Genomic DNA, 57,671 nt, shown 5'->3' on the forward strand with positions numbered 1-57,671 from the left:
ATGCATGTCATGTAGCCGAGCCGTGCTAATAGACCGAGGGCTTGACCTCTAAATTCGGCATAATTTCGCATTTCTTGCAGTCTTCATGGTTTTGTTGAAAAACTAAATTTTTCCTGGTGTCTATTGCGCGGTGGAACCACACTGAACCCTTCCCGAACTCAGAGGTGAAACGCTGTTGCGGCAACGATAGTTTAGGGGTTGCCCTACGTGAAAATAGCTCGATGCCAGGTTCATATTTCAACTCAAACCCTCTAGCAAAACATAACAGCTAGAGGGTTTAATTTGTTTGGATAGTATTGCTTACTTTATTTACGTTTATTTACTGGGTCTATTCATCTTTAATAGCCGAATTACTGGACGAAAAATATAAATAGGGAATATTGAAGTTTTGAAAAATTGAACGAGTAAAATTATTGACAATTATTTATACGTGAAAAAATTCTTTAGATAACTTAGGAAGTATAAAAACTTTTAGCCAAGTTAGCCAAGGTTAAATTAAATTGAATAGCACAAACTGTTGAAGTATCAGAAGTATCAAACGGAGATTCTTGAGTCGGTCATGCTTAAATCACTTGTCATTTTATGTCAACTATCAATTCAGCAATTTCAAAAGTATCTTACTTAAACATCAAAGCATTTTTAAATTTTTACTTTATAAATAGTGCCTTTCTTAATTTTACTAATTATATATTTATAAATATTAATAATAACTATATTTAATTATTATTAAATAATACTTTTGATAGAGGGAAAAATCAACCATAACTATATTGTAGATAGATAAACTCACACCGTTACCTTCTTATAATAAGAATAAGAGTAAATAATTAGGAATCTAATAATGTCTGAACAACAAAAACCTAGTAATGAAGATACTACCCCCGCTGCTTCTGGTGGGTACCAAACTACCATTGATGAAAGTACCCGCAAAACTGGCGATCCCGAAAAAAGTGATGCTAAAACTACTGCAACGCCAGAAGCACCAGAAAATGATACTGTACAAGGTAGCCCAAATCAAGGAACTGAGTCACGGTAATTAATTTAAATCTTCCCAACTATTAATTATTTTGTGGCACTTTTTAATGAATCTAATCCAGTAAGTTGAGAGTGGAGATGCAGCGTAACAGCCGCAAGGCTCCACTATTTTTTTATACTAAACGGGGGGTATAAGGGGGCGATCGCATTTTATCTGAGAAAACGGGTATTTTTAGCTATAAGGTCCCCAACGGCTAAGCTGTTTCAAATCTAGTATTGCATATCTAAATTTCCTGAAAGTCTTGTGGGGAAAGATTTGCTGTTTTACTTCATTTACTGTATATCCAGAAATTCGCAATGAAGTAAAATTCTCATCATGACAGTAAACGTACGCTTCACTGCGTTTTGCTCTTAATAATATTTCACATTTAATTAGGTTGAGCTACTTACCAATTTATAAATTAGCAGACAATTTATGATTAAGTGGCATATCACTTCGGTGTAAATTACCAGGTTTAGTTAATTTCCAAACATAATAATTATCACCATAAATAATATCTGTCTTGAAGTGATACTTTTTTTCTATCACTTCGCGCCAATTGTTTGAAGGATTGAATAAAAATACATCAGCAAACTCGTTAGAAAATTTTGGGATTTTTTGAGTATTTACCAACAAAAATCGCACTTTTGGTTCCAATCGATAGCTCAGAGAAAAAACATTTTCATAATTAGTGTCTAAAGAATTACTAATCACAAGTGGGCTAATACTCTGATTAATAAGTTGCGCAAATTGTAAATTGTTATAATTCATCCCCTTATTCCACCAAGTTTCTGCTTGGGAATTCACCTTAGAAGAAATCAAACCACAAATAATCACCAACATCATGATTGTGTGCCAAATGGTTCGACGTAACGCATTCTCATTCTCTAGTTGCATAGATAGTAAATAAGCAACAGCTAATTGGATTCCTAAATAAGAGGGTATTAAATATGGTTCAATAAAATATCGTATTCTCCCAGCACTTAAATCTTGTAGTATTATAGGCAGTGCTGGCACTACAATCAATGTAATAATAAACAACCAGACTTTGTAACTACTAGTAACACAAAGGAAATAAATTGCATATCCTACCAAAATTAAAAAAATTAATGCAATTAAATAGCTCCAAGGATTTTCTAAGCTCAAATTTATATCAAAAAAAATTCGGCTTAACTGCATCAGCAGAAATGGAATCATCGGCATCAAAGATGACTGTATTGTGACTGTCTCACCAGAAATCAGAAATTGGAAAAACTCTCCGAGCGCAACTATTATCCAAGGCATAAAAGCTAACAGACCTACGAGTGATGCGAAGAGATAATTTCTCACTGTTTCAGTTAACTGGAATTTAGCTATGCCAATCACATAAATCCCGTGAGCAAGAGCTACAAATCCACTCCAAAGAAATGTATAAAGACTAATCGCCAAAATTATTGCATAAACACTCCAGGCAGCAAAAATATCTGGGTGTTGTTTTTTCGTTAGTTCATCTTTATCTTGTGATTCTAACTCTATTGCTCGCAAGAGTGAAGCGCTAGATAGTAAAATAGTGACTAACCAGAGAATATATTCTTGTGCTTCTTGGGCATAGATTAGATGAATTGGAGAGATAGTCATGAGTGCGATCGCTACACTACCAAACGATAGCGGTACATTAAATAATTCTCGGCATAGTCGATAAACACAGGGAAAAACTAGCAAGCTAATGAAGGCAGATAAACTTCTAATGGCTGTAACTGAATTACCAAAGATTTCCAACCACAATCTGGCGATTATATAATACAACGGTGGATGCAGAGAATCTTCTCTTGCCAGAGACATAATGGTATCATTTAAGTTTTTTTCTGTATTTGCACCTTGAAATTTAGCAAAACTTTCTTTGGCAATAACACGATTATTAAAAAGTTGTTCTTTTACTTCAGTTATTGTGTAACCAGAAATCCGCAATGAGCTATAAGTTTCATCACGCCAATAAACCTTACCATCAAGGTTAAAAAAGCGAAACAATATAGCTATCGTCAACAAGAAAACAATTAAAAATCGCAACCAACTCGGTGCTGATTTGAGATGGCGCATAAGTAATTTTCCCAAAAATTTATCTAAAACGATCCAGTTTGCTTGGCTGGATGAGGTGTCCAAGGGTAGCCCATCATAGATATTGCTGAGACATCAACATCAACTAATGAGAGTTCGAGGAAGGCGATTTGATTTCTCTCTTAAAAAGCTTTCATAAATGAAACCTCCACTCAAACTTTTGCTTCTTCAAACCTCTCCTCTTCTAAGGGAAAGACTAAAAATCCTCTCGTGGTAGGATACAGCTAGAGAATAGGGGGTCACACCCCTCATTTTGTATATCTCTCATTTTCTCATGAAATAACCTTTGGAATATGCTAGATTTAATCCGAAAAAATCAATCGTGGTGTGAGGGGTAACATGCCTGAATGACAGCAGTATCTCACTAAAAGAGGAAAGCTGAAGGCAAAGAGGCTTATTGAACTCGCTCTCAAGCACAGTTGTTTGTCAGATATCACCAACGTCATAGAAAGTCATTTGATTTGCCAGATTGCCAATAAAAACCTCTTCTTTATTAACTGCAAAAAGAATTAGCTAAGGTTGTATCAAATACGGCAAAACTTACTTGAATAAATATTTATTTTTTAGTTTGTATAGCCACGACTGAGTATCGCTAAGAGGATATTTAAAAAGTATTGTATGAAACACTAAAAGCCTGATAACCTAACCCCTTACCATAAGGAAATGGGGTTTTATAGCCTCTCTCCTAAAATAAGATGATAAATCAACTAGAAAATAAAATATAATTTTTACAAAATTTGATAACCCAATCTGCCAAAATCTTTGGTATTAGATATAGTTAAAAAATCAATCGTCTTAAACTGTCTATCAATGGCTGGAAAGCTACATATTTTAGCTCCAATATTCAAGTATGCCTGCAAAATTTTTGGAATCTCTATATTAGATGAATTCTGATAATTTTGAGGCAAATCTAGACAAGATTGTGAATTTGGATAGACTAAAATACTCGGATGCATCAAGCCATTCTGCTGAAAATAATCATAAACGCAACTAGCTTGCCAAGGAGATTGCGTTAATAATGATACACAACCAAAGAAATATTGGTTTTTACTCCATATAAGATAATTTGCTAGCCCTTCCCAGAGTAATAAAAGTGCTTGACTATTTCGGTATTCTTTAGCTATACATGCACGTCCAACTTCCACTGATGCTTGAAGCACAGAATCGGGAATTGCATTAAGATTAAATATATCGGCAGCATCAAAGCCTAATCTTTGAGAAGCCATTTTATAGGTTTGCATTCGATAAGTTCCGATGGTTTTACCCGTCTGTTTGCAGATGAGAATCAAATGATGGCAAACCTCATCAAACTTATCTCTATCCATCTCAATAACGTTAGAAGTAGATAATCCCAACCCTAGTTCTAGATTAAAAACTTCAAAACGCAATCGAAAAATTGATTTTAATTCTTCTTCAGTTGAGGCTAGCCGTAGGATATATTTTTTAGTTTGAAGGACAGGAAAATCTTCAACAGAAGGATTCAGTAGGTAATTAATATTGTAGCGAGAAACTTCCATCTGTCTTCCTACTTAAATTTGCGAAAATATCCTACTAAGATTTAAGCGTTATGCTATATCGCATTATGAAATTAATGCGTTGAAGTGTGATTGGGACAGTTTTCGATAAAAAATCCTTTAGAGAAATTTTTTGCTCTCTGGGATTAGAGGTAGATTGTTTTTATTATGGATATTAATGCCAAAAAAATCTGGCAATAAGATACAAAATTTTCCTTTGATATAGAGTATAAATGCAAGTAATACTATTTCTAAAAATTTTGACATAGGGTTTACCGTTGTACAATTTTACGCATGTATCTGTAGCAGTAAGTTAAGTTAATTAAATAGGCTCACTGAAAAAGTTACAATTAAGAAAACAAGCCCCTAAAAGAATCTAAGGGCTGGGATAATTTTGATTATGATGCCTGAATTAGGCGTAGCGATCGCTACTTATAACAAAAGCGCTCTCAAATACTTTATCAACTACGGTGATTATTGCTGTAATGAACCCTTGTACCTGCCCACAGCAACTTCTCCCGCAAAGTTTGGTAGTAAGAATTGTTCTCGCGCAAAATAATAAATTTAGCTCGACAATCCGCCATCCGCACATCAACCCGGTGTCCAGGCCAAATCGAAGTCCCCAACACTCCATCTGTCCACAACTTGGTACTCAAATCATAATCCCCTAAAGGCCAAATACTTACTACAGAACCAGGAGGTAAAACCAGGGGGCGACTAGAAAGACTCATTGCACAAATCGGAGTGACGGTGATCGCCTCCATCCCATCGTGCATAATTGGTCCATTAGCGGAAACAGTGTAACCTGTGGAACCTGTGGGAGTGGAAATAATTAACCCGTCCCCGACGTATTGATCGACTACCTCACCATCGATTTCCATTTCTAGAATCGAGGTAATCATTCGGTCAGCAGAAGCCGGTTTGACACAAAATTCGTTCAAAGCGAGGTAACGCTCACTGACTGGCTGCAAATTAGACCCATGACCCTCATATACCGCAGCTTGTAACATCATCCGCCGTTGGATAGCATAGCGATCCTCAAACAGTCGGTCCCAAACTTTCTCGGTATCTTGAAATTCATCCACTGACTCAGTTAAAAACCCCAGATGACCTCCCACATTCACTCCCAGAATTGGGATGCCCGCTGGGGCTAAATGTCTGGCACCTGTTAAAACAGTACCATCACCGCCGAGTACCAAAGCGAGATCGATTGGTTGACTCGCCGAGGCCAAAAAGACTGGATAAGGGTTGTCTTTCGGCCCGCTAGGCCCCATCAACACATGGCACTGGCGATTTTCGAGTTGTTTAGCACAGATTTCTGCCCATTCTTTACTCCGGGCATCCCGCGCCTTATAAGCAATAATTACCTGCTTGAGTTGCACGCACAGTTACCACTTCAGGAGATTAAACTGCTCCATATCGACGGTATCGCGGTTGCGATAAATGGCAAGCACGATCGCTAAACCCACCGCCGCTTCGGCTGCGGCCACAGTAATCACAAACACGGTGAAAACCTGACCCTTAATTAATGTTGAGTCGAGGAAGTTGGAAAATGCCATTAAATTCAGATTAACAGCATTGAGCAACAACTCAATCGACATCAGCACCCGCACCGCGTTGCGGCTGGTAATTAAACCGTAGATACCGATACAGAATAAAGCTGCTGCTAACAATAAAAAGTACTGGAGTTGCATGAATTTGAGTATTCCTTCTGAAAAAACAGGGCTTTTTATTTGTGACTAAAGTCGCAAATTTTACTCTTTTGTTTCGCTGCTGCTTGATACCAGTTCTCTGGGGCGTTCTGGCAAAGTCAAAACGGTTTGTGGTAGGTCAGACGATGTAACTTGGTCTGGCAAATACTCGCGACGTGCCAAAATTATCGCTCCTACCATCGCCATCAGCAGCAAAATCGAAGCTAGTTCAAAAGGTAGTAAAAAGTCACTGAAGAAATGCTCACCAATCAGAACTATAGAACCTTGAGTAGCCACAGCTCCAGTTGAGTAGGCCCAAGGAGTCGCCAGCACCATCGTACTCAAAAGCCCAAACAATCCGAGACTAACTACAGCCGTTAGTGCCTTCCGCACCCAAGAGTTGGGAAATGGCACAAAATTCTGCCGTTTGTTCACCAACATAATGGCAAACAAAATTAGTACGTTAACCGCCCCAACGTAAATTAGCACTTGTGCAGCTGCAACAAAATCACCATTGAGCAACAGGTAGATTCCTGCAATGCTAATGAACACGCCCCCTAGCATAAAGGCAGAATAGACGATACTGGAGGACAGCACCACACCAAGAGCTGCCCCAATCATCATTACACCCAGTAAGCCAAGGGATACTAACTGTACTCCTTCCGCTAGATTCACTGTTTTTTGTCCTCAGTCAATTGTCATTGGTTCATTGGTCAATTGTCCTCAGTCAATTGTCATTGGTCATTAGTCATTTGCTTAATAACAAAGGACAAATGACAAATAGCAAAGCGCAAAGTTGAGCCACTGCTACCTCAGCGCCCTGTGTCGGAAAGCAAGTGGCGTTGAGCGGAGGTTTCCTCCGAACAGATGGCAGTTCCTTCAAGCGGGGGAACCCCGCCAACGGACTGCCTCAACTTTGTAAGAGAGGACAAATGATATTTATTTTTGAGTTTGTTCAGCCAAGTCTTGTGGACGTACACCCGCAGGTGGTGCATCCGCAGGCAATCCGTGGGGTTCGAGGACGCCTTTGGGTAGGTAAACTAGTTCGCGTAGTGGTGTTACCATTGGGTCATTTGTTACCTTATAGGGCAGACGACCTAGCGCTACGTTGTCATAGTTCAATTCATGGCGATCATAAGTGGAAAGTTCATACTCTTCTGTCATGGATAGACAGTTAGTCGGGCAAAATTCCACACAATTACCGCAAAAGATACAAACTCCAAAGTCAATGCTGTAGTGGTTGAGTTTTTTCTTTTTGCTGGCTTTGTCGAATTCCCAATCTACTACAGGCAGATTTATCGGACAAACGCGAACACAGACTTCGCAGGCGATGCACTTATCAAACTCAAAGTGAATTCTACCGCGAAACCGTTCGCCAGGAATCAGTTTCTCGTAAGGGTACTGTACGGTAATCGGACGCCGGCGCATGTGGTCGAAGGTAACAGAAAGTCCCTGACCAATGTAACGCGCAGCTTGTATTGTTTCTTTGGTATAATCACCAACTTGTTTTAGAAACTTTAGCATCGTGTTTCACTCTCTGTGTTTAAGCTATCAGCGTTATTTGTCTTTTGTCCTTAGTCATTTGTCCTTTGTCCAAACCAAATGAGTAATGACCAATGACCAATGACTAATGAGTAATGACTAACCGCCAAAGGCGAAAGGAAAGGCTAGTTTCAAGGCGGCGGTTAATAGGAGATTAACCAAACCAACTGGCAACAAAAACTTCCATCCTAAATCTAACAATTGATCAATCCGTACCCGTGGTAGTGTCCAGCGTAACAAAATAGCGATAAACACTAGTAAATAGGCTTTAAACACAGTCATGGTGATACCCAAAGCAGCAGTTACTATCTGCAACACGGGATCGGCTTCACTGATTCCCAGCCAACTAGCTATGAGGTTAAGGGGAATGGGAAAGTCCCAACCGCCCAAGTAGAGAATTGCTACTAATAGGGCAGAAAGTATTAGGTTAACGTAAGAACCCAGGTAAAACAGGCCAAATTTCATGCCTGCATATTCAGTCTGATAGCCTGCTACGAGTTCTTCTTCCGCTTCAGGTAAGTCAAAGGGCAATCTTTCGCACTCAGCTAGGGCAGCTATCCAAAAAATCAGGAAACCGACTGGTTGACGCCAAATGTTCCAGCCCAGGATGCCGTAGCCAGATTGTTGATTAACAATGTCAATGGTACTGAGGCTATTAGACATCATAGCGATCGCTAATACTGCCAGCGCCAATGGAATTTCATAACTAATAGATTGCGCTGCTGCCCGCAAGCCCCCTAAAAGGGAGTATTTGTTATTAGATGCGTAGCCAGCCATCAACAAACCAATGGGTTGAATGCTTGACAAAGCAATCCATAAAAAGACGCCCATGCCCACATTGCTAATTACGATGTTCTGCCCAAAAGGCACAATCAGGAACGAGAGAAATACCGGAATCACAACAATAATTGGCCCAAGGGTAAACAACCAAGGGTCAGAATTCGCTGGCACGATATCTTCTTTAAATACCAGCTTCAGACCATCTGCTACAGGCACTAGTAATCCAAAAGGCCCTTGGTATTCTGGCCCAATTCGTTGCTGTGCAGCAGCAGAAATTTTTCGTTCTAGCCAGGTAGCTACTAATACCCCCACTGTTGCCCCAATTAGCATCAGTACCATTGGCAATGGTAGCCAAATTGCTTTGGCTGTTCCTGCTGGCACACCCAAATCTGTGAGGGATTCAATGAAAGTTCCTTGGAGGTCAATTCCTGAATTCATGTTTGATGCTCTTTAAGACATGAGTTATTGTGAGTTACAAATATTACTTAATTAATATCTGTAAATTCACTCATTAATAATTTTTGCCTAGATGATGTGTGATTGAAGATTTGTTGCCAATTCCCATGCCTAGTATATCCTTGGATGGTTTTACCACCCTGAAGCGAGATGAGAACTTCTACTTATGGTTGGCATTGAGATTGGCTATTGAGTTGAGGGAGTGGGGGACGCGGGGATGAGGAGATAGGGAAGTGTGGGGAGTGTGGGGGGGAAAGGAGAGATGGGGGAGTGTGGGGAGAAAGGGGAGAAAGGGGGCAAGATTTGTTCTCCATCCTCCCACACCTCCCACACTCCCTGTTTGCCCCATGCCCCTTAACGTTGGTCAATGGGCAGATAAGAAACTTCGTGAGCGCCGTTGTAAATCTGGGTAGGACGGAAAATCCGGTTTTCTGCTAGTTGTTCTTTCCAGTGAGCTAGCCAACCAGCAACGCGGGCGATCGCAAATATTGGTGTAAACAAGTCTGTAGGAATTCCCATTTTCCTATACACCAAGCCAGAATAAAAGTCAACATTGGGAAAAATCCCTTTGCTACCGAGTTTTTCCTCTACCACACGTTCCACCTCTAGGGCAATGTCATAGAACTTGTCATGCCCAAACTTCTCAAATAGTTGTTCTGCTAGGCTTTGTAAAATTGTAGCTCGTGGGTCTTTTACTTTGTAGACACGATGCCCACAGCCCATAATCTTCGCTTTACGTTGCAGACGATCCTCCACGTAAGGACGTACATTTTCCACAGAGCCAATTTCTTCCAACATTTGAATTACTTCTTCATTGGCTCCACCATGCAGCGGCCCTCCTAAAGTTCCCACCGCACTAGCAACTACAGCATAAGGATCGGTCAAAGTAGAAGCTGTCACCCTAGCACTGAAGGTAGAAGCATTCATTGTATGCTCGACCTGAAGTATCAAGCAGATATCAAAAATTCGCGCTGCCAAAGGATCGGGTTCTTGCTCATTGAGCATGTATAGAAAATTGGCAGAGTAGTCTAAGTCATCACGAGGACGCACGGGGTCGTTACCTTTTCGCATCAGTTGAAACGCCGCTACCATCGTGGGAATGGTTGCTATCAAGCGCACTACCGAATCTCGAATGTAGGCAGGATTATGTAAGTCCCGGAGCGAATAAAACAAGCCCAAAGCAGCAGCAGAGGCTTGCAGGGCATCCATTGGATGACCGCTTTCTGGAAAGCATTTCATCATGTCCCGAATGCGGTATTTTATTCGCCTGTGGTGACGAACTTCATGTTCAAATGCTTCCAGTTGTTGTTTACTGGGCAGTTCACCCCAGATTAAGAGATAAGCAGTTTCTAGGAATGTACTTTTTTCTGCTAGTTCCTCAATCCGGATGCCACGATATTCTAGTATTCCCTTTTGCCCATCAACATAACTGATACTCGATTGGGCGGCGGGAATGCCTTCTAGACCAGGCTTGTATTCGCACACCATCATGGCAACACCATTGACTTTTTGAAATGTTCGATGGAGCTAACTTACCAGAAATTTCTTGTTGACATAACAGTAGCCGTCCTAACAACAATCAAAAATGTTGAAAAACTGTTATAGCAAGTACTTGGGTGGTGTCAACCAAAACATCTGACTACGACCCAGAGGAGAACCATTTTCTGGTAGTTTTATCCCAATCATACCTGCTTTTTTCAAGACTAAGCTTGCTTTAACCTCTCCCCATAAGAGAATTTCTGCCCAATTGGTTAAATCAGGTTCGTGTCCAACCAAGGCCAGTTGGGTATTTTGGGAATAATTTCTTGGCTCTAACCAGTCTTTGAGCCAACCAGAAATTTGACCATCGTGGGTGAGGTAGCTAGATTCCTCTAACTGGGAGCTTAGTTTTTCTGCTATGAGGATTTGTGCCGTTTGACGGGCACGCACTAACGGGCTGGTGAGAATCAAATCAAAGTTTAAACCTAATTTAACAAGTTTTTCGGCAACTTTCTGAGTTTTTTGCCTTCCTTCTGTGGTCAGGCTGCGCTCCTCATCCTTAATGCCTAAATCTTTATCTTGGGCGATCCCATGACGAATTAAATATAGTTCCATACTTTAAATTTTATTGGTGTAGCCTATGCTACGTTACTCTAATTCTTTTATTTTGTATAATAAAAATTTTATTTATTCAATTACAGTTATTCGTCAAGGTTAGGATAAAAGTCTAAGCTGAAAATTTCATTAACAGAAAGTGGACGAGCGATCGCAAAATTTTCTTCTGATAAACCTGTTTCCATCATTGGCTCTCGTCAGGCTCTTTGATAGATAGTATATACCCCTCCTTTTGGAGAAATAAATAGATAGGTATAAGTTAATATTTGTACCAAATTACTAAACATTAGGCACGAATTACATTGCTAATCAATTAATAAAAATTAAATTCCCGACTTTGATTCAAAGTCGGGAAGGAATGCTAGGTAACCAAACACACTTCAACTGCTACATGATTTAGGAGTTCTCCCAATTTTCCTGATCGCTACTCGGACTAAATCGGGTTATCTCTGGGATTAACTAACCTGAGTAGCTTTTGCTTAATTTGAGTGTCAAATACTTCCCATTTCATTTTCGCATAGGCGGAATTTTCGTTACTACCAGATAAGAAACCCATTGGGATTTCAAAGCCGCCAGCGCTTGTCCTTCCACCACCAAAAAAGCGCCCTGTGCTATCTTGCCCAAAGGCTTCTTTAATGAATTCATCGGGGTCAAGGGTAAGTTTGGTAGTTCTCAAGGAACCAATGACTATTTCTAATTCTTCGTCTTCATCGTGAACAATGCCGTAAACTACAGCAGTATGCACGTTTTCTTCGGTGACGAGAAAATCAGCTGCTTGGGGGATGGCGTCGCGGTCGTCGTAGCGGAGATAACCGACACCAGCAATGGAAAAGTTATTTTGGACGATGCGGTTTTTGAGTGATCGCTCGATCACATCCATCACCCGCTTGGAACGATTCGCCTGTAAAATGGCATTCAGCAGTTGCGCGTCATAAAATCGGCTTAAATATGCAGCTGCCATAAAGTCTTCTTCTTGCGCTTGCATCAAGCGATTTGTATCCGATCGCAAGCCATGCATTAAAGCAGTAGCACATTTGACGTGTTGATTGATGCTGCTATCTAATGCTAATAATCCTGTTTGCAAATATTGAGTAAAAATTGTTGCCGTTGCTCGTACATAAGGACGGATATCCTCAAACTCTGAATGCAGATCGCCTTGTATACTGTGATGGTCGATGAGCGCCACTAAGGGAATTCCAGCCTCCTGCACTGCACAGAGTAGCTGCGAAGTCGTTCCCTGGTTATCGATGAGTACAAAACCTTGATAAGATGACAAATCCTTACTTTTCAAAGTTTGCTGCGTCCAGCGTTGGATCGGTAAATTAGTCAGTCTAACCAAGGCAATATTTTCTTGATGACTTAAAGCGCCAGCATAAATGATTTCACACTTGATGTCGTATTGCTGGGCAATTAATTGATAAGTCCAGGCACAAGAAAGAGCGTCTGGGTCAGGAAAATCTTGCAAAATTACTAGTTGGCGATCGTGTCGGTGCGCTAGCAGAGTTTTTTGCAGTTCTTCTGACTTTTGTTGTGCTAGGGAATTACCACGCTGACCGAGATAGATGGCTCCTTCACCTGGCGATGGCTGTAATGATGGACTCTTAAGTGCAACTTCCACTGTGTCTTTATCTATTTCAGATTCCTCTGGGTTTGGCTCTGTGGTCAATGACAAACTCTCAAACTCATTAACGGGAGAATTTAAATACATAGGGAACTTTTTTCAACTGCGAGGCTCCATGAATTCAGCAACGCTACAATTAGCGATTCACTGAATTTAGGCACATTATTTCGATCTTCGCAAAAATATTAAAACATAGCACTCTATATCTAAGTATATTTTTTCTCAGTGACAGTGCTTAGTAATCAATTAAATTTTACTAGAACGCATATAAGTGCTAGAAAAAAGGAAGTTTTGTATATCTGACTGTATCTAGTAGCATAAATGTCTTTTATGAGCTTTTTTGTTTTCTGTAAATTGAACTCAAGAGATTTTTATTCAAAGTTGATAACCGACATTTAAAATTTATCTTACTTAAGGTATACTTTCCATCTAATACTTAAGAGTTAGTTTTTGATATTTAAAATCATCTTATGCTTAATAGTCTCATTATTTTGACTATTGAGCAATCAATAACTATATCTTTAACGAACACGGCATGTTTTGTATTTTGTGTAAAAGCCATTGAGTATGAACCAAACAGGGAGTGTGGGAAGATGATTAAAAAAGCTTCCCACCCCTCTACAGACTTCCTCATCCGATCGCGTTTTCCTGTCCCCTTGTGCACTCTGGCGCTTGCGTGCTTTGCCTCGTCTCTCATCCCCATAGTTAATAATCTCAAGGTATGGTAGAGGACTTTGGCAATCGATTCGCTACCACCGCGCCCAGTTATTTGCCATTTTTATCAGGTATGGTAAAAAATTGTTGTCTTTTTTGCCTGGATTTCATCAAACTGCTAGAGTAAGTTGCTCCACATCAAAGTTCGATATAATCAGCAGTTAAGATGTCTGCGCTCCAAGAATTGTAGGTTTTTGGGTTATGCAACTAATGTGTCTTACGGCTTTGCTTGTGCTAAACAAGAGACCTCAGTATCAGCGGACTAGCCTTAGGGAACACACAATTTATTGAAGCCAAATGTCTACTAAATCGACTTTAGGCTGATTCTAAAATTAACCAACAGAGCAACCTGACTATTGCTCTATACTCTTTGGGCTAGTAGGCTACATCATATCAAAGTCCTATAACATACTTTTGCCACTCCGCGTGCAGTCCACTTTTAAGATGTTTACTGACCTCGAAATAAAGGCTGCTATAAGGTTGGCGAGGAGAATGACGCAAGGGCATATGAGCCTCGTGGGGAGTACGACTGCCTTTTTTCACATTGCAACGAACGCAAGCTGTAACAATGTTCTCCCAGGTATCTCCCCCACCGCGCGATCGCGGTATTACATGGTCTAAAGTCAACTCATCGCCTGTGTAACCACAGTATTGACAAGCATGACCATCACGATGCAATATGTTTCGGCGCGTCAGAGGAATTTCTTTATAAGGAACGCGGACATAATGACGCAACCTGATTACGGTCGGCAACGGGAAATCCGAGTAAAGGAATTTACCATTGTGTTCCAAGCGTTCTGCCTTGCCCTTGATTAACAGAACCGCAGCACGACGCCAACTCGTTATATTGAGAGGTTCGTAAGAGGCGTTTAATACTAAAACCTTCCCCATTGATCTGCGCTCAGGGTATTAGTTTTACTAATATTAACACAAATATACCCTTCTAGGGAGATGAGAAGAAATTATACTTTCGGAATAATTTGGAAATTAAGTTATGAGTTATCACTCAAGAGTTAAGAATTTGAAAGTAAAACGCCTAACCCTAAGAGTAGACATAATTCTAAAAAATATAGACACAAATAAATTTATCTTAAGCTAACGCCAACGCCAAAAGTTGGCGCTCAGACTTATGTTGGCAATGGAGTGGTATGACTTGGACGAAGTAGTACAGGGCGGCTGAATCACGCCATCGATTTGAAATGTCTAAAACCCTTAGGCAACGTCAATGATGAATTAAGCATAACTTTTACTTGAGTAGCACAACATATTGTATTAACTCCAAGTCAAGGGTAAACTTCCTGTTTAATCTGATATCGCTTCTAAGAGCGTGTATAGATAGATAATTTGAAGTTGAGCTACGGTGTGATAGGAGTCAGTACAAATGTTAAGTCGCAAACAAATCCCTGGTGTAGTCCGTAATCAGCAGTGCGACACCTACGCGTGGTTTTCGCAACGAGCTTGGGTAGAAATTGATTTAGGAGCGTTATCAGACAATGTACAGCAACTAGTACAGTTGTTATCGCCGCACACCCAGTTGATGGCAGTGGTAAAAGCTGATGCCTATGGACATGGAGCGGTAACAGTTGCCCAAACTGCAATTCAATCGGGAGCTAGTTGGTTGGGAGTTGCTACAGTTCCAGAGGCGATTCAATTGCGAGAAGGCGGGATTCAAGCTCCGATTTTGATTTTAGGGGCGACTCATACACCAGAGCAGATTTATGCGATCGCTCAATGGAAACTTCAGCCTACGTTGTGCAGCCCGAAACAAGCCTTAGTATTTTCTGATACTCTAGAATCGATGAATTTTGGTTCTCCCGTACCCGTACACATCAAATTAGACACGGGAATGTCGAGGCTGGGAACTAATTGGCAGCAAGCTGGTGAATTTGTGCAATTAGTGCAGCGGTTACCACATCTTTCCATTGCCAGTATTTATTCCCATTTGGCAACAGCAGATAGTCCCGATACTACCGCAATGGCAGAACAGCATAGACGATTTGAAGAAGCGATCGCTCAAATCAAAGCATTGGGAATCCAACCGCCTTGCTTGCACTTGGCCAACTCAGCTGCTGCACTCACTGACCGAGGATTGCACTACGATATTGCGCGAGTAGGTTTAGCAGTTTACGGACTTTACCCAGCGCCGCATTTACAAAAGGCGATCGACCTCAAACCCGTTTTACAACTTAAAGCACGAGTTACCCAAGTCAAAACAATTGCCGCAGGAACCGCTGTCAGCTATGGTCATCAATTTATTGCCCCACATGAACTTCGCCTCGCTGTCGTCGGAATTGGCTATGCTGACGGCGTTCCTCGTCATCTTTCTAATAAAATGCAGGTGTTAATTCGCGGTCAGCGAATCCCCCAAATTGGGACAATTACAATGGATCAGTTGATGCTCGATGTGAGTGCTATACCTGATATCCAAGAAGGAGAAGTAGTTACCTTGCTTGGAGAACAGGGAAAAGAAAAAATTTCAGCAGACGATTGGGCAGAACAATTAAATACTATTTCCTGGGAAATTCTCTGCGGCTTCAAGCATCGTCTGCCTCGTGTTGCAGTTATGTAATTGGGCATAAAGGATGCCGACTTTGGGAATTGGGGAAGGTGGGGCCCCTCTGGGGATAAGGGGTAATGGGCATTGGGAGTGTGGGGAGATGGGGTGTTATTCTCTCCTCATCACCCCATCTCCCCACTTTCCACTCCCTATTCTCAAAAATAATTTATTATGGTATGATAGTGAACTGATGCGGATATGGCGGAATTGGCAGACGCGCTAGATTTAGGTTCTAGTTCCGAAAGGAGTGAAGGTTCAAGTCCTTTTATCCGCACTTTTAATTACCTAAAGCTGTATGAGCCAACAGTCTCGTGCATGATTGTACAATGACTGACTATTTGTCGTCGGTGACACAATAACTGATCTGACTTTTCACGTTATGTGGAAAAGTCTACAGGCAATCTCATTTCAAAAATAGAAATTTAAAGTCTCTCTCCTAAGAACAGAGAAATTTAGAGAGGTTTTCCAGATTCTGGGAAAAGTCAGGAGGTGATGAGTTTTTCAATTAATTCGATAACACCATCCCCTCGACTACAATTAGTCACAAAATCCACACGCTCTTTGAGCATTGGTAAAGCATTGGCAACTGCTACTGAATAACCACAAATACTCAGGAAATCATAGTCATTTTCTGCATCGCCAATCCCGACTACATTTTCAGGTGATAATTGCATCTGGGCCAAAGCGGTGGCTAATCCTGTAGCTTTGTTAATTCCTGAGGGTAGCACCATCACCGCAGCTTTGTTCAATATGACTTGCAATTCTAATCCCATGTGGCGGATAGTTTCTGAGACTGTGGTTTGGTGGGGATGCCATGTGGCAACAATTACACGACCAACTGAAAGGGGTCTAACTTGGCGATCGCGCAATGCATTAATAAATTCTGCTGGTGGTTGCGAACCTAATAGTTTTTCCTGACGGGTAGCTGGTGAGTACAGCAAAGCGCCGTTTTCTGCTATTACATAATCGAATAAATCTACATGTACAAAAACTTGTTGCAATTCATCTAACTGTCTACCTGTCACCAAGATGAGTTTGTAACCAGAACTTTGCAGACGTGTAAGTGCTGCTAAAGTATTTTCATTTACATGATTGTCAGTTGCTATTGTACCGTCATAGTCAGTGGCTAATACAGAATAACGCATAATGTTACTCCATTTTTTTGAGTGTTAAAGAAGAACATAGAATTCAGAATCAATTATATGCAGGTATTTACTCTTAATCTGGGAGCGATCGCATCCTTGTGTTGCCTTAATTTAAGGAGAATCTTAAAAGCTTCAGTAGCTAGTTTTTTGTTGAATGTAGATGTACCAGCTCAGCAATCGGCGTTCGGAACACATCACTTGTGCTGAAACTTTATACTTTTCTTAAATGTATATTGCTGGTATTCAATTATTCTCATATTTATTATAAGAACTCTCAATTATGTTCTATTTTTAAAAAAAAAATCCGTATTATCCCTGTGGTCATAATGAGGGTATTTAATGAACAGTAGCTTTATTTAGTACTTATATGATTAAAGACTAGATTTTACTTAAGTGTAAATACAGAAGTTCAAAGATATTATTTGAAGAAAATCAGTATTATTCCTGTGGTCAGAATGGGGTTACTCAATGGAAAGTGGCTTCATCTAGTCTTGACATTTCTATGTCTTATTTTCAAGAAGGTCTCTAAATTTCAGTAACAGAAAGTAAATTAATAAGAATTTACGAATTTACTGAGATTTGAGCATTTGAAAATAACGCTGCTTTCGTTGAGTTTTACCACAAATCTATAATTCAAGTTTATGTACTTTAAAATACAAAATTTGCAAGCCTTTTACTTAATTTGAATTGTGGAAGAACTCTGCACGAATTTAGCTTACACATACCGAATTTAGCTGAGTAAAAGCAAAATGAGCACAACTCCTATAGGTAGCTTCAAGTTGTTCCAAAAACTACATCCGCTATCTCTGTTGGCACAATTAACTAGTCGGCGTGCTACAGGTTGCTTAAGCGTATTTACTGGGATAGTTTATTGGTCAATTTATCTAGAGGACGGTAAACTTACTTATGCCTCCTATTCAGATAAACTGTTTGAGCGGCTTGATAGTCACTTGCGGCGCTTGAGTCAGCAAATTCCTGATCTTAACAGCGCCACTCGCGTACAAATGCGGCTGATGTTTGAGAGAAAAAATGAACATCAGTCAATACAAAATCCTGATTATCAAGCTATTTGCTGGCTAGTAAATCAGGATTTGATTACCCCTGTGCAAGCAGCAACCCTGATAGACGAATTAGCAAAAGAAGTACTGGAATCATTTCTGTGCTTAAAAGAAGGTAGCTATGAATTTAGTCCAGAAAATTCTTTGGCTGAACTACCAAAGTTCTGTCGTCTGGATTTGCGGTTGCTTGTTGAACATTGTCAAAAGCAGTTAAGAAATCGACAAAATATCAAGTCCTCAATTCCTGCTGGTGGAAGTTCTCAAGTTTTGCCACAATTGCAAATCAAACTTGGGCAAAAATCTCCTAGACAAATCAATTTTGATATTTCTGAAAATCATATAACATCGTTACCTGTTGGCAAAAATATATATACAATTGCCTGTATTGATGATAGTCAAACAGTATTGAATTCCATTAAGTACTTTCTGGATGAAAATACATTTTCAGTTGTAACAATCAGCGATCCTGTGAAAGCTTTAATGCAAATTCTCCGGAGTAAGCCCGATTTGATTTTGCTAGATGTTGAAATGCCTTCATTGGATGGCTATGAACTATGTTCATTATTACGTAAACATTCAGCCTTTAAAAATACGCCTATCATTATGGTAACTGGAAGAACAGGATTTATTGATAGGGCAAAAGCTAAAATGGTCAGGTCATCAGGATATTTAACTAAGCCTTTTACGCAGTCAGAATTGTTAAAAATTGTTTTTAAATATCTTGATTAATTGAGAATTGGGAATTCTGTCTCCTGAATTCTCAATTCTGAGTCCTAAATTTTAAATTTTTATACCAAATTTAATTGCCTTAATTTACTTTTAGGAGATTTATAGTGAGCCTGATTTTGCTTGGCACAGTTTTAATTGTAGAGGATTCTCCCAGCGAATTGGAATTAATGAGCCATTATCTGAAAGAAAGTGGTTACAACGTAATTAAAACTACTGGTGCAAAAGAAGCTTTAGAAAAAGCTGTGTTAGAAAAACTAGATGCGATTGTTACTGATGTAGTGATGCCAGAAATGAGTGGATTTGAGTTGTGCCGTTCCCTGAGAAAAAATCCAATTACTGCAAAAGTGCCAATTGTAATTTGTAGTTCTAAAAATCAGGAAATTGACCGATTGTGGGCGATGAGACAAGGAGCAGATGCCTATATAACTAAACCTTACACCCGCGAACATCTTCTACGCACTATTAAATCAGTGGTAATTTAAATCAATGACTAGTACAAAAATTACAATTACTTCCAAACCAGTCGAAAATAACTTAGCAGATGGTTATTTAAAATTTCAGTTAAATCAACAGACTGGTGCTGTTTTATCAATGAAACATACTCAAGAAGCAATTATTATACCTGTTGATTCTGTTACTTCAATGCCTAATATGCCTCCTTGTATATTAGGATTAATGAATTGGCGGAGTCGGATAATTTGGGTAATTGATTTGCCAAAAATATTGAATTTAGAATCTCTTGATTATCGGGTGCGACAGTATAATGCGATCGTTGTCCGAGTAGAATCATTGTTGTTAGGTTTAGTTGTACAAGAAATCAAAGGTACAACTAAGTTTGTTGCTGATGAAATTCATTCTCCCATAGGACAAGTGGCGTCTAGTTTAGTTCCTTATTTATGTGGATGCGTAGTGCAACAAAAAGAAATATTACTCGTATTAGATGCTCAAGCAATTGTGCAGTCTTCTATTCTTCGCAGTAATTAAAGTTTACTAAAAATATTTCCGGAGTCAAAATTATTTAAAAAAAATAATTTTTAGTGTACTTTTTCACATAGCGCATAATTTTATGTTTAATAAAACTGATACCAATAACGGTAGTGTTCCTCCAAATCAAACATCACTGATTTCATCTCAAAAAATTATTGGTAGTGCAGTAAAGCTGCCAATTAAACCTACTACTGACATGGCTAGTAAGTCTTCTGGAAATCCAGTTTTTGACTATTTTACAAGACTGACCTTAGTTACGAAAGCAACAATTTTGGCGATCGCCATTGGTACACTACCAGTATTGACCATAGGTGCGATCGCTTTCAGCTTTGCTAACAAATCGATTACGAAGCAAGTTACTCAGTCTCAACAAGCCCAAGCCACTGGTTTAAGTGATAAAATTAACCGTTTCATGCTTGGACGCTATGGAGATATTCAAGTAATATCTAGTTTACCATTTTTGACAAATAGTCAAGAAAAGCAAGCAGTTCTGAATCGGGTTGTGGAAGCTTACCAAGCTTATGATAGTGTTGCCATTTTTGATACCCAAGGCAATTTAATTGTTCAATCTACAGGCGAACTTTTAGAAAACCAAAAAGACCAGAAGTATTTTCAAGAAGTTCTGCAAAAAGATACTCCTGTTATTAGTAATCCAGAAGCAGCAACAAATACTGGAGTGATAAATATTTATATAGCAGCACCAATTAAAAATAGATTTACCAATCAAACTATTGGTGTAGTTAGAGCGCAGATGCCCGTAAAATTTTTAGATGAAGTTATTAACAACTATGCAGTTAATGGACAAAAATATTATTTAATTGATGCAACAGGAATAGTTTTCTTAAGTCCACAAAAGCAATTATTGGGCAAACAGGCAAAGGCAGAATATCGAAGTTTAGCTAAGTTGCCAACAGCAAAAAAAGTAGATAGTTTTATCGAAGTTCCCAAAAATTCTAGAAAACAAGAATTAGTTAGCTACGTGCCATCTACTAAGTTAGATGGCTTGCCCGATTTAAATTGGCAAGTACTTTTATCTACAGACACAGCAATTGTATTTGAGCCGCAAAGACAACTATTGTGGATTATAGCCATCGGCACTGGATTAACAGCTTTGATTGTAGCAGCGATCGCATCTTGGTTAGCGAAACTGACTATACAGCCAATTTTGAATGCAATTGCGGCATTAGCAAAGCTAAATCAAGGAAAATTAAATACCCGTTTGCACACTCAAAGAGAAGATGAATTAGGGGTATTGAGTGCAAATATTAACCAGATGGCTGAACAATTAGAGGTTTTACCCAAGAAACAGGAACTAGATGTTGAAGCAGCAAAACTATTAGCAAATATTAGTTTAAATATTCGCGGAACTCTGAAAACAGAAGATGTTTATCAAATAGCAGTTCAAGAAGTTCGCCGAGCGATAAAAACAGACCGAGTAATTATTTATCATCTGAATCCAGATACTAAAGATGGTGTCGTTATTGCTGAATCAGTAAGTAGCAATTGGTCTCAAATGATTGGAGCGCAAATCTACGAGCCTTGTTTATGGACATGCTATATAGAAGCTAATCCAGATAATCAAGTACAAGCGGTTGCCAACATTTATCAAGACCAAAACTTTAAAAATGCTGACAGTTACATTCAACTATTAGAAAAATTTGCGGTCAAAGGTAGTTTAATTACACCAATTATTGTCCAAGAGCAACTTTTAGGTTTATTAATTGCTCATCATTGTGAAAGTCCTCGTGTTTGGCAACAGCCAGAAATTAACTTATTTCAACATATAGCAACTCAAATCGGTTATGCATTGGAAGAAGCTAAGCTACTAGAAGAAATAAAACAAGCCAAGAATGTTGCAGTAATAGATTTTGATAAAGAACCGCAAGAAAATGAAGCACTGCAACAACAACTTTTAGAATTACTTGATGACATAGAAGGTGCAGCTAGAGGCGACTTGACAGTGCGTGCAGACGTGACTGCTGGAGAAATAGGCACTGTTGCTGACTTTTTCAACTCGATTGTCGAAAGTCTGCGAGATATTGTTACCCAAGTTAAACAAGCTGCTACTCAAGTAAATACCGCCATCAGCTCTAACGAAGGAGCCATTCACCAATTAGCAGAGGAAGCACTCACCCAAGCCACTCAAATCAATTGCACTCTCGACGCTGTTGACCAAATGACTCAATCTATGCAGGCTGTAGCCGAAAGTGCCGAAAAAGCAGCTTTTATTGCCAATAATGCTGCTGACAACGCCACTCAGAGTGGACACGCTATGGATTTAACAGTACAAAACATCCTGTCTATGCGGGAAACAGTTGGTGAAACAGCTAAAAAAGTCAAGCGTCTTGGCGAATCTTCGCAACAAATTTCTCGCGTAGTTTCTTTAATTAACCAAATCGCCATCCAAACCAACTTGCTTGCAATTAACGCTGGTATAGAAGCTGCGCGTGCTGGCGAAGAAGGTCAAGGTTTTGCTGTCGTTGCAGAAGAAGTTGGTGAACTAGCAATTAGGAGTGCAGCTGCAACCCAGGAAATTGAAGAAATTGTGGAGAATATCCAACGAGAAACCAGCGAAGTGGTACATGCGATGGAAATCGGAACTACCCAAGTGGTGGAAGGTACTCGAATTGTAGAGGAGGCAAAGGAAAGTCTAAATCAGATTTTGGATGTATCGCGTCAAATTGATTTTTTAGTGCAGTCGATTTCTACTGCAACTGCATCTCAAGTAGAAACATCACAAAGTGTCAGCCAATTGATGAAAGATGTCGCCGCTGTATCACAACGCACCAGCGATTCTTCTGTGCAAATCTCCCAATCTCTGCAAGAAACTGTGGAAATTTCCCAGCAATTGCAAGAGACTGTTGGAACTTTTAAAGTTAATTAAGTTTGTCATTAGTCGTTATTCATTTGTCATTTGTCCTCTCTTACAAAGTTGAGGCAGTCCGTTGGCGGGGTTCCCCCGCTTAAAGGAATTGCCGTCTATTCGCAGGAAACCTCCGCACCCTGCGGGAAGCCCTACGGGTTCGGGGGATCGCAATCGACGGAAACCGCCAAGACCGCGACCCTCTTACCGCAGAAGCGTCTACAGACTTTGCGCTTTGTCATTAGTTGTTAGTCATTTGTTATTTGTCCAAAACCAATGATTAATGCCTAATACCTCATACACAATGACTAATGATTAATGACTAATAGTTAATAATTAATAACGGGACTTAAACAAAAATCATGTTAAATGACAAAGAATTAGAAATCCAAATGCAGTTTTTGGAAGAAGCAACCGATTACTTGAATACCCTAGAAGGAGTATTGTTGGAAATCGATACTAGCAACCGCATCGATTTAGATAAAATTAATGCTGCACTCAGGGCGGCTCATTCGATTAAAGGCGGCGCAGCAATGATGGGATTTCGCTCGCTTAGTGATTTATCTCATCGTTTAGAAGATTATTTCAAAGTTTTAAAAACTCGAAAAAATTCTTTAGAAATTGATACTCAGTTGCAAAGCTTATTGCTTTCTGGTGTTGATTGGTTGCGTCAAATTGTCGAATTACTTGCCCAAGGAAATGTTGTTGAAGAACAGTGGTTAGCAACTTTTTGTTACCCAATTTTTGATGAATTGCACGAACGCTTGGGTGACCCTACCCCTGAGGATGCCACAACCATGTTATCCCCAGAAGATGGACAAGATGTTATTCCTTTGCTATTTGAAACAGAAGTAGAAGAGTGTTTGCAGCGTTTAGAATCTGTGTTAGCAAATAGCCAGCAATTTAACTTACAACAAGAATTTGCGGCTATGGCAGTGGAATTGGGCGGTTTGGGAGAAATGCTCCAGTTACCAGCTTTTAGCAAACTTTGTGAGTCAGTAACCCAGCAATTAGCCACTGCTAGCAGCGATGTCTCCGACAACCCCTTCGGGGAACGCATTTATGAAATTGCTCAGTTAGCATTGCAAGCATGGCGGCGATCGCAAGCTTTGGTATTGACAAATCAATTAGATAATTTACCTACGAAAATTCAATTTGGTAATTCTATCCAATCTCAGCCAATATTAACAACAGAAGTAATACCACCATTGAGCGCTACAAATACAACTGACACAGATATCTTGGATACAGAAATCGGATCAACATCTATAAAAGTTAGTAATAAAGATGAAACAGTTACTACTAATTTTACATTTTTAGATGCAGAATTTAGTGATGATATTAATGCCGGAAATATTATAGAACAAAATATAATATTTGTGAAAGACAATCACTCTTTAGATGCCAAATTAGCTATTGGCAAAGAACGGGAAATTCCAGAAAATACTGTTCGAGTTCCCAGCAAACAACTCGAACAAATTAATGATTTATTTGGAGAACTAGTTGTTCAACGCAATGGATTAAATGCCCAATTAGAAAGATTACGCAAACTAGTGCGTCATCTCAACCAACGAGTGCAAATTCTCGACCGAGAAAACCAAGAATTACGTACAGCTTACGATAAAATTTCTACTCAATTTACTATACCTGGTAGTGGGGAATTTCCACTTGAAAATGGTCACCATATCCCAGAGGTAGAGAGAGAATTTAATGCTTTAGAATTGGAGCGCCATAACGATTTAAACCTGCGATCGCAGGAAGTTATGGAAACCATTGTTCAGCTACAGGAAGTCACAACTGATGTGCAATTAAGTGTAGACGATACAGACCAAATTGCGCGTAAACTTAACAAAACATCAAAACAATTACAAACAAAACTTAATCATATCCGGATGCGACCGCTATCAGATTTAGTTGAGCGTTTTCCTAGAGCTTTGCGTGACTTAAATGTAGAGTATGGAAAGAATGTACAGCTAAAAATTGAAGGTGGCAACACTCTAATTGAACGCAGCATTTTAGAAGCATTGAACGAGCCTTTAATGCACCTATTAAGAAATGCTTTCGATCATGGTATCGAAGATCCTGCCACTCGTCGCCTTCTCGGTAAACCAGAACAAGGATTGATTGAAATTAAAGCAACTCATCATAGTAATCGCACGCTGATTAGTATACGTGATGATGGTTGGGGCATTTCTCTAGATAAAATTCGCACCCGCGCTTTAGCTATGGGCTTAGATGCTTCTCTAATCGATAATGCTAGTGATGAAGAACTATTATCACTCATTTTTGAACCAGGTTTTAGCACTTCCAACCAAGTGACAACATTATCCGGTCGTGGTGTTGGGATGGATGTGGTTCGCAACAATCTTAAATTGATTCGAGGAGATATTAAAGTTGATACGGAACCGGGAGTTGGTACCACGTTCATCCTCTCAGTACCATTTACACTTTCTATAGCACGAGTGCTGCTAGTAGAAATTAACAAAATGCTATTGGCATTTCCCACAGATGTCATTTCTGAAATATCGCTTCTTCAAAACGAGCGAGTTTTTCAAATGGCGGGTAGCGAAGTCCTTAATTGGCAAGGAACTATGTTGCCACTAATTCGCTTGAATCGGTACTTAGAATTTAATTGCCTGCGTTACGATAACGCAGAACTGGAAACTCCAGCAGCAATTAATGCTAACAGTGTATTAGTAGTCAAAGGTAATAATCAACCAGTAGCGATACAAATAGACCGTTGTTGGGGCGAACAAGAAGTAGCTATTCGCCAAGTTGAGGGAAATATACCTCTACCTCAAGGCTTTAGTAACTGTACAATTCTTGGTGATGGTCGAGTAGTTCCATTAGTGAATATCAATGAATTACTATATTGGATTGCTAGTAATCAGCGCACTCCTAGAGGGACTCAATTACCGTCAGCAAGATTAAAGACACCTTTTTTGATATTTGATGAAGAGAAAGCATCTGTAGTATCTAGTAAATTCAAAGGCACAATTTTAATTGTAGACGACTCAATTAATGTTCGCCGTTTTTTAGCTTTAACTCTAGAAAAAGGAGGATATCAAGTAGAACAAGCTAAAGATGGTCAAGATGCTTTAGAAAAACTCCAAAATGGATTGAAAGTTGAAGCAGTAATTTGTGATATTGAAATGCCTCGTCTCGATGGTTATGGCTTCTTAGGTAAGGTAAACTCAGACGTTGATACAAAAAATATTCCGGTTGCTATGTTGACTTCTCGTAGTAGTAATAAACATCGGCAATTGGCTATGCAGTTGGGTGCGAGAGCTTATTTTTCTAAACCCTATAACGAACAAGAATTGCTGCAAACATTGGAAGAAATAATTCGTAATGTTACAGAAAAAGCAGCATCAAATTGAAAATTAATAATTCCTAATTAGATTTTTGTAGGGTGCGTTACGCCAAAGGCTAACGCACCGCTTGTTTTATATAGTGCCTTGGCGACTATAAGTCGCGGCTATACAGACAAAATTCGCCTGCGCGGGTTAAAAGACCGAGTTATATCAGTAATAATTGCCCAGGTTTTGCGTAATACTATTTGTATTAATTGAAATAATTTCTATATTAATTCAGTTTTGGTGAATTTATGGTAACTATAACATTGACGGCTGTTGCTAGTGCGATCGCCACTACACTTTGGACTAAGGCACAGGAGAAAATCGGCGAAAACATTGGTGATGCTACATGGACGCTAGGTGGTAAGTTAATCAAATTACTCCGCCAAAAGAATAAGTCGCCATTACTCACCAGTGCTGTTGAGGCAAATGAACCGCAGCGATTAAATTATGGTCAAGCTGTGCTGGAACTGAAAGCAGCCGCAGACGCAGACCCAGAAATTGCTCAAGCTGTTGTAGAAGTGGAAGCAGCAGCAAAAGCAGAACCAAAACTCACTCAAAAAATTCAAGAAATCGAAAATACCCTCAAGTCTCAACAGCCAACCATTCAAAATCTGACGCAGCTAGCAGAAAAAATTGGGGTTGTAAATCAAGGACAGATAAATAACCAAACTAATAACTTCACCTTTTGACTACAGTCGTCTCAAGGGGAGGATGGGACAAAGTTAACTCCCGATGACTGGCGTGAAGTCTGCTGTGAAATACTTGCAGAACGGCGAAAGCTGACTACAAATCCTTTGACATCAACTGAAGGAGTCGCCCTGCAAGTTGATGATGTTTATGTGCCAGTGGGATTAGTTGAGCGCAAAAAACCATCCAAGCGTCAAGGTAATATTTCTCCAGAACAGGGTTCAGAACTGTACAAGGAGACAGAAATCACCAAAACATTTGAGCATGATGCTTTTCTTGAAGAAGTTATTAAACAGAAGAACACGCCTAAAAGTCAAGGTAAGCGAATTGCAATCATTGGCGAACCAGGTGCGGGAAAGACAACACTATTACAGCAGATTGCTGATTGGGTATCTCGTGAGATTTATCAGTCGATTGTGATTTGGGTATCTTTAGCAGATTTGCGACAGAAGGAACTGAAATCTTATTTGTTTGAAACTTGGTTAACTCAGGTTGCCGAAAAAACAGGTAAAGCTGAACCCACTGAGCAACTAAAGAATGATTTTGTTGCTCTGTTTAATCAAAATAATGTCTGGCTGCTGCTAGATGGGTTAGATGAAATGTCGGCATCTTCAGGTAATCCTCTTACAGAAATTGCACGACAATTCCGTGAAGTAAGATTAATTTCTCAAGCGCGAATTGTGCTGACCTGTAGGGTTAATCTGTGGGATGGCAGCACTAATGCACTTGATGATTTTGATACCTATTGCAGTTTAGATTTTTCTTATCCAAAAGATGTAGAGAGATTTATTCACAAATGGTTCGCTGCTATTCCTGAAACTGGGAAGCAGTTATGTACTGTGTTGAAAGAATCAGGTAAGGAACCGATTCAGGATTTAGTGAAAAATCCTCTGCGGTTAACGCTGCTGTGTTTGAATTGGCAATCAGGAGATGGCAAATTACCGGATACCCAAGCGGGACTATATCAGCAATTTGTCGATGACTTCTACAAATGGAAAAAAGAAGAAATTCCTACAACACCTGAGCAGCAGCAACTCAATGTCAAACTAGGCGAATTAGCTAAAGCAGCAATAGATAAAGAAGCAACCCGTTTTCGCTTGCGACATGATTTTGTTAGTCAGTTTTTGGGAAATGCTGATGATGAAAAGTCGCTGCTCAAATTGGCACTAAATCGTGGCTGGCTGAATTGTGTAAGGATAGATACAAATAGAAAACCTGTTTACGCTTTCTTTCATGCTTCATTTCAAGAGTACTTTGCTGCTATAGCAATTGATGACTGGCATTTCTTTCTCAACCACGTTCCTAAAAATCCCAGTCAAGGAACTTATCGCATCTTTGAACCGCAATGGAAGCAAACAATATTACTTTGGTTGGGGCGAGAAGAAGAAAACCTCAAACAGCAAAAGCAATGGTTTATAGATGCTTTAGTAAACTTTAAAGACGGATGTGGCAATTGGAATAAAAAAGATTTAGATAAAGGATTTTATGAATACCGCGCCTACTTTTTAGCATCTGTAGGAATTGCTGAGTTTAAAGATTATTCTAGAGCAGATGAAATAGTAGCGCAAATTGTTAAGTGGGGCTTTGGTTATTTCAACACTAAAAAACAAAAGTGGATACAATTTCCCTATGTAATTGAAGAGGAAGCTAGGACAACATTGCAACAGACAGACCGTACAAAAGCTATTGCTACATTAGTGGAGTTAATCCGTACTTCTCAATCTGAAGAAACTCGTGAGCAAGCCGTATCCATTTTGGGAGAAATAGGCAAAGATAATGCCACAGCCATCACTGTATTAGTGGAGTTAATCCGTACTTCTCAATCTGAAGAAACTCGTGAGCAAGCGATTTATATCTTGGGAGAAATAGGCAAAGATAATGCCACAGCCATCACTGTATTAGTGGAGTTAATCCGTACTTCTCAATCTAAAGAAACCTGTAAGCAAGCGATTTATATCTTGGGAGAAATAGGCAAAGATAATGCCACAGCCATCACTGTATTAGAGGAGCTAATCTATACTTCTCAAAATGAATATACCCGTTTGCTAGCGGCATCTAGCTTAGGGAAAATAGCCAAAGACAATACTAACTATATCAGTATATTAGAGGAGATAATTCATACTTCTCAAGATGAATATACGCGTTTGTTAGCAGCATCTAGCTTAGGAGAAATAGCCAAAGATAATCTTACAGCAATTGCTGCATTAGTGGAATTAATCATTACTTTTCCAGATGAATATATTCCTTTAGAAGCGGCATCAAGCTTAGAGAAAATAGCTAAATACAATCCTAAAGCTATCATTGCATTAGAGGAGTTACTCCTTACTTCTCAAGATCAAGATATCCGTTGGCTAGTAGCAGAAAGCTTAGGGAAAATAGCCAAGTACAATCTTCCCACAGTTATGGTTGGATTAGAAGAGTTTATCTGGACTTCTCAAAATGAACTTCCCAATTTGCTACTGGCAAGCTTAGAAAAAAGAGGCAAAGATAATCTCACTGCTATCACTGCATTAAAAGAGTTAGTAGGTACTGCTCAAGATGAAACTACCTGTAGACAAGCAACATATAGCTTAGGGAAAACTTTAACCGAACCTGAAAAGATGACGGCAGTAGTCACTGCTTTGAAGAAGTACTTCTCAAATGAAACTTATAAAAATGACTTTGAGCTATTCAAAGATTGCTATAAACTAATCTGGCACTGCGCTCGAACTATGACTTATCCAGCCTTTTATCAAGCTTGGCATCAGCATAATGTTGCTACTCGTGCGATGCAAAGCTTAAAGAAAATCTTCTTCACAAGAATAATTTAAGTACTTTTGCCGCAGTGACGTTACAAATGAAGTTTTTGTGGTAACAATAGCTTGTCCGTTCGTTACCAACACAAGTTGTTTCGTTCAGAATGCTTATCCGTTGATTCACAACACAAGTTGTTTCGTTCAGAACGCTTATCGGTTGTGAACGAAAATTCGTTTGTTCGTTCACAACACAACTTCTTCCGTTCAGAATGCTTGTCCATTGGTCATTAAAACTTGTCTGTTCGTTCAGAATGCCGATCTATTTTTGACAAAACTTATGCGCTCGTTACAACAGCCTAAGCAAAACTTATAAATAATCATGTTTGGCTCAGATTGTATCTGGATTGATATTTAACTCCCGCAGTTTTGCTGCCAAACGTGCTGCTTGTTGTTGTGCTTGCTGAGCAATTTCTTCCAGTGTAGGTACTAGTTGATAATCTGGTGTAAAATAACGTAATAATCCCTCATGAACACCAAGATACAATCCTAATTGTTGACTCCACAAATGCCCTCGTTCATTTGATTGCAGGGGTTGATATTCTCCATCTAATAAATGAAACCCTGCCAATTCTAAGGTGTAAGGATCGAACCAAAAATAATCTGGTGTGCGGAAGGTGTCTTGATAAATTGTTTTCTTTAAACCTTTGTCTGTATTTGCTGTAGAGTCAGACAAAATTTCGACGATGACATTGGGATATTTGCCATATTCCTCCCACACCACCCAACTTTTTCTATTTTTACGTTCGCATCCTAGCACTACAAAAAAATCTGGCCCTCGGAAGAATTCTGATTTGCTCTGATGCGGACTGTAGTAGATAGTCAAGTTTCCCGCTGCGTAGAAATCATTTCTATCTTGCCACAGCCATTTTAAACATTGGAGTAAGAGCATAATTTGCTCTAGATGTAGGTCACTTTCTAAGGGTGGTTCGTCACTATATATCTCACTAGGAGGAAATATAACATCTTGGCAGATACCTGCTTGAGCATTTACTTCTGGCGCGATGGTCATAAAATGAATACCGCATCAAGTATGGGTTTATTTTAACAGTGTTGTCTGAGGCGATCGCTTTCTCAAATCCAAATTTCAATTCCAGTTTAAGACTATGGAGGTTAACACAAGCTAACCTCCACAAAATTTAGTTTGATGATTGCTGTAAATACTAAATTAATTATTTGGAAATAAAATACTTCCAGCAATCTTGATTAAGGTTCGACTTTTACGCCCTTCCAAAAAGCGACATAGCCTTCAATATTCTTAGCTTTCTCTTTGGCGCTGGGATAGTACCAAGCAGCATCTTTGTTAACTTGTCCATCAACTTCGACACTGTAGTAGCTAGCGACACCCTTCCAAGGACAAGTAGTGTGGGTGTTACTTTCTTGGAAGTACTCTTTATTAATTGTGTCAGCAGGAAAATAATGGTTGTTTTCCACAACTACGGTATCATCGCTCTCGGCTAAAACTGCACCATTCCAAATTGCTTTCGGCATAAGTGATTTTGTAAATAAAGTTTACATATATATTTTGACACTTTCACAGTATTTAGGTTGACGTGGGGACACGATGATGAGCGCAGCACAATCTAAGTTCTCATTTTTATGCCCAGTGGCACTTTGTTAATTAGGTCTAATGTGAATTAAGTCTTGAAACCCTTGTAATTTCATAGTTAATCCCAAAACAATGATTTTGAGCGAATTTAGAAACCCTTGTGGGATAAGAGACGTTTCTGATTCACATCAGGCGTTAATTCGTAATTTTTATTCTAAAAAATAAGTTCCTAACTCTTTTATTCTCTCTACCCAACCTTTGACCTCATCAGCCACCTTATACTTCCATTGAAGTTGAAGCACTTCTTTGGTATGAGAATCATCAAATATAACTTTGTCTTTGTTTTCAAAGACTGGTGCAACGAATTCTACCCCAGCAGCCTCGGCAAACAAAGTTGATATCTGGCTAATACTCAAATTTTCCGGCGCAGCCAAGTAACGTCCTCCTTTAGTACCTTTTCGCGCTGCGGCAACGTAGCAGTCTGCCAAATCATCAACATGAACCCATGCCGTCATAAAATCTGGTGGAAATGGCTGATAGCCTTGGTGTGGTTTTCCTGTAATGAACTGCTGAATTGCAAAATCCCAAAAACTGCCACGAGTTGGTGCCGAACCATACACTGATGCAGGATAGACAATAGAAGCGTTACCTCCGTTGCTGATATATTCTTCTACTAGCCCATCTTTCAACACATTCACACTGATTAGTAAGTCAATAAATGCTAAATATTCCGGTGGTGTATAACCTTTTGGTGGAGGCGTTTCCGTGATTCGTCCGCCATCAGCGGTAATTAAAGAGAAATTCCCACTGGTTGTAATTACATGAATATCCGGTGAAACTGCCTTAGCACCGTGTAAAGCGGCTTCTAATGATATCCGGTCTTTGGCAAATTGAGCTTCTTTGGTTGACTCTGGAGGCATATGCCAAGCAACATTAATTACTGTTGTGATACCATGCTTGCGAATTGCTTGAGCAACATCATTACTGGAAAAGTCTGCTTCTTGAGAGCGGATTATTTCCTTGCACAAAGGCTTTATCGCCTCAACATCACTACTTGGACGCACAAGTGCAAATACAGCTAAATCTTCTGTCTGGGAACACTTACGGCACAAGGCTCCGCCAATATAGCCGGTTGCACCTAAAATCAAAATATTTTTCCTAGAAGAATTTTTATCCAAGAAAAATTCTTTATTATCTAACATAAATTTGTAATTGCTGAAAGTACCGCGTCATCAGTTATTCACTGTGCGTTAGTCTACACACCCTACTGCGTAAGATATGTATTTTGCTGCAAAAATGGATTCACAAGATTCACAATCAGTAAGATATTTTCGATAATTAAGCTATTATCTTACATATTTTATATGTAAAAATATTTATTCTATTCAGACCAGCAGTGGCAACAAGCAAGCTATCCTAATAATTAGAGCGAATAGCGATCGCCACCCCGTTTTTAGTCTTTACATTTCTTTAGAAACAGCCTTTAACTTTATATACTTAGTTACATAAAAAACAAAGTACTAAAAATAATTAGTAATTTGACCGAAGATAATGAAATTGATAGATTTTTCTGAATTGAGCATTTTTTCAGTTGTATATTATTACTAAGCTAAAGGAAATCTCTAATTTTATTCAGTGTTTAACTTTTAATAACCGTGGAAGAATTGCTAGAAGCAGTAGAAAAAATTCTACAAAATAAGCCTCTCGATTCCATTGAGTGGTTTGTGCTTTATCAATCGTGGTTGGGTAAAACTTACGATGAAATGGCAGAGGGAACAGGTTATGGTAGAAACTACATTAAGCAAGTTGGCTCTCAGTTGTGGCAAGACTTGTCCCAAGCAGCTGGAGAAAGAGTAACAAAAAAAAATCTGCATTTAGTTTTGAGCAAATATTCTCAAGGCATAAGTTGGCAACAAAATCAACCAGAGCAACAGTTCAATAGAGAATCGAGATTCACAAGCCTTTATCCAAATATATTTTCAGTCGGCAAGATAGAATTTCCTAGCGGGCCGCTGGCAGTGGATTCTCCTTTATACATCAATCGCCCTCCAATAGAAGAATTGATTTGTAAAGAGATATTACACCCAGGCTGCTTAATCCGGATTAAAGCACCCAGAAAGATGGGAAAAAGTTCTCTGCTCAACCGAATGATTGCTTATGCCAAAGAGCAGGGTTATCAAATTGTCTATTTGGACTTTCAAGAAGCCGATCAAGAAGTTTTTACTTCCCTAGATAAATTTTTGCGTTGGTTCTGTGTCTATGTCAGCAGGCAGTTAAACCTGCTTGCTTGTTTAGATGATTTTTGGGATATAGAAATGGGCAGCAAAGTCAGCTGCAAAATCTATTTTGAAGCGTATATTCTACAGTATATTGCATCAAATCCTGTGGTTTTGGCTTTGAATGAAGTGCAGCGAGTTTTTGAACATCATAATATTGCTCAAGACTTTTTACCAATGCTGCGATTTTGGCATGAACAAGCAAAGCAAGACCCAATATGGCAAAAACTACGAATGGTAGTGGTTCACACCACAGAAATTTACATTCCCCTGAAGCTCAACCAATCGCCTTTTAATGTCGGGATTACAATTACCTTGCCACCGTTTAGTCTCAAGCAAGTACAAGATTTAGCATTGCGTTATGGACTAGATTGGGCAGCAGACTTACTTGGGGCACAACGCCTTGCACCTCTACAAGCAATGGTGGGAGGACATCCTTATCTGGTGAATTTAGCACTATATCATTTATCTGGACAAGAAATCACCCTAGAACTGTTATTAGAAACAGCATCGACATCAGCAGGAATTTACACTCAGTATTTACGAGAACTGTTGGGCTTATTGCAAAAAGAACCACAACTAATGTCTGCGATGCAACAGGTAATTGCTAGTGACCAGAAAGTAAAATTAGATGCACTGGCTGCTTATAAACTCGAAAGCATGGGTTTAGTTCAAATCAATGGCGATCAAGTTTCTCTGATGTGTGAATTATATCGTCTTTATTTTAGCCAACAGTTGGGAAAACACTCATGATACTAATAATTCTGGTAAACTATTGGCAGAAATGCTTTTTAGATGAATTTTTTTAATACTGATGCAAATTTTTATTTAAAATAACAAATTTTAAATTTAAAATCAAATGAGCAATTATCGATACCAAGTAGGTGGTACCCTAACAAGTGATGCTCCTAGCTATGTTGAACGCAGAGCAGACATCCAACTCTACAATGCGTTAAAACAAGGTGAATTTTGCTATATCCTTAGCTGTAGGCAAATGGGCAAATCATCACTGATGGTGAAAACAAAGCATCGTTTGCAAGAAGAGGGCTTTCGATGTGCCACTATTGATATGACCAATATTGGTTGTGAAAATATCACTCCAGAGCAGTGGTATAAAGGAGTTGCAGGTGACCTATGGTTAGGTTTCCAACTGTTAGGAAAGGTTAACTTAAGAAGCTGGTGGCAAGAACAAAAAGATATCTCTTTGGCTCAAAAACTGAGTCGATTTATTTTAGAAATTCTGTTAGCTCAGTTTCCTAACGAAAGACTGTTTATTTTTATTGATGAAATTGATAGTATTCTGAGTCTAGATTTTCCGGTTGATGACTTTTTTAGCTTAATTAGGTTTTGTTATAATCATCGGGCAATCGATCCAGAATATAATCGAATAACATTTGCCATTTTTGGTGTGGCGACACCTTCAGACTTAATTTCATATCGAAATCATACTACTCCATTTAATATTGGTAAAGCTATAGAAGTAAATGGTTTCACATTTGAAGAAGCTCACCCATTAGCTTTAGGGCTGGATATCCAGGACAATTATCCCCAGAAAGTTTTGAAAGAAATATTAGCTTGGACACAAGGACAACCATTTCTGACTCAAAAGCTATGTCGGGTGCTTGTAAGTTTATCTCAAGACGATTTGGGTAGAAAGGTAAAAATTCCTCCTGGCACGGAAGAATTTTGGATAGAAAATGTAGTGCGATCGCATATCATCGAAAAATGGGAATCTCAAGATGAACCAGAGCATCTGAGGACAATTCGCGATCGCATTCTCAGAAAGGAACAATCTGCCGCTAGATTATTAGGAATATATCAGCAAATCCTCCAAGGAATTGAAGTAGCTGTTGACGATAGTCGAGAACAAGCAGAACTTTTGTTGTCTGGTTTGGTAATTAAAAATCAAGGTTTTCTGAAAATTAAAAACCGTATTTATGAAGAAGTTTTCAATCTAGAATGGGTGGCAAAAAAATTAGCTAACTTGCGTCCTTACTACGAAAATTTCAATGCATGGGTGGCCTTTAACCAAGAGGATGAATCTCGCCTATTACGGGGACAAGCCTTAATTGATGCCCAAACTTGGGCAAATGGCAAAAGCTTAAGCAACTTAGATTATCAATTTTTAGCTGCTTGCGAAGAATTAGATAGACGAGAAGTGCAGCAAGTATTAGAAGCCGAACGTGCCAAAGAAGTCGAAGCACGACTTGCAGAACAACAAAAAAGGATGGTTCAACAGAGAAGAAATTCCAGAATAGTGGCACTTTTGCTTCTGGGTATGACAATCAAGTTGGCAATTTCAATAGTGTGGGGAATGTCACTTTTACGAAAGATTGATGCTCTACAATCACGAGTAAAATGTACTCAGATAGAACATCAGGGCACACTTAAAAGAATTTGTAATTAGTCATATCAAGTTCGGCTAATTACTTACAATATGGTTGGTTTTTTTGGTAATTGGTAATTGCTAAGAGGTGAACAGTTGTGTTTTGTTACCCATTCACCATTACCGACCTTCACGGATATCACAAGTATTTAACTGGAAATGATATGACTATTGAATTCTGTTTTCATCAATAAAATTCTGAGGGGAGGAAGCCTCCACTCAGAATAGAAACAATTTACTGTATGACTTTTCACAGCATATGAAACAAGGTGTAAGGGTTTAGGAAAAACACACTTGTTGGATTTTAATTTTGGAATTTCACATTCCTTCTAGCATCATCACACCCTTACTCCCGAACTTAAATAGAGTTTATAGACCCCATGAAAAGTCAGGTTACGGTATAACGGTATTAGATTGTGCTGTTATAACTTTCCCAACCACTATTTATAGTGTTATTTGAGCTTGTAGCAATACTGCAAGCTATGATGGAATTTTTGACAGCCCATTTGTTACCGTGTTTTCAAATCTTAGCCTAAGTTTTTGCGATCGCTGAAAATTAGCAATTGTCAACTTACACAAATTTAACCAGAAAGCTAAGATTATTAAAATATATCTCACTTTTACAGATCAACTGAGTTATCCACGCAGAATGCCCCCGAAAAAGCGATCGCTATGCTTCAGTATCCCCATCTCGAACAAGCGCTAAAATATTACTTTGGTTATGATAGATTCCGCCCCGGACAACGGCAAATTATCGAAGATGCGCTGCAAAATCGGGATTTATTGGTAGTGATGCCTACAGGTGGCGGCAAATCTTTGTGTTTTCAGTTACCTGCATTAATCAAAAAAGGTTTAACTGTAGTTGTATCGCCGTTAATTGCTTTGATGCAAGACCAAGTGGAAGGACTGCGAAATAATAATGTTAGCGCCACATTTCTCAATAGTAGTTTGAATGCCTATCAGGTGCGATCGCGGGAAGAAGCCATCCTTAATCGGAAAGTTAAATTACTTTACGTCGCCCCAGAACGTCTATTGAGTGAAAGATTTCTGCCGTTTCTCGATTTAGTCCATCATCAAATTGGCATTTCTATTTTCGCCATTGACGAAGCACATTGCGTCTCTGAGTGGGGACACGATTTCCGTCCAGAATACCGCCAGTTGATATCTCTGCGTAAACGCTACGCTAATGTTCCTACCCTTGCCCTCACCGCCACAGCCACCGATCGCGTTCGCAGTGATATCATTCAACAATTAGGGCTGAAGCAACCCAGTATCCACATAGCCAGCTTCAATCGCCAGAATCTTTATTACGAAGTTCGTTCTAAAACTAAGTCTGCATATGCAGAATTATTAGAACTGGTGCGGGAAAGCGAGGGTTCAGCAATTATTTATTGTCTGACGCGCAAAAAAGTTGATGAACTCACTTTTAAACTGCAAAATGATAAAGTTTCTGCATTGCCTTATCATGCCGGATTAACTGATGAAGAACGCAGCAACAATCAAACTCGATTTATTCGCGATGATGTGCGCGTCATGGTGGCAACAATTGCCTTTGGGATGGGAATTAATAAGCCAGATGTGCGATTAGTAATTCACTTTGATTTGCCGCGTAATTTGGAAAGTTATTATCAAGAATCAGGCAGGGCAGGAAGGGATAATGAACCTTCACGTTGTACATTTTTCTTCAGTTTTGCCGATGTGAAAACCATTGAATGGAGTATTAATCAAAAAACTGACCCCCAAGAACAATTAATAGCCAAACAACAACTGCGGCAGGTAATTGATTATGCTGAAGGTACAGACTGCCGCCGGACAATTCAGTTGGGTTATTTTGGCGAACGGTTTGCTGGAAATTGTGGTAACTGTGATAATTGCCGCAATCCTAAACCGATGGAAGATTGGACAATTGAAGCCATGAAGTTTTTATCTTGTGTGGCGCGTTGCAAAGAAAGATTTGGCATGACGTATATTATTGATGTCTTGCGCGGTGCCAAAAGTCAAAAAATTATTTTAAATCAACACGATGAACTTTCTACCTACGGAATTGGCAAAGATAAAACTATAGATGAGTGGCGAATGCTAGCGCGATCGCTTTTACATCAAGGACTATTAGAACAAACTAGCGATGGTTACTCTGTTTTGAAACTCAACGCCCACAGTTGGGAAGTAATGCGGCGACAACGCACAGTTTCCCTGGCTGTGGCTTTAGTACAAAATATTTCTTTGACACAAACAAGTGAAAAAGCTGCGGAAGCAGAAGTCTTAATGCAGAGATTGCGATCGCTCCGCAAACAACTTGCTGATGAACAATCTGTTCCACCTTATATTGTCTTTCAAGATTCTACCTTGAAATTGATGGCGCAGGTACAACCTAAAACAATGACTGAATTTGGTAAACTTTCCGGCGTCGGTACTCACAAACTCGCCCAATATGGCGAAAAGTTTCTCACAGAAATTCGTGCTTACCGCCAAGAAAAAGGTTTGGTAGATGCACCACAAGTTAATTTTACACCCTCTATTAGCTTACCTTCCGACACCGAAATCTTGACATTTCAATTGCATAAACAGGGTTTAAGTGTTACTGAAATTGCCCAAAAACGCAATATTCGTGCCACGACAATTATCCGTCATTTGGCAGATTTAATTGAAAAAAATCAGTCTGTAGATTTAAATCAGTTAGTATCTCTCGAACATCAGCAAAAAATTTGGCAAGTTTTAGAAGTGCTTGGTGATATTTCTTTGACGCCAATTCGAGAACAACTAGGCGAAAGCTACAGTTTTGACGAAATTCGCTTAGTGCGGGGTAAGTGGCGGCGCGAAAATCGTAAGTAATAATTTCAAGTTTTAGCTAATAATTTAGAATTCAGGTAGAAGGTAGTGCGTTAGAATGTTTTTTGCTCCTTTCGCCAAATATAAATTTTTTGCTGCCAAAACGTTTTAGACAAAAAGTGATAAATATTTAGATAAGCGATATATTGACTAAGCTAAAACACATATTCATTGCATAATCACTTGTGAGGTTCCTTGACTACCGACTGTTAACAGTCAACCGTCAGCTGTCAACAGCCAACACCAAAATATATGCTTTCTTAAATGTGAAATAGCTGATATACATCTCTCGAATTGCAATCTAGCTAAGTATTATTGCTCAAATCATCAGCTAACCAGAGGGGAACTATGACGGCAGAAGAACAACGGTTGCAAGAAGACCGCGATCGCAAAGCCTATTGGCGACGCTGGGGATCTTACGTGAGTAATCGGCAGTGGGGGACAGTGCGCGAAGACTATAGCCCCGATGGCTCAGCTTGGGACTACTTCCCCCACGACCATGCCCGATCGCGTGCTTACCGTTGGGGTGAAGATGGGATTGCCGGAATTTCTGACAATCATCAGCGGTTGTGTTTTGCGATCGCCCTGTGGAACGAGCAAGACCCAATCCTCAAAGAGCGGATGTTTGGCTTAACGGGTAATGAAGGCAATCATGGCGAAGATGTTAAGGAATATTATTTTTTTCTGGATAACACACCAACTCATGCATACATGAAATGCTTGTACAAATATCCGCAGCAGGCATTTCCCTATACACAGCTAGTAGAAGAAAACCGTCGTCGCAGCAAGCAGGAGGCGGAATTTGAATTGCTTGATACGGGTGTATTTGACGCAGACCAGTACTTTGATGTGTTCGTCGAGTATGCCAAAGCCTCTGCTGAAGACATATTAATTCAAATCACGATCGCTAATCGCTCTTCGGAAGCCAAGCCATTACATCTGCTGCCTTCGCTTTGGTTTCGCAATACCTGGTCATTCGATAATAGTGAAAAACCAGTGTTAAAGGTGCTGAAATCCGAGACAGATTTGAGCATCATTGAAGCGTCTCACCCTGGCATGAAGGATTATTGGCTCTACTGTCAAGGTGCAGCAGAACTTTTGTTTACTGAGAATGAAACGAATTTTGAGCGGCTGTACGGCGTGAAAAATGCCTCACCCTACGTTAAAGATGCTTTCCATGAATATCTAGTCCACGATCGCCAGGGTGCAGTGAATCCGAATCGGCTCGGCACAAAATTTGCTGCTGACTACAAATTGATGATTCCACCGGGAGGAGAGCAAACTGTACGCTTGCGGTTGGCAGATTCATCTGGAATTGCCGAACCATTTGGCGGGGAGTTCGAGCAAATTTTTGGCGAGCGGATCAAAGAAGCTGATGAATTCTACCAACGGATTACGCCGTTTTCTCTAGCTGACGACCAGCGCAACATCCAGCGTCAGGCTTTTGCCGGGATGTTGTGGAGCAAACAGTTTTATCTCTACATCATCGAAGATTGGCTCAAAGGTGATACGGCTACTCTAACTCCCCCCAATTCCCGTCGCAGTGTTCGCAATACTGATTGGCTACATCTGCATATTGATGATATTCTCTCGATGCCAGACACCTGGGAATATCCTTGGTTTGCTGCTTGGGATTTGGCATTTCACATGATTCCCTTGGCAATGATTGACCCAGATTTTGCCAAGCGACAATTGCAACGCCTGACACGGGAATGGTATATGCATCCGAATGGGCAGTTGCCTGCGTATGAGTGGAAACTCAGCGATGTCAATCCACCTGTACACGCTTGGGCAGTGTGGCAAGTGTATCAGATTGAGCAGAAATTCTACGGTCACGCTGACAAACAGTTTCTCGAACGTGTATTTCAAAAACTGCTGCTCAATTTTACTTGGTGGGTCAACCGCAAGGATGCCGACGGTAAAAATATTTTTCAGGGCGGCTTTTTAGGGATGGATAATATTGGCGTGTTTGATCGCAGTGCGCCGTTACCGACAGGCGGTGATTTAGAGCAAGCAGACGGCACAAGCTGGATGGCAATGTTTTGTATGAATATGCTGACCATTGCCCTCGAATTGGCTATGGATGAACCCATCTACGAAGACATTGCCAGCAAATTCTTCGAGCATTTTCTACGAATTGCAGCCGCGATGGATGGCATTGGTAAAGATGAACTTGTCCTTTGGGATGAAGAGGACGGGTTTTTCTACGATGCATTGCTCTTCCCAAATGGACATCATTGCGCGATGAAAGTGCGCTCGATGGTTGGCTTGGTGCCTTTGTTCGCAGTAGGAACACTCGAACTCGAAACTCTAAAAAAACTCACCGGGTTCACAGAGCGAACCGAGTGGTTTATCAAACATCGCCCAGACCTCACATCTGGAATTGCCTGTATGCACACCGAAGGCGAACACCAGCGCCATTTACTGGCAATTTTAAATACCAAGAAGCTAAAGCGCATCTTGAGCCGGATGTTAGATGAGCGCGAGTTTTTAAGTCCCTACGGAATTCGCTCTGTATCAAAATTTCATGCCGAGCATCCATTCATGCTGCGCGTCAACGACGAGGAGTATCAGGTAGATTACGAACCAGCTGAATCTACAAATAACTTATTTGGTGGCAATTCTAACTGGCGTGGGCCGATTTGGTTTCCGATGAATTATCTAATGATTGAAGCCTTACAGCAATTTTATCAATATTTAGGAGATGACTTCAAAGTAGAATGTCCAACTGGTTCTGGAAAATGGATGACGCTCAAAGAGGTAGCGATTGATTTGTCAAAGCGACTTGAACGGATTTTTCAACAAAATGCTGATGGCGCTCGACCTGTATACGGCGCTGTTGAGATTTTTCAGAACAATCCCCATTGGCAAAATTTGCTGACATTTAATGAATACTTTCATGGTGACAATGGTGCTGGCTTAGGGGCAAGTCATCAAACTGGCTGGACAGGAGTGATTGCAGAATTAATTCATCGGTGCGCCGAATCTTCATCGCTCGTTTAAGGTACTTTAAGAAAATAAAATATTATCCCTTAACACTCATTAATAATTATGATGATTGTTAAGGAATAATATTTTACACATTTGCAATGTTCGGATGAATAAAGAGGCTAAAAGAAAAAGTCCTCAAGCAAGTAAATTATAGTGTACTGAAATTGAATGGAAAAACAAATTTCAAGTAATGGATTAACTAAAGTCCAAGTACTGATTATGGCGATCGCAGCTGGTGTTTGTGTTGCTAACATTTACTATAATCAGCCAATCCTCAAAGATATTGCATCTTCTTTTGGAGTCAGTGAAAGCGAAGCAGGCAGTGTATCTGTGCTTTCGCAAGTTGGTTACGGTTTTGGGCTTTTCTTCTTAATCCCCTTGGGCGATAAAATTAATAAGAAAAAATTAATTCTTAGCTTACTAGCATGTTTGTTTTGTTTGTTAATACTGATGACGTTTGCCCAAAACATCGTCGAAGTTTGGATATTGAGCGTCGCAATTGGAATTGTAACCGTCTCAGCCCAGGTTATTCTGCCCTTAGCAGCAAGTATAGATAGAGTAACTACAGGTCAAACTGTAGGCAATATTTTTACTGGTCTATTGATTGGGATTTTAGGAGCAAGAGTTTTTAGTGGGTATATTGCTGAATGGTTAAGTTGGCGATATGTATATGTATTTTCGGCAATCATGATTTTAATTATTACTGTCTTACTAAATATATATTTACCCAATATAAAAAATGAATTCACTGGTTATTATTTAGAATTATTAAAATCAACACTTTACCAATTAAAACGTTTTTCATTATTAAGAGAAGCATCTTTAATTGGTGGATTATTGTTTGGTGTTTTTTGTTCATTTTGGACAACGCTAACTTTCCATTTAAGCGGAGCGCCTTTTCATTTTCAATCTGACACAATTGGGATGTATGGTTTTGTGGCGATCGCAGGTGCGTTGATGGCCCCAGTTTTTGGTAAACTAGCGGATCGAGGTAACTCCCAACGTTCCTTAACTTTTGCTGTATCGCTGGTGATTGCAAGTTTAGTGATTGCAAAAATTGCTTCTAGTTCAGCACTGGCGATCGCTGTTGCTGTATTGTTACTAGATGTAGGTGTACAGGCAACGCAGGTTACTAATGTCGCAAGGATATACACTCTAGATGCTCAATCCAATAGTCGCATCAACACCGTTTACATGACTACCTATTTTATCGGCGGTGCTGTGGGTACTAGCATTGGCCTATTATGCTGGAATCTTGGTGGCTGGAATTTGGTGACTTGGCAAATGTTAGTTTTTACTTTGCTTGCATTTTTTATTATCGCCAGACCTAAAATACTTAAAAAATAACCCCAACTTCTTTCAAAAGCCGGGGTTATATCGCTTTTAATTCTCACAAATCAAATAGATATCACTTTGTACTAATAACTATTGTTTTCTCCTCATCAAGGTGATATCTAGAAATCAGCGTCTTTTAAGAAAAGCTGGGCATTTCCGAGTTGGAATCTTGCAATGTTACAGCAGACGGTGATGTTACAGTGTTCTCCTTTTTAGCAGACATAATTACAGATAACAGCTTAGGTAGCGCTACACAAACAACAGTACTAAGTAGCGTCATGAATAAACCATCTATCAAACTCATTATCTTATCTCCCCCGTTTGCAAAACTTGTATTCACCATAATCATTAGTTTGAAGCAAAATTAGTGCAATTACTTAAAACTAGATTTTAGATTTCCTTTCTCAGATATAAGTTAAGTAAATAATATATTTTATTTAATGGTAACTATCAATTTTTAACTATTACCTTATTTTCTACTGTCAGGTAGTAGCCACTGCTGGCAGTATAATTATTAGCACTAGACCAGTGGTATGGATTCATTTAATTCTCTATTACATGAAGCTGTAACAAATGGATATAATTGGAAATTTGGAATATTGCAAAGACCGGAAAAACATATCATAGAAGACACAAAACTTTATCAGGTTCCTGAAGGTTTAGCAGAATTAGTCAGAGTGCTTGTAGGAATTCTGAGTAATAGTAATCTTAGTTGACCGAAAAGTTTTGCGTTAACGTACTCCTACGGAGAAGCAATCTAACAAGAGCCTCTCGTAGAGAAGCTCACCGTTCGCGTAGCGTCTCGTAGAGAAGGTATCACTATTAATTTGGAGAACACTTGGGACAGAAATCAGGACGAAATTTGCAGTATTGGCTACCCGTTAATGAGTAAGCTGTACAATAGGGAAAACTTGTAAGTTGAATTTTGGCTGGTTGAAATTCTGAATTGTTTGGCGACAATTGAGTAAGTTTAGTTTTATGAGCTAGAAAAATATCTACCAGTTTGGGTAGCACTATGCAGCTAGCAACGTTAACCAATGTTAGTAGTATAACGTCTGTGGAATTCATAGGTAATCATCTCCTCTGAAAATAGGCGATCGCTGTTGTCACTGCAAACACGATCCATAGGTTGCAGTCTATGTAAATTAATCTTAACATAAATTTTTGTAAATATTAAAGTTGGATTTCCTGGAATTATCGTACACAACAGGGAATGTGGATAATGAGCACGGTTATTGTAGCGGAATGACAAAATAAGCTAGAAAGCGATCGCTTGAAAATCTTGATTGTAAGGTGTTATGTCAAAAACTCAAACCGGGTCTTCTTTTTTATCTAATATCAGTGAGCGAGAACGCCAAGAATTAAAGAAGTTGGTAGATTACACAAATGTGAAATCGCTACCAGAAATTTGGCCTTTGGCAGCTGAGAAATTTGGTGATGTTGTTGCCTTGCACAGCCCCCATGCTAAACCAGAAATAGTAATTACTTATACTGAATTGGCAGAGAAAATACAATTATTTGCTGCTGGGTTACAAGCATTGGGAGTAAAAGTAGGCGATCGCATTTCTTTAATTGCTGACAATAGTCCCCGGTGGTTTATTGCCGATCAAGGTATCATGACTGCTGGAGGAGTTGATGCTGTGCGTAGCTCCCAAGCTGAAAAAGAAGAACTGCTGTTTATCATTGCCAACAGTGGTACTACAGCACTGGTACTAGAGGATTTAAAGACACTTAAAAAACTGCAAGACCGCCTCAACGATCTACCAATTCAATTTGTCATCTTACTTTCAGATGAAGCACCACCCACACAAACAACTTTAAAACTGCTAAACTTTTCCCAACTGTTGGAAATAGGAGGTGCAAATCATGATTTTGTGCCAGTTAAGCAAAATCGTGACGCCTTAGCAACTCTCATTTATACCTCTGGTACCACTGGCAAACCTAAGGGTGTGATGCTCTGTTATAGCAATTTGATGCACCAAGTGACAACATTTGGCACAGTATTGCAACCAAATCCGGGCGATACCGTTCTGAGTATCTTGCCTTCATGGCACAGCTACGAACGAACTGTTGAATATTACCTCCTATCTCAAGGTTGCACGCAAGTTTATACTAGCTTGCGTTCTGTAAAAGCAGATTTGAGACAATTTAAACCCAACTACATGGTGGGTGTACCGCGTTTGTGGGAATCAATTTATGAAGGAGTGCAAAAGCAGTTCCGCGAACAACCAGCCAAAAAGCAACGCCTAATTAAATTTTTATTAGGCATGAGCGAGAAATATATTAAAGCCCAGCGAGTTGCTCAGGGATTGGATTTAAATAATCTTCATGCCTCAGGTGGCGAACGATTAGCAGCTAAGATTCAAGCATCAGCTTTGTTACCCCTCCACAGCTTGGGAGAACGACTCGTTTATGCCAAAGTCCGGGAAGCCACAGGAGGAAAAGTCAAGCAGATGATTAGCGGCGGGGGTGCGCTTCCCAGACACATCGATAACTTCTTTGAAATTATTGGCGTGCAGATTTTGCAAGGCTATGGCTTGACAGAAACTTCTCCTGTGACTCATGTGCGTCGTCCTTGGCGAAATTTGATTGGTGCATCGGGGCTACCACTCCCGGCAACAGAAGCTAAAATCGTAGATCCTGAGACAAAAACGCCTTTGTCAGTAGAAAAGCGAGGCTTGGTATTGTTAAGGGGGCCGCAGATTATGCAAGGCTATTACCAAAATCCCGAAGCTACAGCCAAAGCAATTGACCCTGAAGGTTGGTTTGATAGCGGCGATATGGGTTGGTTGACACCAGAAAATGACTTAGTGCTAACTGGGAGGGCAAAAGATACGATTGTCTTGACGAACGGCGAAAACATCGAACCGCAGCCGATTGAAGATGCATGTTTGCGATCGCCCTACATCGATCAAATCATGCTTCTGGGTCAAGACCAGCGCAGCTTAGGAGCCTTAATTGTCCCCAATCTTGAAGCTTTAGAAAAATGGGCAGCAACTCAAAATCTGACGCTGGATACACAAGATCGCCCGACTGACTCATCCGGTGAAAAAATTGACCTAGAGAGTAAAATGATCCAGGATTTATTTCGCAAAGAATTAAATCGCGAAGTGCAAAATCGTCCAGGCTATCGACCAGATGACCGCATCGGGCCGTTCAAATTCATTCTGGAACCATTTTCTATCGAAAATGGCTTAATGACCCAAACATTGAAAGTTCGACGACACATCGTCGTGGAACGCTATCGCGATATTATTAACGGCATGTTTGCCTGATGATTCCACCTGCCAACTAATTAAGAGTGAACGTGAAATATTTATGGATGTCTCCAAATCTCATTTGCTCCTGAAACGCGTCGTCAACGTTAAAGTGATTGTTACTCCCCTGTGGAAAGAGGAAGTACAACAGCAGCTACAAGCACAGATTAATCAACTTGATCAGCAACTACAACAGCTAGACATTGAAGGACAAAGAGCGATTAGTGCAATTCAAAAGCAGAGTTTGCAACCACCCGGTCCTCAGACCCTCCAACAAATTGACAACATCCAACTCCAAGTCAATCAAAAGAAAAGTGAATTCCTAGAGCAGAAAAATCAGTTACTGCAAAACCTCCAGCAAGTGCAGTTTCTCCAGCAGGATCAAGAAGTCAACCAATTCCAAATGGAAGGCTTTTTCAAAGTAGAAACGGGAGATAACTTGATTAGTAAAATGCAGGTTGAAATTGTTCTGCGCGATGGCGTTGTCGAAGAAATTCGCGGCGACATTTAAATTTGTCATTTGTTCTCTGTTACAAAGTTCTGAGCGGAGGTTTCCTCCGCACCCTGCGGGAAGCCCTACAGGTTCGGGGGATCGCAATCGACGGAAACCGCCAAGACCGCGACCCCTTCACCGCAGAAGCCTCTACAGACTTTGCGCTTTATCTTTTGTCCTTTGCAAATGACCAATAACCAATGACTAATGACTAATGATTAATGACAAATCTGATTTAATTTAGCGTGGGTACGGCTTCCAGACCAACATTTCACCTGGGAGCCAGCCCAAATAATTTGCCAAACTGGAGGTGAACTAATAAAAAGCGATCGCCCAAAGGTCGTCATCTCCACTCGATATTTAACTGTACTAACAGAATTATTACCCTGCTTGATTTGTGTAATCATCACCAAGGCTTGATTTTGTTGTGGATAAGCTACCTCTACCTTTCGTGTTCCTCCCGCTGATGGTATATCATCAAAGGCATTCAACGCCAGGGTAGCAGGATCGCTACCTTGGAGAGATGAGTTGAGCCTTTCTATTGGTATAATTTTATAATCAGAACGTTCTGGGTATGCTACAACTTCGTGAGCCTGATGCATCGCTTTTAACTGCTGAGGTTGCCCATCAATATTGTTAACAATCCCCATTGATTGTTGGCGCTGGCTAATATAAACTCCGGCGCCAGCAGAGGCAAAGATAGTTGATACCACAATCAAAAACAATTTTAACTTTGCCGACATAAAAGTAAACACGAATTTCAAACAGGTTAATTACCAATTTTGAATTCTAGATTGAACTGTATCCCATGTCCTCTACCTGCAAAATTTCTATCTCTGGCGTTTCTCCAACAATGCGATGAATTGGAGCAAGCAGGGGAAACAGACGGGCAAAGGGTCAACGGTGAATTTTGCAAGTTGCTAAATCATCCTGCTTTCTCTGCAACGCCCTGTATCTTAAGCAGTAGTATGAAGAATATAAATCTATTTAATCTTTAGGGACTTCCAATTAAAAAAATATTTCATCCCTGGGGGACGCTACGCGAACGCCTTGAGGGCAGGGCAGCAGGGAGCAGGGAGCAGGGGGAGAGAAAGTCGTTTTGATGGGCATGAAATTGGATAATTTATTTTCTGGAAGTCCCTTAGCAATTTTATTTGATTGGTGAGACACTCGTGATGGTTTTTGAAAGCCAAGAACCAAAACGAGATATTGACTAAGCATTGAGGATAACTTTGTAATATAGACTTCTAAATCAGATTTAGGTTCCTCGGGTTATTAATCATTAGTCATTAGTCATTTGTGTTGTCTATCGATTATTAATTATTTCCCTGTGCCCCCTGCACCTGAAGCCCTCGTACCCCTTTGCTCCTCTGCACAGCCTAAAATATAAAATCTCCAGTCCAAAATTCTTTTATCAAGATACAATTCGATCTGATAAAAGCTGTTAAAGTCCATAAACCATTGATTCCCAAACCACCCTATGAGCATTCACGAAGTATTTATGCCGGCGCTAAGTTCTACCATGACCGAAGGCAAAATAGTCTCCTGGGTGAAATCGCCAGGGGACAAAGTGGAAAAAGGCGAAACAGTGGTGGTTGTAGAGTCAGATAAGGCAGATATGGATGTAGAAACCTTTTATGAAGGATTTCTTGCCCATATCATAGTTGAAGCTGGTGAAACTGCCCCGGTAGGATCTGCGATCGCCTTTATTGCCGAAACGGAAGCTGAAATTGAAAGTGCGAAATCTCTCACCAATTCCGGTGGTGCAGCTACTACCAGTGCCTCTTCCCCTGAACCAATCGCACCCGCAGCCGAAGACAGAACACCTGCCTTGGCGTCTCAAAATGGCTCTAACCACCGTGAAGGGAGGCTTGTAGCTTCACCTCGTGCCCGGAAGTTAGCCAAAGAACTAAAAGTTGATTTGACTACTCTCCAAGGCAGTGGCCCCCACGGGCGCATTGTCGCCGAAGATGTGCAAGGATTATCTAGTAAAGCCAAGCAACCCGCTGCTACGCCAGTTGCTCCAGCAACGCCTGTACCATCCGTTTCCCCAGTAGCGCCCCCTGCACCGCCTACACCAGCCACGGCACCTGCACCAGCTGTGGCATCTGTTCCCGGTTCAATCGTGCCTCTAACTACCTTCCAAAATGCGGTAGTACGCAATATGGTAGCTAGTCTATCTGTGCCTGTATTCCGTGTTGCCTACAGTATTACCACTGATGAGCTAGACAAACTTTATAAACAAATTAAATCCAAAGGCGTAACAATGACAGCCCTACTGGCGAAAGCTGTAGCGGTAACATTACAAAAACACCCACTTTTGAACGCTAGCTACTCAGACCAAGGAACTGTTTATCATTCTGATATCAACATTTCTGTAGCTGTAGCGATGGATGATGGCGGATTAATTACACCTGTGCTGCAAAATGCAGACGCAGTCGATATTTATTCTCTATCGCGTAGTTGGAAGTCTTTAGTAGAGCGTGCCAGAACAAAACAACTACAACCCCAAGAATATAACAGTGGTACTTTTACCCTATCTAACTTGGGGATGTTTGGTGTAGATACATTTGATGCGATTTTACCACCTGGACAAGGTTCAATTTTAGCGATCGGGGCATCTCGTCCGCAAGTGGTAGCAACACCTGACGGTTTATTTGCTGTGCGCCAACAAATGCAAGTAAATATTACTTCAGACCACCGAATTATTTACGGTGCCCATGCTGCTGCATTCTTGCAAGATTTGGCAAAATTGATTGAGACAAATGCTCATTCTTTGACACTGTAGTTTTGAAAAAACGCCAAAATTAAATGTTAGTGCTATTAGCGAAGTAGTTTGCCAAAGATTAGCGCTAACAACCAACAACATCGACGCTGAAATTTTTATCGACAAACTATGTAGAGATATGACAACACATATCTCTACATAAAGTTATGTCATCTCAAATATCACAGTGACATACGACAACACCTTAAAATATCTAGTTGAACAGTATCCACAAGATTTCATTCGCTACTTACTCGCATCTGAAGTAACGGATATTCAGATTCTCAAAATAGAATTAAACCAAGAACCAATCCGTGCTGACTCAGTAACCTTTTTGCAAACTGCCAATCAAATACTGCATTTAGAGTTTCAAACCTTACCAACATCAACTCCACCTTTACCACTGCGAATGCTCGACTATTGGGTGCGGCTGTATCGACAATACAATTGTGATATTGAGCAGGTAGTAATTTTTCTTAAACCCACAACTTCACAAGCAGCATTTATAAATCAATTTACTACCCGCAATACTACCCACCGCTACCGCGTCATCCGAATCTGGGAACAAGATCCACAACCGTTGCTAGTATCTCCTGGTTTATTACCTCTGGCAATCTTAGCCCGAACAGATTCTCCTCAAAACTTACTCCAACAGGTGGCAGTTCAAGTGAGTATGATTGAAGAAGCAGCCACCAAACAAACTATTTCGGTATGTAGCCAACTTTTAGCAGGGTTAGTATTTGAACCAGAACTCATTCATCAGTTTTTGAGGAAAGAAAATATGAGAGAATCTGCTATTTATCAAGAAATTCTTCAAGAGGGACTTCAAGAAGGAAGAGAACAAGGTATACAAGAAGGTATAGAACAAGGAAGACAATCACAACTGAGGCTAGTGATAGGTTTATTAACTCGTCGCCTTGGTTCAATTAATTCTCAGTTACAATCTCGGCTACAAGAGTTATCCTTAGCTCAGTTGGAGGACTTGGGTGAAGTCTTACTAGATTTCGCTACTAAAGCTGATTTAATTAATTGGCTGAATACAATAGAAAGTTAGAGTTTGCTCTAAACCTTTTGACCTGTTACAAAAAAAGTCAGATTTTCATACCAAGCTCCTTGCTCAGTTGCTTCTGCTTCAATTTTTTGACGATACTCTGCTTTTAATTGTGCCATTTGCTCTGACGAAACCTTTAATAAGGGATTTTCTCTAGGATGAAACCATCCTCCATTCCATTCTCTAGCTTGTTCTAAATTGTGGTAGTAACCTAGTTGTTGGGTGTTCACTTCAATATTTGTAAAACCAGCTTCTGCAAGTAGATGATGACACTTTTCTGGAGTGCCTGTTGGCTCGTTGATACTTGTCAACATAATGCCTTGTTTGCCACAAATTTTAATAATAAGTGGCGCTCCACAAGATTCTTCAGAGCAACAAGAAAAACCGAGAACTCCTCCTGGTTTTAGATAACAGTACCATTTACGGAGAGCAGCAGGAATATCTTTAAAATATACTATGGCTGTAGAACAAAAAATAACATCAAAACTCTCATCATAAAAGTGAATATACTCAGCATCGGCTTCAATTAGTTCAATATTTTGCAAGCCTAACTCTTCAATTTTTTGTTGTGCCTGAGCTAGCATCCCTGAAGAAAAATCTACTCCAGTAACTTTACCCTCATCACCGATAATTTGTGCAGTAGCAATGGCAATAATACCCGTACCTGTTGCTATATCTAATACTTTTTGTCCCTTTTGCAGTGGAACTAAGTTTAGTAAAGGGAGAGCGCGATCAATTGTATAATCGTTGTCGTAGCTAGTTCTGCTATCAAAGAAATCAATTACTTTTTTCTTATACTGTTGTTCGTATTCATTATTTTGCATAATACTCTCAATTTTTACTGCTCAATTATAAAAATAATTTGTGAGTGAAACTTCTGTCTTCTGAAAACGTGCTTTCAAAATGTTGAAATCTTGCAAAATCCAAAAATTTATATCATTTTTCTATATGCTTTTGGTGTGATTCCTACATGCTTATGAAAAATAGTAGTAAAGTTGCTTTGGCTAGAACAGCCAACTTGAAGTGCAATTTCGATAATAGGTAACTGGCTATAAGTAAGTAAATACTTAGCTCGTTCAATTCGACATTTAATGATGTATTGATGTGGAGAAATACCCATTAAACGTTTAAACCAACGACAGAATGAATAGGAACTCATATTCACTAGAGTAGCCAGTTCTATCAGCTTTAATTCTAGTGCTAAGTTATCATAAATATAATCAATTATCTGCCGTAATTGACGCTCAGAAAGATTGACCTCAAACTCTAAATTTAGTTGCTGTGTTTTAGAAAAAGTTTTGAGGAGATGGACTGCTAGAGCAGTAGCAACTGATTCACCATATAGTTTACCAGATGGACATCCGGCTTCAAGCTCTGCTTTGAGTGCCATTCCCAGATAAAGAATTTGCCGATCGCAGACTCCGCGCTGTGGGATAATTTCAATAGTGCGATAGCTCCCAATGATCGCATCATCTAATACTCTATTAAATAAACTGGAATCAAAAGAGACTAGGAGAAATTTTATTTCCTGATGCCAACGTGCTTGAGTGGAAATCCCCTTTGGAGTGACGTTAACCAAACCTCTTCTCATCTGCGTACTGTGTAACTTTCCACCTSCCAGTCGCCAGTCTATTTGGCAAGAATTACCAAGCCAAATATTAATGCTGTGTTGCTGCAAACAAAGCTCTGGACATTCAAATGCAGGTAAATGATGCTGTTCAAGCACAATCTCGTTCCAGTGATTAGTGCTGGATAAAATAGGAGGTTTGCTGCTCATCGGCACAATATTTCCGCTTGCCACATCAATGGCTGAAAGTTGTCCAGATTTCATGTTGCCTACTAACTTCTGAGCTACTACAAAAAAGATAGTAAGCTAATGCGTGACACAGTTACACGATTAATTTATTTTCGCTAGCGCTAGCAGATGGCTTTATTTGCTCAGTCAGATTCACTTAAAATAATCATTTATTCCTCAGCGTACCTCTGCGTTTACAAAAGAAAAAAGTGGGCATTGCCCACCCTACTTATTTATCCTTTCACACACATAACTTGTTTGAGTGTTGCGACAACTTCAACCAAATCTGCTTGATTTGCCATCACTTGTTCTATCGGTTTATAAGCACCGGGAATTTCATCCAATACCCCAGTATCTTTTCGGCATTCTACACCTTGAGTTTGCTCAATTAAATCATCAAGAGTGTAGACATTTTTAGCTTTATTTCTAGACAATAATCGACCTGCACCGTGAGAACAAGAACAAAAGCTGTGGGCATTACCTTTACCTTTAACAATGAAAGACTTTGCCCCCATTGAACCAGGAATAATGCCGTAATCTTCTGTTTGGGCGCGGACTGCACCTTTGCGAGTCACATACACATCCTCGTCAAAATGCACTTCTTTTTCAGCGTAATTGTGATGACAATTGACCTGCAATAAAGGTTTATTCGCCTTTCCACCTACAAGATGCTTCTCGACTATGTGCTTAAAACGGGCCATCATCACATCGCGGTTGACACGCGCATACTCTTGCGCCCATTGCAAATCACGCCAGTATGCATGGAATTGTGGGGTTCCAGCTACAAAGTAAGCTAAATCAGGGTCAGCTAATTTATTACCTGCCATCTTCGCTAATTCTTTGGCTGTATTAATGTGACACTGAGCTAGATTATTGCCGATGTTGCGCGAACCAGAATGCAGCATTAGCCAAACTTGATTCTCTGTATCGAGGCACACTTCAATAAAATGATTTCCTCCACCTAGAGAACCCATCTGTTTCATCGCTTTGCCTTGCAGGTCTTGCACGCCGCGATGCAAGTCCTTAAAATCATTCCAGCGTTGCCAGTTGGTGACAGATTTTTCAACGTCTTTGTTTTCGTTGAACCCTGTAGGAATTGCTGCTTCAATATCTAAGCGGATTTTTTTCAGCTTACCTTCGAGTTGTTCGCCAGTAAATGGCGTTTTGATAGCACTCATACCGCAACCCACATCCACGCCCACAGCAGCAGGTATAATCGCTTCTTTGGTCGCGATTACAGAACCGACTAAGGCACCTTTACCTAAGTGGACATCTGGCATTAAGGCTACATGCTTAAACACAAATGGCAGGGATGCGACATTCTTTGCCATTTTGGTTTCTTCTGGCCCTAAAGGGTGATTTGCCCAGGATAAAACGGGTGCTGGTGTGGTAATTTCTAACTTTTCGTAGGGCATAATTTTTTATTTTGGATTTTTAATTTTAGTTTTTAGATTAGGAATTTGGCATTAGGTGGTTAAAGGGACAGGGGGAGATGAAAAGCGAGGGCGCGAATAATAACTCCTCAGTTAACAGTCAACACTCCCAATGCCCACCGAATAAAAAGCGTATACTACAATTGTAATATAAAATTTTCCGGTCTCAACCCGATCGCCACACAAAGAAAAGATGTATTAAAATTTGTAAAGGAAATCACTCTAATTAAAACAGTCTTTACACTTCTGACACATATACCTATGGCAGTGCGTCAAGATACAATCTGGGAACGTTTTTTATCCCCTGTAGCGCGTTTTTTTATTGATGAAGATGGGTTGCGCCGTTATCAAGAAAGTATTGATTGGGAGAAAGAAGGCGATCGCTTTCGCCGAGCTGATGTCATAATTCCATCGTACTACAGCGAACAAAACTTTCACGGGATTGCAGGGGGATATCTCACTTCTGGTGCAGCAGTGACTTACGACCCCATAACCCAATATGTTCTGCTGCCTAACGAAAATGTTATCCGTCAGGCTTTAATTGATACCATTAAAGTAAAACCACGACGCATACTTGATTTAGGTTGCGGTACGGGTTCCACTACTTTAATGTTAAAACAGGCTTTCCCCGAAGCTGAAGTTATTGGTTTGGATTTCTCACCTTATATGTTGGTAAGGGCAGAACATAAAAGCCAAGCTGCTGGTTTAGATATAGTCTGGCGACACGGGAATGCTGAGAAAACTGGTTTGAGTGATGCTTCCTTTGATTTGGTGACAGCTTCTTTACTATTTCACGAAATACCAGATGCGGTGTCATTAGCAATTTTGCGAGAAAGCTTCCGGTTGCTGGTAGCTGGAGGACAAGTGTTAATTCAAGATGGCAATCAAAAAACTCTGCGTCAATTAGATTGGCTCAGTGACCTTTTTGAAGAACCATATATTCGTGAGTATGCCAATGGTAGCGTCGATGCGAATATGGGTGCAGCAGGGTTTGAAGCAGTGCGAACTCAAGATGTGTGGTGGATAAATCAGGTAACTACCGGTATTAAACCGATAGCCGCTGAAAATCCTCGCCAATATTCTGTAACGTCGATAGACACCACAATAGATAATAATAATTTGGAGGGACTTGGATCGCCAGCGTTTGGCATAATCGCATGAGTTTAAAGGCAGTTCTCTTTGATTTTAATGGTGTCATCATTAACGATGAGCCAATCCACCTGCAACTGATAGATGAGATTCTCATTCAAGAAAATCTCCAACCCCAGCGGGTGGATGAGCGACAAGCTTCTTTAGGACGCAGCGATCGCGCTTGTTTTGGGCAACTACTCGCTAATCGTGGTAGAGTAGGCAATGAAAACTATTTAACTCAGATGCTGTACCGCAAAGCCCAAGCGTATGTGGTCGAACTAGAGAAAATTGAGAAACTGCCTTTATATCCAGGTGTTGAAGACTTGATATTTCAAGTGCGCTCGCGGAATCTGAAATTAGGATTAGTCAGTGGGGCTTTTCGCAAAGAAATAGAATTGGTACTCCAGCGAGCTAAACTAGCCGAACATTTTAAAATTATCGTCGCGGGTGATGACATCACTGCTAGTAAACCAGAACCCGATGGTTATCTACTGGCAGTAAAAAAATTAAACCAAGAATATCCAGAATTAAATCTGCAACCGCAAGAGTGCCTAGCAATTGAAGATACACCAGCTGGTATTCAAGCAGCAAAGCGATCGCATATGCAAGTTGTGGGTGTCGCAAACACTTACCCCTTCCATATGCTTCAGCGCTGCTGTAACTGGACTGTTGATTACCTCAGTGATTTGGAACTAGAACGCGTGCAGAAAGTTTATTCCCAAAAACAGCCCCAGCCATCGGTTACTGAATGTTAAAATATTCATTGGTGAATTAATTAAGGGGAATTAGCTCAGTTGGTAGAGCGCTGCGATCGCACCGCAGAGGCCATCGGTTCAAATCCGTTATTCTCCATGTGTCCATTAAATAATTATTATCAGTTTTAAAGAATTAATGTCCAGTTTTACGAAGTTCAGCGGCATAAGTTAGGCATTTTCAAGGCTTTGAACAATCAAATCAGTTTTAAAGAATTATTGTCCAAAATCAATCTGTAAAACTTGGCTATATATTTAGCCTCTAAATTTAATATATTAGAGCAAGCCCAAGGCTCTTTAGTTACAAAAGTAGCTTTAAAGCACTTTATTTTAAGTGTAATTACAAAATTTACTACCTCTTGTTTTGCTGTTTTCACCCAACCAGAAGCTACATTACTATAAAATAGCTGCGTTTTGCGTGCGATTACAGCGCTCCTTTCAACCCTCCTAATAACTTAGTACAGCTTTGCATTAATACGAGCGCGAATTTCTCCATTCAGATTTTAGCCATCGCCAAACTGTTGAAGTTAGGTAGAAAAAGCGAAGCTCGTTCATGAAATACTTTTACAGAGGAGCAAGCCTACACTATAACCACTACTGTGACACTACGAGTACAAATCCTCAAGGACAAATTTAATCAAAGCTCTCGGTGATGCCAGAAAAATGTTCAGCGAGAAAATCTACGAAAGTACTTATTTTGGGTAATAGGTATCGCCGATTCGTATAGACAGCATAAAGAGATGAGGTTGCCAACGTGTAGTCCAGCTTCAGCACCTCCAATCGTTGGCTGGTAAGATCATCTTCAATCAACCACTTAGGCAAAACCGCCAACCCCATACCGGCTAGGGTTGCCTGATACAGCATGGTAGTGTTGTTGGAGCGGATCGAGACTGGCAGTTTGACTGTCTTCCGCTCGTTAGAACCCTCAAAGAGTATCTCATCGGCAAACTGCGAGTAATAATAGCTGATGCTTACATGCTTCGACAGTTCGTTGGGAGTTTTTGGGTATCCATTTTTTTGCAAATAGTCAGTTGAGCCAACCAACATGAGTTGAATTGGGCAAATGCGTCGCGTGAGCAGTGAAGAACCGGGTTCCTCAGGCGTGACACGTAACGCCAAGTCAAATCCTTCTTTCACCAAGTCTACCAACCGATCGTTCAAATTCAGATCTAGCAAAACGTCTGGATAGCGAGAGCGGTACTTCGCCAAGGCTTTAGTGAATAACGGGTTAGCAAACCAAACTGGGGCGCTGATCTTGAGTACGCCACGCGCGACGACGGCTGATTGCCTCACCGTTGCCTCTACCATTTCCAATTTATCAAGTATTTCCCGGCATTGCTCATAATAGACCCTTCCGGCCTCGGTTAGACTTAAGTGTCGGCTGGTTCGATTCAACAAACGTGCGCCAAGGTTTCGTTCCAAGTGCATCACATGCTTGCTGGTCATGGCTGTGGATAAGTTGAGCCGTTCAGCGGCTGCCACAAAACTTCCCGATTCCACCACCTGAAGCAATACTTTCATGCTCGTTAAGGTGTCCATCGTAGTTCTAAAGTTTCCTAAGAAGAAAGATAGCATCAACAAAATGATACTTGTACAACGATCAAAAATGAATGTAATTTGAGGAAGACTGGCAGTATCAAATAGCTGAGCAAGTAAATAGCGATGACTGAACCAACAAAGGGGGGTATTCTATATTTTTTGCTCTTCGCCTGAAGAATTTATGCATTGGACGTTTCAAAAGTCTTAACAACAAATCTAGAACACTATCAACTCATCGACCGCCCACAAGAATTTCAGCGTAGAGGAGAATTTCAATGTCTCAGAACAACGAACTCACAGCGATCGACCGCTTTACCATCTTCGAGCAGTTGAATATGCATCAGCGATGTATCGACAAGGGTTGGGGGCGCGAGCAGGCCGACCTCTAC

General features: G+C 40.0%; 43 protein-coding genes, 2 tRNA genes and 1 rRNA gene (1 of these 46 running past the window's edge). 25 read left to right on the top strand and 21 right to left on the bottom strand.

Annotation, left to right across the window (positions count from 1 at the left end; all coding sequences use genetic code 11):
* Positions 1-112: 112 nt before the first annotated feature.
* Together rrf and FCR06_RS25920 are read left to right on the top strand one after the other, a co-directional pair.
* Positions 113-230 (top strand): 5S ribosomal RNA (gene rrf / locus FCR06_RS25915).
* Between the two features lie 611 nt (positions 231-841).
* A complete protein-coding gene (locus FCR06_RS25920) occupies positions 842-1,036 on the top strand; it encodes a hypothetical protein (RefSeq protein WP_138504878.1) in 195 nt (64 codons plus the stop codon).
* Positions 1,037-1,429: 393 nt separating this feature from the next.
* Here the strand turns inward: FCR06_RS25920 and FCR06_RS25925 are convergent, their stop codons facing one another.
* The 11 genes from FCR06_RS25925 to FCR06_RS25975 form a co-directional block, all read right to left on the bottom strand.
* Positions 1,430-3,091, bottom strand: coding sequence for a glycosyltransferase family 39 protein (locus FCR06_RS25925; RefSeq protein WP_138504880.1), 1,662 nt, complete (start codon positions 3,089-3,091; stop codon positions 1,430-1,432).
* Positions 3,092-3,837: 746 nt separating this feature from the next.
* The gene (locus FCR06_RS25930; RefSeq protein ID WP_138504882.1) at positions 3,838-4,626 is read right to left on the bottom strand and encodes a GNAT family N-acetyltransferase; all 789 of its coding nucleotides are present in this window, start codon (positions 4,624-4,626) and stop codon (positions 3,838-3,840) included.
* Positions 4,627-5,084: 458 nt separating this feature from the next.
* Entirely contained in the window at positions 5,085-6,005 is a 921-nt protein-coding gene (locus FCR06_RS25935) for an NAD(+) kinase (protein ID WP_138504884.1), read from the bottom strand.
* Between the two features lie 6 nt (positions 6,006-6,011).
* A complete protein-coding gene (nuoK, locus tag FCR06_RS25940; protein ID WP_006199065.1) occupies positions 6,012-6,317 on the bottom strand; it encodes an NADH-quinone oxidoreductase subunit NuoK in 306 nt (101 codons plus the stop codon).
* Between the two features lie 60 nt (positions 6,318-6,377).
* Complete coding sequence (locus FCR06_RS25945; protein WP_138504886.1) at positions 6,378-6,989, bottom strand: NADH-quinone oxidoreductase subunit J; 612 nt, start codon at positions 6,987-6,989, stop codon at positions 6,378-6,380.
* Between the two features lie 264 nt (positions 6,990-7,253).
* A complete protein-coding gene (gene ndhI, locus FCR06_RS25950; RefSeq protein ID WP_138504888.1) occupies positions 7,254-7,838 on the bottom strand; it encodes an NAD(P)H-quinone oxidoreductase subunit I in 585 nt (194 codons plus the stop codon).
* A 117-nt stretch (positions 7,839-7,955) separates the two neighbouring features.
* Complete coding sequence (nuoH, locus tag FCR06_RS25955) at positions 7,956-9,074, bottom strand: NADH-quinone oxidoreductase subunit NuoH (RefSeq protein ID WP_138504890.1); 1,119 nt, start codon at positions 9,072-9,074, stop codon at positions 7,956-7,958.
* 372 nt (positions 9,075-9,446) lie between these two features.
* Positions 9,447-10,583, bottom strand: a complete 1,137-nt coding sequence (locus tag FCR06_RS25960; RefSeq protein WP_138504892.1) for a citrate synthase — start codon at positions 10,581-10,583, stop codon at positions 9,447-9,449.
* Positions 10,584-10,691: 108 nt separating this feature from the next.
* A complete protein-coding gene (gene sixA / locus FCR06_RS25965; RefSeq protein WP_138504894.1) occupies positions 10,692-11,186 on the bottom strand; it encodes a phosphohistidine phosphatase SixA in 495 nt (164 codons plus the stop codon).
* Between the two features lie 433 nt (positions 11,187-11,619).
* Positions 11,620-12,894: a DHH family phosphoesterase gene (locus tag FCR06_RS25970; RefSeq protein ID WP_138504896.1), complete on the bottom strand. Its 1,275-nt coding sequence runs from the start codon at positions 12,892-12,894 to the stop codon at positions 11,620-11,622.
* Positions 12,895-13,914: 1,020 nt separating this feature from the next.
* Complete coding sequence (locus FCR06_RS25975; RefSeq protein ID WP_138504898.1) at positions 13,915-14,412, bottom strand: HNH endonuclease; 498 nt, start codon at positions 14,410-14,412, stop codon at positions 13,915-13,917.
* Positions 14,413-14,902: 490 nt separating this feature from the next.
* Here FCR06_RS25975 and alr point away from each other — a divergent pair, with 490 nt between their 5' ends.
* Together alr and FCR06_RS25985 are read left to right on the top strand one after the other, a co-directional pair.
* On the top strand, positions 14,903-16,090 hold the full coding sequence (alr, locus tag FCR06_RS25980) for an alanine racemase (protein WP_138504900.1): 1,188 nt from the start codon (positions 14,903-14,905) through the stop codon (positions 16,088-16,090).
* Between the two features lie 180 nt (positions 16,091-16,270).
* Positions 16,271-16,352, top strand: a tRNA-Leu gene (locus FCR06_RS25985).
* A 208-nt stretch (positions 16,353-16,560) separates the two neighbouring features.
* On the opposite strand, the gene FCR06_RS25990 is transcribed toward FCR06_RS25985, so the two are convergent.
* The gene (locus tag FCR06_RS25990) at positions 16,561-17,223 is read right to left on the bottom strand and encodes an HAD family hydrolase (protein WP_138504902.1); all 663 of its coding nucleotides are present in this window, start codon (positions 17,221-17,223) and stop codon (positions 16,561-16,563) included.
* A gap of 749 nt (positions 17,224-17,972) precedes the next feature.
* Here FCR06_RS25990 and FCR06_RS25995 point away from each other — a divergent pair.
* From FCR06_RS25995 to FCR06_RS26025, 7 genes are all read left to right on the top strand, one after another.
* A complete protein-coding gene (locus FCR06_RS25995; RefSeq protein ID WP_138504904.1) occupies positions 17,973-19,010 on the top strand; it encodes a response regulator in 1,038 nt (345 codons plus the stop codon).
* Between the two features lie 104 nt (positions 19,011-19,114).
* Positions 19,115-19,492: a PleD family two-component system response regulator gene (locus FCR06_RS26000; protein WP_138504906.1), complete on the top strand. Its 378-nt coding sequence runs from the start codon at positions 19,115-19,117 to the stop codon at positions 19,490-19,492.
* 4 nt (positions 19,493-19,496) lie between these two features.
* The gene (locus FCR06_RS26005) at positions 19,497-19,994 is read left to right on the top strand and encodes a chemotaxis protein CheW (RefSeq protein ID WP_138504908.1); all 498 of its coding nucleotides are present in this window, start codon (positions 19,497-19,499) and stop codon (positions 19,992-19,994) included.
* Between the two features lie 82 nt (positions 19,995-20,076).
* On the top strand, positions 20,077-22,881 hold the full coding sequence (locus FCR06_RS26010; protein WP_138504910.1) for a methyl-accepting chemotaxis protein: 2,805 nt from the start codon (positions 20,077-20,079) through the stop codon (positions 22,879-22,881).
* Between the two features lie 341 nt (positions 22,882-23,222).
* Positions 23,223-26,240, top strand: a complete 3,018-nt coding sequence (locus FCR06_RS26015) for a hybrid sensor histidine kinase/response regulator (protein ID WP_138504912.1) — start codon at positions 23,223-23,225, stop codon at positions 26,238-26,240.
* A gap of 227 nt (positions 26,241-26,467) precedes the next feature.
* Positions 26,468-26,908 carry a hypothetical protein gene (locus FCR06_RS26020; RefSeq protein ID WP_138504914.1) on the top strand — a complete coding sequence of 147 codons (441 nt, stop codon included), beginning with the start codon at positions 26,468-26,470 and terminating at the stop codon, positions 26,906-26,908.
* A gap of 105 nt (positions 26,909-27,013) precedes the next feature.
* Positions 27,014-29,716 carry an NACHT domain-containing protein gene (locus FCR06_RS26025; RefSeq protein ID WP_138504916.1) on the top strand — a complete coding sequence of 901 codons (2,703 nt, stop codon included), beginning with the start codon at positions 27,014-27,016 and terminating at the stop codon, positions 29,714-29,716.
* Positions 29,717-30,029: 313 nt separating this feature from the next.
* On the opposite strand, the gene FCR06_RS26030 is transcribed toward FCR06_RS26025, so the two are convergent.
* The 3 genes from FCR06_RS26030 to FCR06_RS26040 all read right to left on the bottom strand — a co-directional run bounded on the left by FCR06_RS26030 (position 30,030) and on the right by FCR06_RS26040 (position 32,449).
* On the bottom strand, positions 30,030-30,710 hold the full coding sequence (locus FCR06_RS26030; protein WP_138504918.1) for a Uma2 family endonuclease: 681 nt from the start codon (positions 30,708-30,710) through the stop codon (positions 30,030-30,032).
* 194 nt (positions 30,711-30,904) lie between these two features.
* On the bottom strand, positions 30,905-31,189 hold the full coding sequence (locus FCR06_RS26035; RefSeq protein ID WP_138504920.1) for a DUF427 domain-containing protein: 285 nt from the start codon (positions 31,187-31,189) through the stop codon (positions 30,905-30,907).
* 267 nt (positions 31,190-31,456) lie between these two features.
* Positions 31,457-32,449 carry an NAD-dependent epimerase/dehydratase family protein gene (locus FCR06_RS26040; RefSeq protein WP_138504922.1) on the bottom strand — a complete coding sequence of 331 codons (993 nt, stop codon included), beginning with the start codon at positions 32,447-32,449 and terminating at the stop codon, positions 31,457-31,459.
* Between the two features lie 453 nt (positions 32,450-32,902).
* On the opposite strand from FCR06_RS26040, the gene FCR06_RS26045 reads away from it, so the two are divergent.
* From FCR06_RS26045 to FCR06_RS26065, 5 genes are all read left to right on the top strand, one after another.
* A complete protein-coding gene (locus FCR06_RS26045; protein ID WP_223280295.1) occupies positions 32,903-34,276 on the top strand; it encodes an AAA-like domain-containing protein in 1,374 nt (457 codons plus the stop codon).
* 106 nt (positions 34,277-34,382) lie between these two features.
* Positions 34,383-35,930 (top strand): AAA-like domain-containing protein, encoded by a 1,548-nt coding sequence (locus tag FCR06_RS26050; RefSeq protein ID WP_138504926.1) that lies wholly within the window; start codon positions 34,383-34,385, stop codon positions 35,928-35,930.
* A 651-nt stretch (positions 35,931-36,581) separates the two neighbouring features.
* The gene (recQ, locus tag FCR06_RS26055; RefSeq protein WP_138504927.1) at positions 36,582-38,741 is read left to right on the top strand and encodes a DNA helicase RecQ; all 2,160 of its coding nucleotides are present in this window, start codon (positions 36,582-36,584) and stop codon (positions 38,739-38,741) included.
* A 345-nt stretch (positions 38,742-39,086) separates the two neighbouring features.
* Positions 39,087-41,741 (top strand): MGH1-like glycoside hydrolase domain-containing protein, encoded by a 2,655-nt coding sequence (locus tag FCR06_RS26060; protein WP_138504929.1) that lies wholly within the window; start codon positions 39,087-39,089, stop codon positions 41,739-41,741.
* Positions 41,742-41,897: 156 nt separating this feature from the next.
* Positions 41,898-43,076 (top strand): MFS transporter, encoded by a 1,179-nt coding sequence (locus tag FCR06_RS26065; RefSeq protein ID WP_138504931.1) that lies wholly within the window; start codon positions 41,898-41,900, stop codon positions 43,074-43,076.
* 124 nt (positions 43,077-43,200) lie between these two features.
* Here FCR06_RS26065 and FCR06_RS33015 read toward each other — a convergent pair whose 3' ends face one another.
* Positions 43,201-43,368: a hypothetical protein gene (locus FCR06_RS33015; protein ID WP_189523583.1), complete on the bottom strand. Its 168-nt coding sequence runs from the start codon at positions 43,366-43,368 to the stop codon at positions 43,201-43,203.
* A 994-nt stretch (positions 43,369-44,362) separates the two neighbouring features.
* Here FCR06_RS33015 and FCR06_RS26075 point away from each other — a divergent pair.
* The 3 genes from FCR06_RS26075 to FCR06_RS33020 are packed head-to-tail and all read left to right on the top strand — an operon-like array spanning position 44,363 to position 47,011.
* Positions 44,363-46,339 (top strand): AMP-dependent synthetase/ligase, encoded by a 1,977-nt coding sequence (locus tag FCR06_RS26075; protein WP_138504934.1) that lies wholly within the window; start codon positions 44,363-44,365, stop codon positions 46,337-46,339.
* A 43-nt stretch (positions 46,340-46,382) separates the two neighbouring features.
* Positions 46,383-46,832 (top strand): YlqD family protein, encoded by a 450-nt coding sequence (locus FCR06_RS26080; protein WP_099069339.1) that lies wholly within the window; start codon positions 46,383-46,385, stop codon positions 46,830-46,832.
* Between the two features lie 2 nt (positions 46,833-46,834).
* Complete coding sequence (locus FCR06_RS33020) at positions 46,835-47,011, top strand: hypothetical protein (protein WP_189523584.1); 177 nt, start codon at positions 46,835-46,837, stop codon at positions 47,009-47,011.
* A 21-nt stretch (positions 47,012-47,032) separates the two neighbouring features.
* On the opposite strand, the gene FCR06_RS26085 is transcribed toward FCR06_RS33020, so the two are convergent.
* A complete protein-coding gene (locus tag FCR06_RS26085; RefSeq protein ID WP_138504936.1) occupies positions 47,033-47,557 on the bottom strand; it encodes a hypothetical protein in 525 nt (174 codons plus the stop codon).
* A gap of 737 nt (positions 47,558-48,294) precedes the next feature.
* Here FCR06_RS26085 and FCR06_RS26090 point away from each other — a divergent pair.
* Together FCR06_RS26090 and FCR06_RS26095 are read left to right on the top strand one after the other, a co-directional pair.
* Positions 48,295-49,602, top strand: coding sequence for a dihydrolipoamide acetyltransferase family protein (locus FCR06_RS26090; protein WP_138504938.1), 1,308 nt, complete (start codon positions 48,295-48,297; stop codon positions 49,600-49,602).
* 166 nt (positions 49,603-49,768) lie between these two features.
* Positions 49,769-50,635, top strand: coding sequence for an Rpn family recombination-promoting nuclease/putative transposase (locus tag FCR06_RS26095; protein WP_138504940.1), 867 nt, complete (start codon positions 49,769-49,771; stop codon positions 50,633-50,635).
* Between the two features lie 8 nt (positions 50,636-50,643).
* Here the strand turns inward: FCR06_RS26095 and FCR06_RS26100 are convergent, their stop codons facing one another.
* The 3 genes from FCR06_RS26100 to FCR06_RS26110 form a co-directional block, all read right to left on the bottom strand.
* Positions 50,644-51,456 carry a class I SAM-dependent methyltransferase gene (locus tag FCR06_RS26100; protein ID WP_138504942.1) on the bottom strand — a complete coding sequence of 271 codons (813 nt, stop codon included), beginning with the start codon at positions 51,454-51,456 and terminating at the stop codon, positions 50,644-50,646.
* Positions 51,457-51,563: 107 nt separating this feature from the next.
* On the bottom strand, positions 51,564-52,463 hold the full coding sequence (locus FCR06_RS26105) for a helix-turn-helix domain-containing protein (protein WP_138504944.1): 900 nt from the start codon (positions 52,461-52,463) through the stop codon (positions 51,564-51,566).
* A 197-nt stretch (positions 52,464-52,660) separates the two neighbouring features.
* Positions 52,661-53,842 (bottom strand): RtcB family protein, encoded by a 1,182-nt coding sequence (locus tag FCR06_RS26110; protein ID WP_138504946.1) that lies wholly within the window; start codon positions 53,840-53,842, stop codon positions 52,661-52,663.
* 279 nt (positions 53,843-54,121) lie between these two features.
* Between FCR06_RS26110 and FCR06_RS26115 the strand changes: the two genes are divergently transcribed.
* The 3 genes from FCR06_RS26115 to FCR06_RS26125 all read left to right on the top strand — a co-directional run bounded on the left by FCR06_RS26115 (position 54,122) and on the right by FCR06_RS26125 (position 55,843).
* On the top strand, positions 54,122-55,021 hold the full coding sequence (locus FCR06_RS26115) for a class I SAM-dependent methyltransferase (RefSeq protein WP_138504948.1): 900 nt from the start codon (positions 54,122-54,124) through the stop codon (positions 55,019-55,021).
* A complete protein-coding gene (locus FCR06_RS26120; RefSeq protein ID WP_138504950.1) occupies positions 55,018-55,746 on the top strand; it encodes an HAD family hydrolase in 729 nt (242 codons plus the stop codon). The genes FCR06_RS26115 and FCR06_RS26120 overlap by 4 nt, the downstream gene beginning before the upstream one ends.
* 24 nt (positions 55,747-55,770) lie before the next feature.
* Positions 55,771-55,843: transfer RNA gene (locus tag FCR06_RS26125), tRNA-Ala, on the top strand.
* A gap of 533 nt (positions 55,844-56,376) precedes the next feature.
* Here FCR06_RS26125 and FCR06_RS26130 read toward each other — a convergent pair.
* On the bottom strand, positions 56,377-57,282 hold the full coding sequence (locus tag FCR06_RS26130; RefSeq protein WP_138504952.1) for a LysR family transcriptional regulator: 906 nt from the start codon (positions 57,280-57,282) through the stop codon (positions 56,377-56,379).
* Between the two features lie 275 nt (positions 57,283-57,557).
* On the opposite strand from FCR06_RS26130, the gene FCR06_RS26135 reads away from it, so the two are divergent.
* A protein-coding gene (locus tag FCR06_RS26135; protein ID WP_138504954.1) for a nuclear transport factor 2 family protein crosses the window boundary here: on the top strand, positions 57,558-57,671 show its beginning. The gene runs 375 nt beyond the window's last position; only the first 114 of its 489 coding nucleotides appear in the window; it begins with the start codon at positions 57,558-57,560; its stop codon lies off the right edge, out of view.

Origin of the sequence: Nostoc sp. PA-18-2419 (assembly GCF_005869855.1) — a bacterium.
GTDB lineage: Bacteria > Cyanobacteriota > Cyanobacteriia > Cyanobacteriales > Nostocaceae > Nostoc.

Bases quoted from the DNA above. Each gene is read 5' to 3' on its own strand.
- nuoH (WP_138504890.1), bottom strand. From the start codon at position 9,074: ATGAATTCAGGAATTGACCTCCAAGGAACTTTCATTGAATCCCTCACA.
- FCR06_RS25975 (WP_138504898.1), bottom strand. From the start codon at position 14,412: ATGGGGAAGGTTTTAGTATTAAACGCCTCTTACGAACCTCTCAATATA.
- FCR06_RS26090 (WP_138504938.1), top strand. From the start codon at position 48,295: ATGAGCATTCACGAAGTATTTATGCCGGCGCTAAGTTCTACCATGACC.
- FCR06_RS26100 (WP_138504942.1), bottom strand. From the start codon at position 51,456: ATGCAAAATAATGAATACGAACAACAGTATAAGAAAAAAGTAATTGAT.
- FCR06_RS26030 (WP_138504918.1), bottom strand. From the start codon at position 30,710: ATGACCATCGCGCCAGAAGTAAATGCTCAAGCAGGTATCTGCCAAGAT.
- FCR06_RS26075 (WP_138504934.1), top strand. From the start codon at position 44,363: ATGTCAAAAACTCAAACCGGGTCTTCTTTTTTATCTAATATCAGTGAG.
- recQ (WP_138504927.1), top strand. From the start codon at position 36,582: ATGCTTCAGTATCCCCATCTCGAACAAGCGCTAAAATATTACTTTGGT.
- nuoK (WP_006199065.1), bottom strand. From the start codon at position 6,317: ATGCAACTCCAGTACTTTTTATTGTTAGCAGCAGCTTTATTCTGTATC.
- FCR06_RS25925 (WP_138504880.1), bottom strand. From the start codon at position 3,091: ATGCGCCATCTCAAATCAGCACCGAGTTGGTTGCGATTTTTAATTGTT.
- FCR06_RS25990 (WP_138504902.1), bottom strand. From the start codon at position 17,223: ATGCGTTATTCTGTATTAGCCACTGACTATGACGGTACAATAGCAACT.
- sixA (WP_138504894.1), bottom strand. From the start codon at position 11,186: ATGGAACTATATTTAATTCGTCATGGGATCGCCCAAGATAAAGATTTA.
- FCR06_RS26120 (WP_138504950.1), top strand. From the start codon at position 55,018: ATGAGTTTAAAGGCAGTTCTCTTTGATTTTAATGGTGTCATCATTAAC.
- alr (WP_138504900.1), top strand. From the start codon at position 14,903: ATGTTAAGTCGCAAACAAATCCCTGGTGTAGTCCGTAATCAGCAGTGC.
- FCR06_RS26115 (WP_138504948.1), top strand. From the start codon at position 54,122: ATGGCAGTGCGTCAAGATACAATCTGGGAACGTTTTTTATCCCCTGTA.
- FCR06_RS26110 (WP_138504946.1), bottom strand. From the start codon at position 53,842: ATGCCCTACGAAAAGTTAGAAATTACCACACCAGCACCCGTTTTATCC.
- FCR06_RS25920 (WP_138504878.1), top strand. From the start codon at position 842: ATGTCTGAACAACAAAAACCTAGTAATGAAGATACTACCCCCGCTGCT.
- FCR06_RS25970 (WP_138504896.1), bottom strand. From the start codon at position 12,894: ATGTATTTAAATTCTCCCGTTAATGAGTTTGAGAGTTTGTCATTGACC.
- FCR06_RS25995 (WP_138504904.1), top strand. From the start codon at position 17,973: ATGAGCACAACTCCTATAGGTAGCTTCAAGTTGTTCCAAAAACTACAT.
- ndhI (WP_138504888.1), bottom strand. From the start codon at position 7,838: ATGCTAAAGTTTCTAAAACAAGTTGGTGATTATACCAAAGAAACAATA.
- FCR06_RS26130 (WP_138504952.1), bottom strand. From the start codon at position 57,282: ATGGACACCTTAACGAGCATGAAAGTATTGCTTCAGGTGGTGGAATCG.
- FCR06_RS25930 (WP_138504882.1), bottom strand. From the start codon at position 4,626: ATGGAAGTTTCTCGCTACAATATTAATTACCTACTGAATCCTTCTGTT.
- FCR06_RS26060 (WP_138504929.1), top strand. From the start codon at position 39,087: ATGACGGCAGAAGAACAACGGTTGCAAGAAGACCGCGATCGCAAAGCC.
- FCR06_RS26040 (WP_138504922.1), bottom strand. From the start codon at position 32,449: ATGTTAGATAATAAAGAATTTTTCTTGGATAAAAATTCTTCTAGGAAA.
- FCR06_RS26065 (WP_138504931.1), top strand. From the start codon at position 41,898: ATGGAAAAACAAATTTCAAGTAATGGATTAACTAAAGTCCAAGTACTG.
- FCR06_RS26010 (WP_138504910.1), top strand. From the start codon at position 20,077: ATGTTTAATAAAACTGATACCAATAACGGTAGTGTTCCTCCAAATCAA.
- FCR06_RS25960 (WP_138504892.1), bottom strand. From the start codon at position 10,583: ATGATGGTGTGCGAATACAAGCCTGGTCTAGAAGGCATTCCCGCCGCC.
- FCR06_RS26020 (WP_138504914.1), top strand. From the start codon at position 26,468: ATGGTAACTATAACATTGACGGCTGTTGCTAGTGCGATCGCCACTACA.
- FCR06_RS26015 (WP_138504912.1), top strand. From the start codon at position 23,223: ATGTTAAATGACAAAGAATTAGAAATCCAAATGCAGTTTTTGGAAGAA.
- FCR06_RS26005 (WP_138504908.1), top strand. From the start codon at position 19,497: ATGACTAGTACAAAAATTACAATTACTTCCAAACCAGTCGAAAATAAC.
- FCR06_RS26050 (WP_138504926.1), top strand. From the start codon at position 34,383: ATGAGCAATTATCGATACCAAGTAGGTGGTACCCTAACAAGTGATGCT.
- FCR06_RS26035 (WP_138504920.1), bottom strand. From the start codon at position 31,189: ATGCCGAAAGCAATTTGGAATGGTGCAGTTTTAGCCGAGAGCGATGAT.
- FCR06_RS26080 (WP_099069339.1), top strand. From the start codon at position 46,383: ATGGATGTCTCCAAATCTCATTTGCTCCTGAAACGCGTCGTCAACGTT.
- FCR06_RS33015 (WP_189523583.1), bottom strand. From the start codon at position 43,368: ATGAGTTTGATAGATGGTTTATTCATGACGCTACTTAGTACTGTTGTT.
- FCR06_RS26085 (WP_138504936.1), bottom strand. From the start codon at position 47,557: ATGTCGGCAAAGTTAAAATTGTTTTTGATTGTGGTATCAACTATCTTT.